The organism is Methanolobus sp. (assembly GCF_030682845.1).
In the GTDB taxonomy this organism is placed as follows: domain Archaea; phylum Halobacteriota; class Methanosarcinia; order Methanosarcinales; family Methanosarcinaceae; genus Methanolobus.
This window is the reverse complement of record NZ_JAUXNK010000045.1, coordinates 1-57,671: the sequence shown is the minus strand read 5'-3', so window position 1 is coordinate 57,671 and position 57,671 is coordinate 1. Positions and strand designations below refer to the sequence as shown.

Here is a 57,671-nt window from a genome sequence, read left to right as displayed (position 1 = left end):
ATGCAGAAATGGCCCTGAAGATAGGCGACAGGATAATGACAGCAAGCGCAGCAGCAGGCCCTGCCATAGAAGGACAGGGTATAGACTGCGGTATGCTTGCGGGGCCGGGAGCAATAAGCGACGTCAACGAGGAAAACGGTTACTGGAGACTCACGGTGCTTGACGCGGCCCTGAACCCGGTAAAAGGACCTCTTGTGGACCCTCTCACAGGGAATACCATCGAGAATTCGGAAGCTGTGCCAAAAGGCATCACAGGTACCGGGGTAATTTCCACTATTGCGCTTGCGCTCAAGGAAGGGCTTATCAGAAAACTTCCCAAGCTTCCCAATGGAAAGATAACGCTTAGCGACGGGATCTCCATCACGGACAGGGATGTGGAGGAAGTTGGAAAGGCGATAGGAGCCATAAGGGCAGCACATATGACACTCATGGTCGAAGCGGGCTTGAAATACGAGGACCTAATGTACTCTTACATGTCCGGCGCAACTGGCACCTATGTGGATGCGGAAAAAGCAAGGCATATAGGCTCAGTTCCGGGATTTTCCAAAAAAATAGTCCAGTTCGGGAATACTTCTATAGGACTTGCGCGGAAGATAGCTATCGACCGCTCTAAGCTCGATGAGGTCACAGAGGTCGCAAAAAGGATACAGGCCGACCATGTGATGATGGCTACCAGTGAGACATTCAAAGAGATATACATGTGTGAACTCTCCACATGGCAACAGGGAATGCCTGCCGAGATGTATGCCCAGATGCTGCAGATGTATGGTATTCCACCGTTCCCTGAGGACCGCAAGGTTGTAGAGATCGAGAAAAGGGTCAGAAAAGATATCGACGATGTGGGATACCTTGGCCTTGAAATTGTAAAGGACATCGGAATAATACTGGAAGCTCCAGTGGAAAAGTGCGTTCTCTGCCACCAGTGCGAAGAGGAGTGCCCTGAGGATGCTCTGGTCATTATCGAGAAGAAGGAAGGAAGGTTTCTAGACATCGACAGCCAGAACTGTCTTGGTACAAGCTGCAGGCGCTGCGTGACCATCTGCCCCGAGCAGGCCATCAACCATTCCCTGCTGAAGATAAAGGAAAAAGAGTAAAGTATCCGGTTTCCGGGCCAGGCTCACTCATCAAATCTCAGTATCGTCGTCTTGAAGGTGGAAAGGTCTACAACAGGGACCTGGGCCGGTGTGGGGACGACATTCATCCTTTTCTGGAACTCGGTCTGGGATTGCCAGGTACCTGAATTTATCAGCAGGACATTCTTGTACCACTCAACTCCTATGGTATGCACATGACCGCAGTGCAGGATATCAGGCACCTGGTTCAGGACAAAATGGTCCTGTTTTTCCGGTGCAATGGAAACGCGGCTTCCATAAATAGGAGATAGGTGCCTGAACTTCATCATCTCGACCATGCCTTTTGTGGGGGCATGGTAGGATACGCCCGGGACTGCGGCCACAAGGTCGTCAATGGAACGCCCATGGTAGAGAAGGACCCTGGCGCCATCCAGATCTACCATCGCAGGGTTGCCCACAAAGGTCACATTGTCCGGGAAATCCGCCCTGATACGTTCAGGCAGTTTTGGCTGAGGTTCCGCCTGGCGCACAGCATCATGGTTTCCAGGAGAAATAACGATTCTTATATGTTTTGGGATCTCTTCGCAGTATTCAGCAGCTCTTTTATACTGGTCATATATATCCTGAATGCTCAGTTCTTTTTCCTGTCCAGGATAAATGCCGATACCGTCAACAAGATCTCCCGCAATGAGAAGATACCGCACCTCCCTGGAGATGTCTGCAAGTGCTTCACTATCGGTATTCCCCTTCAGGAAATCAATGAAATGCTCCCAGGGTTCTTCGAGGAAAGTGGAACTGCCGATATGGACATCAGACGTCAGTACCGCCTTCCCGTAAGTGCCACCTTTTCTTGACATAGTGTTTGGCAGGTCCGGGAGAATTATCTTCTGAACTATCATCAATTTGCCGTCATTTGTGAGAGTACCTGTGAAGCCGGCGACCTCATCCAGGACAAGATGAGCAGCCTGCTCGAAGAGTTCCTTGTCAGCCGTGCGTACAAGCACCGAGAATGTGCCGGTGGGGTCCTCAATCTCAAGGATCTTATGACCATTGCTTGTGCTTTTGATTTCAGATACCATGCCGATTATCGATATTTCACTTTGCTCACCGGTACCGCGCCTGCTTACAGAACTACTTGCAGAGCGTTTCTTTTTCAGGCTCTCTATGGGTCTTGCATTCACACGGGAGCGGATGATATCACTTAACTTGCTGTAGCGGTTCCTGAAATACTGGACAAACTCCATATACTCACCCACACATGTGGAATTGTCCGAGATATCGGAAATGATAGTGATAGGGTTTTCACATAATGAATCCTGATCACTCACAACAAATGAGGATATGGGCATTGAGGACTGCAGGGTAACAACGTTAGAGCCATGCGAGTCACCAAATGATCCAAGATCGACATGTTCAACACCGATGACCAGTACCGATATGTCAATGGTCTTAAGCACGTGACTTATAAGCTCTTTAGGAGAACAATGAGAACATATCAGTTCCACTGCTTCAGGACTGATCTGATAGCCTTCTTCTATAAAGGCTGTAAGGACATCGACTTCATTCATGTCTGTCATGCGCATGGTTGAACGGGATTTTTGCTTATCTGCGTTAATGTAATTATGAATGCGGTCAGTAATACAATTATAGTTGGAAGTAATTATCCATACGTTAAGATTTTATTGGCTTCAGTATATTCTTATCGCTAAAATATCTTTTTGCGTGCTCGAACACAGGCAGGATATATAATGAACTTAAAAGGCGCTTATAAAGCTTTCAAAGAGAGTGATGATTTCTTTATTTCACTCGCCCGCGATCTTACATCGGTATTGTTAGCCGTTCTTGTATTTGCATCTTTCTCTTATCTCGTTTTCGGGATGTGGACACCTATGGTCGCCGTGGAATCAGGAAGTATGGAACCTCATATGAATGTCGGAGACATTGTTTTTATCCAGAGCATCGACAGGACCCAGGTCATAACATATGAGGAAGGCACGAACAGTTATACTTCCTTTAACAGCTATGGAAATGTCATCCTGTACAAACCCTATGGAAGAGACGGGGTCACCCCTATTATCCACAGAGCCATGTACCATGTGGAAGAGGGAGAGCCCATGTGGGAAGGCGGACCAGCGGCGCCTCATGCAGGTTACATTACCAAGGGAGACAACGAGGTAACGAACAGGTATTATGACCAGCAGGGACAGGTCAGCTATATGTTGCCTGTAAAGGAAGAATGGGTGATCGGGGTTGCAAAATACAGGATACCATACATAGGGTACCTCAGACTCATGCTGCCCAGCTTCTGATCCAAACTTCTGATTACAGATGCAGCTATTACAGATGCAACTGGGTCGTCATCACAGGCTTAAAACCATCAAGGGGTTTGAGCCTGTAATCCTCAAATAACACTTTTTTTGTGCTTGTTATGGGAACGCTCAGGACGATCTCCTTTGTCCTGCCGTACCTGCCTTTGCTTACGACGACCGCATTGACAATTCCAAGCATGTCAAGCTCGGACATAAGGTCAGTGACCCTGCGCTGAGTAAGGATATCCATATCCACGTGCATGCATAACTGACGGTACACATTGTAGACCTCGCCGGTGGTGACATTCCTGTAGCCGTTGTTCCTCAACAGCATGACACTGTAGAGGGACAACTTGGACTGGGTGGGAAGCGTGCGCACGACCTCAACAACACGGTCGATCTCGATCTTCTCCTGTGCAATCTTGACATGATGTTCATCAACACGAGATTGGTTCTCACGTTCAGCAATTTCACCTGCAACCCTGAGAAGGTCCAGAGCACGCCTCGCATCACCATGTTCCTGGGCTGCAAATGCAGCACACAGCGGGATGACCATTTCATCAAGGGCATGTTCCTTATAGGCTATCTGGGCTCTCTCACGGAGGATATCACTTATCTGTTCAGCATCGTATGGAGGGAATATGATCTCTTCCTCCCCAAGGGAGCTTTTTACTCTGGGATCCAGGAACTCTGTGAACTTCAGGTCGTTGGAAACTCCTATCATGCTAACTTTAGCCTGCTCCAGATCAGTGTTTATCCTGGAAAGATTGTAAAGAACATCATCGCCTTTTTTGATCAGTTTATCTATCTCATCAAGAATTATAATGATAACCTGTTTTTCAGAGTCAATTGCTTCCTTGAACTTTGCAAAGACCTGGTCGGTGGGCCAGCCAGTCATTGGCACATCCTCGCCAAACTGCCTTGACAGATTTGCAAGAAGCCGGTACTGGGTGTCTATTACCTCACAGTTCAGATAGACCACTTTACAGGAAATCCCCAGCGATTCACCTTTTCTTTCAAGCTCGATTCCCACATGACGTGTAACAGCTGTCTTTCCAGTGCCTGTTTTACCATATATCAGTATATTTGAGGGAGTATCCCCCCTTAAAGCTGAAACCAGGATAGAAGCAAGACCGTTTATCTGATCGTCCCTGTGAACAAGAGAATCCGGGGTGTAAGAATGCCTTAAAACTTCTTTGTTTTTAAAAATAGGTTCATTTTCCAATAACTCCTGAAATAAACCATCCAACGACTTATTTTGCATTTTTGCGTCACCCTAATAATATCAATAATAAACACAGTATTATTTTTCAGGAACAAAGCGCTATAATAATAGTTTCTTATCAGTTTCCTTTTTTGTTCCAAAGGATACATAGGAAGGGTAGGTTATTAATGGTTATGGTTAAGACCCCCCTGTTTCAACTGGAGCAATGGAAAGAATAAAAATGGACCGAAAAAAGCATGTTAAGAGACGCTAAATTTTTTCCGGGAACAATGATTGATCAGTGATTGATAAGCATCAGTGTTTCATATGGAGTTAAACCCCTTTGTTTCAACTGGAGCTTTTATAAAGGAGAGAGACCCCATGATTTCAAATGGAAACCTAAAAAAAGATGCAAACAACTTTTTTAACATTCTAAAAAAACCTGGCAGTGTAAGTATGAACTTGTTAGTATATATAATTTTCTTTTTGTTTAATACAAATTGTACGAAGGAAAAATCCTCAACTCAATTCCAGTAGAAACCATGGGGTAGCTCTCAGGGCTACAAACTGATCCCAATTTTTCCAAATCTCTCTTTCTCTCTCTTTAATATTTTCTGCAATACAATTCCTGCAATACAATTCTTGGAACACAATTCTTTTAAATATCCTCTAATATTCATCTTTCCAAATGAATGAAACCGGATTGAGTGAAGAAGAAATCCTCTCTCTTCTGAATGATGCAAAAACAAAGGACTTCAGCTATGATCGTGTCCTGAGTTCCATGTGTACTGCTCCTCACAGGATTGCTGTTAAAGCTCACATGCAATTCATTGAATCCAATATGGGAGATTTTGGTCTTTTTAGGGGCACTCATGAAATGGAAAAAGAAGTCATCAGGATGACAGGGAATATGCTTCATTGCCCCTTCACAGAAGGTTATCTTACAACAGGAGGAACCGAATCCAATATCCAGGCTGTCCGCTCCATGCGTAATTTGCATGAACGAAAACATTCCGGATCAAGACTCAATGTCGTTGTCCCAATATCAGCGCACTTCTCTTTTGACAAAGTATCTGATATTCTTGATATTGATGTAAGGAAGGCTCCTCTTGACAGTGATCTCAAAGTTTCGATTGAGGCAATGAGATCTCTTATAGATGAGAACACTGTGGGGCTTGTTGCGGTAGCCGGCTCCACGGAATTTGGCCAGGTCGATCCTATCAGGAAGATTTCCGAACTTGCACTTGAAAAGGTTCTCCCTTTGCATATAGATGCAGCATTTGGCGGTTTTGTTCTTCCCTTCCTTGAGCAGGAACATGTGTTTGACTTTTCCCTGCCTGGAGTGACCTCCATTGCAATAGACCCACATAAAATGGGTCTGAGTACTATTCCTTCAGGTATCCTGCTATTCAGGGAATTCAAGCATCTGAGATGCCTTAAAGCACATACTCCTTATCTTACTGTGGACAGCCAGTACACCATGACAGGAACACGCAGCGGAGCTGCTGTTGCAGCTACCTTTGCTGTCATGAAATTCCTTGGGAAGGAAGGCTATACTGAAACGGTCAGCAAATGTATGGAAATGACGCGGTATCTTTTAAGAAAAGCTGCAGAGATAGGTGTCGAACCTGTTATTGATCCGGTGATTAACGTTGTAGCTCTCAAAGTTCCTGAACCTGCTGTGATGAGGGCCACTCTTTCCAGGGAATATAACTGGCATGTTTCAATCACACAGGATCCAAAGGCTCTGCGCCTGGTCATAATGCCTCATATGAGCTGTGAAATGATCGACATGTTCATGGCCGATCTGACCAAAGTGCTGGGTCCTGTAAGTAGTTCAAAAAGTGAGCAAAAGTGGGAAAACGAGCAAAAGTGAGGGGTGAGGCTGATAGTACCTTGCCTTGAAGCGTGTAAGGCATCTGTACATCCAGCCTGCATTAGATATGAATATATATCGCAGATATATACACATGAGCCAAGCAAGGTGAAAGTGTTCTCCAAAGCATTTGACTTTCGATAAAACTAAATAAGAACGTAATCTAACATCACGTTATGAGGACCTCATTTAAGATCGGGACTATAATAGGGATACCGGTAAAACTGCACATTACATTTTTACTGATATTGCCTGTATTTGCTTTTGTTTTCGCGACCACGGAACCACCTCTGGGTTTTGCCGGGACGCCATCAGGGCTTATGGTCTACGCCCTGTCCCTCATAACAACTATCCTGCTCTTTGTCTGCGTGCTTCTGCATGAGGCCGGGCATTCATACATTGCCAAAGGTTATGGCGTTGAGATCAGGGACATAACCCTTCTGCTTTTTGGCGGCGTTTCTTCCATGGAGGAAATTCCCAGGGTTCCGTCCCAGGAACTGAAGATGGCCTTTGCCGGTCCCTTCGTCAGCTTTGTGATTGGTGTTACATTGCTGGCCCTCAACGTACTGGTTTCCTCCTCTGTGGCAGGTTATTCGGATACCTCAATATTCCTAATGCTCAATATCCTGGGTTCTATCAATATAGTACTTGCTCTCTTTAACCTCCTGCCTGCATTTCCCATGGACGGCGGCCGTCTTCTCAGGGCATGGTATGCAAAAAGAATGAGCTATGTCAAAGCTACTCACTATGCGGCTTCCTTTGGGAAACTGTTTGCTTTCCTTATGGGAATAATAGGCCTGTTCTTCAATCCCTGGCTTATCCTGATAGCTTTCTTTGTTTATATCGGGGCTTCAGAAGAGGACAGGTCTACCACTATCACAGTGCTGCTGGAAAGGTACAGCGTAAAGGATATTATGACAGCAGATGTTGTTTCTGTTTCTCCTGATATTAATGTGGAAGATCTCTCTAAACTCATGTTCGAGAAAAAGCACCTGGGTTATCCGGTGGTCAAGGGTAATTCTTTAAAAGGGATTGTGACATTTACGGATATACGCAATATCCTTCCGCATGAACGCTACGCAAAACTTGTGTCTGATATCATGATCAGCGACGTTATCTCGGTATCTCCCCAGGATCCCGCGTCTGAGGCTTTTAAGGTGATGACCCGGAATAACATCGGCCGTGTACTGGTAATGGACAAAGGAGAGCTTGTAGGTATACTTTCAAGGTCTGATCTCATGCGGGCCATGACGTTGCTAAACGAATGATCCAAAAAAGGATTCCAAGAGGATAAGAATTGAATCAATCCAGCAATTACGACGATTCCCAGGAGACGCCTTATGCCTATGCTTCTACCAGTGCAAGCGGTGGCCTTGATCCCGGCAGCATTGAGACAGGTCATACAGTCTCTTCTGACAGGGAAACGGGGATCGAGCTTGTCAAAGAGATAATTCCCCAGTCAACAACTGAAGCCGGGGCTCTCCCGCCCACAGAGATCATAATTGTGGGAACTGCCCATGTATCGGAGAAGAGTGTCCGGGAAGTAAATAATGCTATCAGCCGGGAAAAACCTGATATTGTGGCCGTGGAGCTATGTAGTCCCAGGTATGAAGCTATCAAGGGCAATGTGCAAAACACCCAGGTGCCTGTTAAAGAACTGCTGAAGGAAGGCAAGATCTATTTCTATATCGTGCACATGCTGCTTGCCCATATACAGAAGAAGTTCGCTGACCAGATGGGTATCCAGCCGGGTGCCGAGATGATCGGAGCCATCGAAGCGGCGGAAGCAAGCGGTGCGCAGGTCCTGCTGATAGACAGGAATGTCCAGGTCACTCTCCAGCGCTTCTGGAATGAAATGGGATTCATTGAAAAGATCAAGATGATGGGAGGCCTCCTGGCTGCAGTGCTTGGTATTGGCGGCACCAAGGATATAGATATGGATACCATCACCAACCAGGATATTGTTTCAGTCCTTGTGGAGGAATTCAGGGTAACTTCTCCCAATGCTGTCAAAGTCCTTATCGATGAAAGGGACGCCTACATGGCCAGAAACCTGTTAAGGGCTGCCGGTAGCGGAGGAAAAAAGATCGTTGCTGTGGTCGGGGCAGGTCACAGAGCCGGCATACAGCGCTATCTTGAGAATCCGGCCTCTCTCCCTAAGGTCGATTACTCCGTGGAAACCCCAAAAAAGCGCTTCAGCCTGGCCAAGCTGCTGGGTTTTGCAGTTGTAGGCATTGCCATTGCGACATTTGGTTTGCTTCTGTTATCAGGCGTTCCATTCGAGACGATGATGGTAGCCTTTGCCTGGTGGTTCATCATAAACGGTGTACTTAGTGGCGCAGGTGCCCTGCTTGCCAGGGGACATCCATACTCAGTGCTCACGGCCTTCTCTGTAGCCTGGCTGACATCCTTAAACCCCATGATGGCCGCTGGCTGGTTCGCAGGACTCACCGAGGCAAAGTACCGCAATCCCACAACAGATGATTTCAAGAAGCTTATAGATGCCGAAAATACCGGGGATATGATGAAGAACAATCTCTTCAGGGTAATATTGGTGGCAGCCCTGGCAAACCTCGGTAGCATGGCCGGCACATTCCTGGGAGTGTATGTGATGCTTGAGGTCACAGGAGTTAACCCCAAGGAGATGATCCAGGCAGGAATAAGTGCAGGGTTCCTCGCTCTGGGACTGGGATAAATCTGAACAAGAACAAATGAAAAAGACCAAAAGCTGGTCTTCATCTTCTATTTTTCTTTCCCGCTATCAACTGAATATCAGGCAAGTTATCATAGACTTCATCATATGTTCTGTATTCACTTAAAGATTCAGCAACAACCGGAAGTGGATCTGGCCAAATTTCCGGCAGGTCGGCCTCTCCGTCAATCTTTACCTCATAGGCCAGCTGTTCTTGAGGCGGGTTGAATGTGCATTCACTCCTTCCCTGTTCCCTCTGGCATCGATACGATACCATCCTATCTCTTCGAGATATACAGCATTGAGCCCGTGGAGGCAAAATGGAGCTCCATCATCATTCCTGCTCAGGCGCTGGTAGCAAAGACCCGCAGGTATGGAGTTTGCCCTGAGAAGGGCTGCCAGAAGGTGACTCTTGGCATAGCAATAACCTGTGCCGTACTTCAGGACTTCGGAGGCTTTCAGGGTGACCGGGTTCATCAGGTGGTCATGGCTGTGCAGTATCTCATCCCTGACAAACTCAAAGCAGATTCTTGTTATCTCAACAGAGTTTTTGCTATTTCCTGCAAGTTCCTTTGCCTTCTTCATGACGGCCGGGTAATCAAAATCAATAACGTATGTTGGCCTTAGATAATCTTGCATTTGTGTCATTTTCATCTAAACATAGAGAAAAGAGCTGGTAGATAATACTGATCGATATGAGCATGAAAACAGAAAAGAAAAAAGACCTCAGACGAGGTCTTTCAGGTGGAACTGGAATTTGCCGAGCTTGCCGCCGTAGTTTCCTGCAGTGATCTTCTTGACACCGGGGACTGTGGTGGCTGCTTTGATGCCTATCTGCATTGCCTTCTTTATTGAGGCTTCGTCAAGGCCGTTGATGACCAGCTCGAATACTGCTTTCACGTCAGCGGGGATCTCGGTTCCTTCGACCTTGTCCCTGATGGTGGGGCAGAACTTTTCGTTGGCTGTTGCCTTCATGAACTTGGCGTACTTGTGGGAACCTGCCTTGGAGCCGCTGGCTACTATGCCTCCGGGGAAGGGAGTGATGGTGCCTTCAAGTTCCTTGATGGTGTCCACGGCTAACTCTGCAGCTGTAAGCGCGGTCATCTGGCTGTCACCGAAGATGAAGAAGTTACCGCCTGCGATACCGGGTATTGCGCCGATGTTCTCCTCAACCAGGAAGTCTCCGCCCATGATGGGTATGCTGTGCATCTTGCGGCCTGCGATCTCTTTTACGGATTCCATGCCGTCACCGAAGAACTTCAGCTTGAAACCGACATTGAACTGCTTCTCAGCAGCAGGGAGGCCGTTAAAGACCGCTGTGGTCGGGGCTGTGAGCACACACTGCCCGAGGCGCTCAAGGAGCTGGTGTTCCAGTGCATCGTATCCGAAAGTGCATATCTGGATATAGTATCCCGGCCTGCCGTCGGGTGTCTCCTGCGGGCTTGCATATCTTTCGATGCCTGCCTCAGCCGGACACATGATAACAGATGTACCAAATCCTGTTGCTTCCAGCGCTGCAACCTCTGCCCAGCGCTTTGTTGCTGCAGTGATGAGCACTCTTGCGATCTTGATCGAAAACGCTTCAGCAAAAGTATCTTCTATTTCTACTCCGTTGATTTCCATAATGATCCCTTTTTAAAGCCTGATCCTCAGGTTTAATTATATAGTGTACGGAATTTGTCATATTGCTTTACGTGTGAACGTAAGCACTACAGCATATAAGAATACAATCGCAGTACATATATCCTTCGAAAAGCAGACCTAAAGAGGCTAAAAGCCGAACTATCGTCCACCTGAATTATTATAGGTCTTTTCAAAGAGTGCAAACATCTCCCTGTCAATTTCCTTATATTTGCCAATTTCAAAAACTGCATCATTGACAAAAACCATCAGCTCTTCCTTTTGTGACAAGCCTGCAAGGGTCTTTGAGGAGAGGGCAGTTGATTCCACCATCTGTTCCTTTATGGAAGCTTCACACACCTGTACGAGCGCATTTACTGAGAGTGAAGCCTCTTCATCTAGGTTCTTTTCTGCAGCAAGCACACAGAAATATTCAATATGGCCTATAACATCAACGACTTTCTCATCGGAATGTTTTCTTGCAGCAGTAACGCCTATATCTTTTAAGGAGCCTGTGATCTCAAGGTAGGACCGCTCACCGAATATGTCCCCTATATCCCTGAATGCCGCAACGACCTTACGGAGGGCATCATTCTTCTTCCTGTCAGGCGACTCCTGGACGGTCTTTATGCAGATATCCCGAAGAGCTATGATTATCTGCTTCTCAAAAGTTTCAAGCCTGTTCTCCCTGACCGTGACTGCAACATTCACCATGGCTTTGCGTACATGCTCAAGTGTATGGATATCTTTATTTGAGGCGGCATCCAGAGCGATGATCTTCAGAAGATAGACAGCTTTTTCAACAGGTTCTATCATTTTATGCGTAGCGGCTGTCTGGCCCACTTTGCCTGCAGATAGTGCAAACTCATACATTGGAGTGGAAATATAATTATTATTCAATGCATTGTAAAGGTCTTTTATTGTATTTGCTCTTCTGATCTGTGATACCCTGCCCCCGGGAAGAACATAGTTTCTTCCTTTGTGAAGAGTAAAGAGATTGTGCATGTGCTCTATTATCTGCAGTGTGGAACCACTCATATTCTTTTCAGCGCAATCACTGCCGATAGTGGCCATAGCTTTTGTGATCTCGTTAACGATATCTATTTTCTTTTCGCTCTCTGCAAGCACACCCAGCCTATAAAGATGTGAGCTCAAATGACTGACTATCAAAGAACTGTTCCCGCCTGCCATAAGGACTTGGGAACCGAATCTTCCAAGAGAATGTATTCCTTTTACTGCCGTGAGGTCGTCGTCATTCCTTAAAGCACCCCTGATTATATCGACAACAAACTGAAGAGGATCAAAGACCGATTTTCCGCTATCCATCTTTCTGTAATGCTCGCTCATTTCATAGGCATTCAGTTCCCTGGTAATGGCAAGGAACCTTTGGCTTATCCTTTCATTATTGAGATAATCGGCAAAGAGAAATCCAGAAACAGAAAGTACAAGGGACGCGGCAACTACCATTCCTATGCCGGTAATACCGGATGCTCCTAGGATATGCAGTATTGACAGTGAGAGTGCAAAAGTTCCCAGGGTGTAGGAGAACATGTTTCCAAGGACATCTTTCTTGTCCGGGAGCCAGAGGCACACTGCCCAGATAGAAGCAAAACAAACAGCAAGCACTATATTGCTGTAAAAGAACTCCATTTCCCGGTTTGTAAGCAGCGTGATCACGAATGCAAGCTGTATGGCAAGTGCACCGATGGCCAGGTCTGCACCTATATCCTTATGGCCTATCTTCAGATTGTTCTTTGCAATAATATCAATGAGCAGGAAGACGGCTATCACGCCTATTACCAGCGCAGTGTCAATGATATTTATGATCAGGATCTGCATAGGACTATATCTGTCATTTTTATTTATATATATATGCTGAAAAGATATCCATCAACTCCCTTTTTAGCAGGCTGTCTGCCTTCAAATATATCTGTGCTATTAGAAATGGCAAATCAAAGATAACATTTCTTTATATCACAGACAGATACAGAAACCTTTATCAATATTCACACAACAGTAAATTGAGAACATTATTCAAAAGCTCTTTTTTCTTAGATGATCTCTTTTTTGTAAGGTCATGGAGAGTTTCATGGATAGTAATTACAGGGAAGTCACAGATTCTGACTGGCGCAGGACAATCCTGTATATTGTATCATTTTCAGCTATAATCGTAGCAGCTTCTTTTGTTTTGTTACCGGAGAACTGGTATCTGTGGGTATTGATAATTGCCTTGGGCACATTCCAGCTGGTTTCCTGGCATGCAAAGAATTTTGCCTATCGCTGCCCTAACTGCGGTGAGGTATTCGAGATATCTCTTGCTGCTGATTTCTTAGGTCCCAATGGCGGTACAAAGAAGTATCTGAAATGCCCAAACTGCAGCAAGCGTTCCTGGGCCACGATACTGGCTAAAAGTAAATAAGGGCCTGGTAGACACTGTCCCACGATCAGGCTTTTTTCAGGGAGACCCAGAATATGCTGCCTCTGCCAAGAGGATTGTCATCAACACCTGCTTTTCCCTTGTGGAGATCTATTATCCTCTTTACAATGGCAAGCCCGAGGCCGCTCCCTTTTACACTGCCCTTATCCGCTCTTTTGAATCTATCAAATATCATGGGTTTGTCCTGGTTGCTTATACCAGAACCAAAATCAGTTACCTGTATCCTGTATTCATTTCCAAGGTCCCGGATGCTGACAATTATCTTCTCTTTTTCAGGGCTGTACTTGATAGCATTGGACAGAAGGTTGATGAATACCTCTTCCATTAGAGGACTGGCATGAACAACGCAACCGGGGACAGGATTGAAAACAAGCGTAAGACCCTTTTTATCGATATAGTCCCTTAAAGACCTTATAGCTCTCTCAATTATCGGGACGATGTCCTGCTCCTGGAACTTTACATCAGATACTGATTCCAGCTTGATGAATTTTGTAGCCGACTCAATCATATCTATCAGTTTTTCGTTGTTGCTGTGAACCTTATCAAGCAACCTTATCTTATCCTTGTCATCCTCAATTATGAGAAGTTCCTCTGTGAAACCGCGGATGATATTTGCAGGATTAAGAAGGTCGTGGGTGAGTATATCCGTGAACAGTACTTTCAGTTCAGTGCTTGACTCAAGCACCCTGGTGTATCTGTGCAGGTTCTCTTCATTTTCCCTGCGGTTGATGGATTCCGCAAGCACGTTGGCGACAGACTGCATGAAATGGATATCGTCCTCCGTGAACACTCTGCTCTGTGCGGTATGAACGCTCAGGGTCCCAAAAGGCCTGTCCTTACGTCCGATGAGCACGTCCATCCCGCTTACAAGTCCATGATCCCTGAGCAGAGAATAGCCGCTGAACCTGTCTTTTGTTTCTCTGTCCATGACAACTGCCGGTTCACCTGAGTAGAGGGTATAACAGAGTATGTTGCTGGAATCATCAATGTGGGCATCAATATCACTGTCTTTTGTCTCATCCTCCCATCCTACTCCTGCGATCATGACAGTGTTCCCAGCCTTCTCCTGTCTCATTATCCTGCAGTATTCCACATTAAGGGTCAGTGCGACAAGCCTGACCGCTTCTTTCATAAGGCTGTCCAGGTCACCATCTGAAAGTCCCTGCTGTCCAAGTCTTGCAACCGCAGCGTGCTGGCTTTCCCGCATCTTCAGGATTCTCTCAACGTTCTTCCGCTCGCTGACATCCTTGGTATGTCTTACCACCATGACAACATTATGTTCTTCATCAAGGATGGGGGATAACTCGACAGACTTTGTTTTTCCATCAAGGGGATCTTCGATCTCATACTTGCGACATCTTCCGGTCGTCAGCACTTCCAGCATGTAGCACGGTTCACAGGGAGTGGAACGTTTCATAAGGCAGCTATAGCAGTAAGGATGACCCTGCTTATCCCTGGCGGGAACAGAATCACAGTGCTTCCAGTTGCTCATGACGATCCTCATGCTCCTGTCGATCACAACGATGTGATCCTGGACCGACCCCAGCACTTTCCTGAGCAGGTCAAGCTGGAAATCTTTTTCCTCTTCGTTTTTTACTTCATAGCCTGGAATATCGATCCCTCTTTGGGTTGAACATGTCATACAGTCAATGTGGAAAATCTCTCCTGTTATTTTATTTATAAGTATCCATGCAACAAAAAGATGATAATTATCATCATTACCAGTTTTACCAGAAGAAACTCCAAGAAATGCTCAAAAATCAGTTCAAAGCTTTTTAAGCTCACCACCACAGAACTTACAGAATAGTGCCTCCTGATCGTGCCCATTATATCTGCATCTGCTGCACTCCTTTGTTGAACTGAGCTTTTTCCTTTTTTCCATAGAAGCGAAACTCATCTCTGCTGTCACAATCCCGGTAGGCACAGAATAGATACCGTGAAAAACGAGTTCAACCTGATCTGTACAGCAGTAAACTTAAAAAATATACCTACTCAGCACAAAAGTAAAGGTGTAATTAATAAAGTCATATCTTATGGGACTTTATAGTATCTATGACCAAAAAAATTGGAATTGTCGGACAGCCTGTGAAGTTGCAAGCATCCTTCCTCAATTTATCGTGAAGATTATCGTGAAGAACCACTCCAGCATGTGCAGCGATTCGCCATACTCGCTTCTGATAGGAGCAGAGCTATCCATTATGACAACAAGCACGCTGAAAAGGATACTCACGCTGAGAAGGACATCGAAGGCTTTTCCGGCAGGAGTGTCGGCCTCAAATATGATATCATATATCCGTGCTCTCCAGTTATCACCCGGTGGCCTGTTATCCGGAACCTTACTATATGGAAGAGGCATGACATCACTCCGCAAAATCGAACAGGCTCTTCTGTCCGGTCTTCTCACTAAGGTTACCGACCATCACTCCAATACGCCTGAAGTTCATTGTGGTCTCCCCGAGGAACTGGCCCATCATCTCCCTGGCAGTATCATGGAGCGCCTGCCTGTCGGATACCGGATGGCTCAGGGTCCTGCTCTTTGTGGATGTTTTGAAATTTGAAAAGATGACTGTGACTGTAACAGACCTGAAACCGACTTTTCGGGCCTGCGCCCTGTTCATCACATCGTCTGCAAGCTCGGTAAGAAGTGAAAAGACTATCTGCTCGTCGTGTGTGTCATGTTTAAGCGAGGCCATCCTACCAATCTGATCACTTGCAGACCTTTCCCTTACAGGCGTTTCATCGATCCCGGAAGCTGCATGCCTGAGCCATGTACCCTTGTTCTTCCCGAATACCCTGACAAGCTCCATTATGTCATGTTCCTCCAGGTCGGCGACTGTCATGATTCCCATTTGTGCAAGCTTGTCTTCTGTTACTTTGCCTATGCCCCACAATTTGCCCACAGGCATAGGTCGGAGAAAGTCCTGCACTTCCTCTGTCCTTACAATGGTAATGCCATCAGGTTTGCGGAAAGAGGATGCCATCTTGGCTATGAGCTTGTTGGGACCTATACCCACAGAACAGGTAAGCTTTTCCTGTGCCTTCACTTCTTCCTTGATGCGCATGCCTATCTCCCTGGCAATGTCAAAGTCAGAATTGCAGGAGCGGGTTATATCGAGGAAAGCCTCATCTATGCTGGTTCTCTCAAAAGCCTCCTCGCTGTCAGCATAGGAGTGCAGTATTGCCATTAAGTTCTTTGACACTTCTTCGTAGAATCCCTTGCGCACCGGGAGGAAAACCGCATCAGGTTTAAGGGACCTGGCCTGCCGGCAGGGCATGGCTGCACGTATGCCTGCTCTCCTGGCAGCATAATTACATGTGCTCACAGCCCCGCCTTCTTCGCCGCGGTTGGAGTACATGCACACCACCACCGCCTTATCCCTTATAGAAGGATCTTCCCGCTCTTCAATGGCTGCATAGAAGTAGTCCATATCCACATGGATTATCACACGTTGCATTGAACTTATTTGGGCGGGAGACTTTTTATGGTTAACTCTCACTTATTTTCAAGTCATTTGCAGCCATCTGCAATATTGTACTATGTTGACCCAGGTTGACTATCTTTTGACGTTAACTTAAGCTTATTCTGCAAGAGCTGTGCTCAGATACCTCTCACCTGTATCAGGCAGCACGACTACAATGAGTTTGCCTTTATTCTCCTGCCTCCTGGCTACCTCCAGGGCTGCGTGAAGTGCTGCACCGCATGATATTCCGCAAAGTATCCCCTCCATTTTCGCAAGCTTCCTGGCGGTTTCGAATGAATCCTCATTGCTGACCTGGATTATTTCATCAATGATATCCATATTAAGGACACTTGGCACAAAACCGGCTCCTATCCCCTGTATCTTATGGGGCCCTGGTTTTCCTCCGGAAAGCACCGGCGAATCTTTAGGTTCGACTGCAACTGCCTTGAAACCAGGCTTGCGGGATTTGATGACTTCCGATACTCCCGTGATAGTCCCGCCCGTACCGACACCCGCAACCAGGATATCCACAGCGCCGTCCGTGTCATTCCATATCTCCTCGGCGGTCGTGCGACGATGGATCTCAGGATTTGCAGGGTTCATGAACTGGTGAGGCACAAATGAGCCGGGTGTCTCCCTGGCCAGCTCCTCAGCTTTTTCGATGGCGCCTATCATTCCTTTAGGGCCTGGAGTAAGCACCATTTCGGCACCCAGCATTTTGAGTATTTTCCTTCTTTCCTCCGTCATTGTTTCAGGCATTGTGAGAATGAGGCGATATCCTCTGGATGCACACACAAAAGCCAGGCCAATGCCTGTATTGCCTGATGTGGGTTCTATGACGACAGTATCCTTGCTCAGAAGCCCTTGCTCTTCGGCCTTTTCTATCATACTCAGGGCAATACGGTCCTTAACAGAGCCAAGCGGATTAAAAGCCTCCACTTTTCCCACAACTGTTGCATAGCAGCCTTCAGTTATCCTGTTCAGGCGTACAAGTGGTGTGTTACCAACCGTTTTTGTAATATCACTATATATTTTCCCGATCTTACCATCCCCTGAAGTTAATCAATTCTTGTATCAGTGCTTCTCTTTAATGATGAGCCTTGGTTCCTCAATAATTACCTTCGTATCCGGAGGGACCGATCTGGTGATCCACGCGCTTCCACCGATCACTGAACGCGCACCAATCACAGTTTCTCCTCCCAATATGGTGGCATTGGAGTATATTATAACGTCATCTTCTATGGTCGGATGTCTCTTCTTTCCACGGATCAGCTCTCCGCTCTCATCTTTTGGGAAACTGAGCGAACCCAGGGTAACTCCCTGGTAGATGCGGACATTGTCTCCGATCTGGCAGGTCTCTCCAATGACCACTCCGGTGCCATGATCGATGAACAGCCCTCTGCCGATCTTTGCTCCCGGATGTATATCGATGCCTACTGCACTGTGAGCATATTCTGTCATTATGCGTGGAAGTATCGCTATTTTCTGCTTGTGCAGCTCATGGGCTACCCTGTAGACCGTCAGGGCAAAGATTCCGGGATAGCTGAAGATGATCTCGTCGTAGCTTTTGGCCGCAGGGTCCCCATCATAGGCTGCCACTACATCGGAAGCCAGAAGGGAGCGTATCATGGGTATCTTCTCCAGGAAGGCTATAGTTTCTGCCTGTCCCCGGTCTATGCATTCTGCGCAGTCCTCCTCGTAGCGGTTGCAATCATGAATGATGCTGTTGCTAATCTGCTCCGAGAGCTGCTCAAAGAGCTTTGTTATCTCACTTCCAAGGTGGTATCGCAGGTTATTCCTGTCCAGGGTCTGCTCCCCGAAATAACCCGGAAAGAGGATATCCTTGACCAGGCCTATTATTTCTATAAGTGCTTCCTTTGAAGGTATCACAGCCGCATCCACATGGTCAAAACAATTGCTGTCATAGCAACTGTCAACAACTGAATCAACTATACGCGGTATCTGGGAGCGGTACCTGTTATCAACCAGAGATTTCAGGATAGCGCATCTTCTCTGTTCTGTTTCTGATCCATTGACCATGTTCTTTCCTGCCATGATAAGTTACCTGTTAAAGAATATGTATCAGCATAGTATCTTATAATGTTAACGCTGTTAACATTCTTCAGACACTTAACCTATCTTTTCCTGCAATTATGACCCTCAATTCCCTTCAACCGCAAAAGTTCGATGTGATCCCACCGGCGAAGCATGCTTTTCAAAAACTGTATCCCTTCTACCCAGTCTTCACATACACATTATTGGTAATCGCATTTAAGAGCTTTGAGCAGAATCCTATGCTCCTGTATTTCACTTGATGCAGTAGAAACCGGCCTGCATATAGGAATACCAAAGCAGTTCCACGACCTTAAAACCTGACCCTCTCAGCAGTTCAAGATGCTCTCCCACGGTTATGGGAAAATATTCCACATCAAAACGGGCGAGGTTCTTTTCAACATCATCAGGGTCTCTTTCCAGAGCCAGCTGGAAGTTCCTCACATAATTTTTCCCGATGATGATGCCTCTATCAGTAAAAGGTCTGATGTTCTCGAAAGTGATATAAATCCCGTCATCCTTTAAAAGCCTGTAACAAACATCAATGGCCTCTGCCCTCTCTTCGCGGCTGAGGTAATGGTGGCACTGGATGGCAGTGATGATATCGGGTCTCTCCCCCGTTATCCCTGAGAACCCCTGAGTCGGGGAGGGCTCAAGAAACACTAGTTGTTCCCGGGAAAGGGAAGACAATTTTATTTTCGCCTGTTCCAGCATGTTCTCTGAAGGATCCATTAGCAGGAACCTGGTGTCAGGAAACTCTTCAGCGGCCTTATGAACCAGTGACCCTGTCCCGCAGCCGGTATCCAGCCATACATCTGGCTTGAAGGGCAGTGCCCTGACAAGATTGATGACCTCCCTGTGAAAAGCCTGATAGTAGGGAATGGTACTGACTACCCTTGCATCAAAATCCTCCGGCAGGTGAGACGTGGTGTCATTTTGTGGCTGTGCAGGTTGCATAACTGAGACTTGGAATGGGTGGATTTAAATCTTGTTCAGGTCAGTCCTGCAGAAATGTTTGTAAAAAGCACAGTAACAAAGTTAACTGTGAACTTTTGTGCTTCTATTTTAAACAAGTGTTCACTTCTGAACATACATAAAGCCTGCCTTCATGGCAATCTCAGCTCTTGTCAGTTCCTGTCCGAGGTAGGCTGCATGGTTAAGCGTACTTACCCATTCGTGCCTGATGATGGTCCGGTAGATGGAACGTGCATCCGGGCCTTCGATGATCCTCAGGAGTTCTTTGTCGTAGGAATAGTGTTTTGCAAGGATTGTCCTTTTTTCAGGCTGCGGTAGTATTACGAAATATCCGGCGCTGTCAAGCTCAAGCTTTCCCGGCTCTTCAGCCTTTATCAGAGGAACATCGGCAATATCTTCTTTAATCTTTTCGGTTTTGCATGTCTCATCTTCCACAGTTGCCACCCTATTGTAAATTCCCTTGCTCTTCGCCCGAGCAGGGCATCCACCAAGATAAACTGCTTTATCTTCTCAAATCCTGGCGGAAGGTCTTTCATTTTTCCCACTATCATTTCCCCCTAATCATATCCACTCTCCGGGGATGCCTCCTTAGGCAATCCTATCCGGATGCTCATTATCAACTTTGGCAGCCAAATGAGATAAGTTTTCTTATCTTGTTTTACCGATAACAGTTGAAATCAAAAAAGGGTTTTGTAGTAAGCCTGAAAAAGACAGGGGATTTAAAAAGTAAACTATATCTGAAATTATCCCTGAATGAGATAGTTAATTATCAGTCTGCCTGTTCTCTGTTTTTCATGCTCTATGGAATGACAAGCACCGGTCTTTTTGCATGCCTTACCACATTTTCTGCAACACTTCCGAGCAGGATATGACTGATCCCCGTTATTCCCAGTGTCCCCATCACTATGAGGTCTATATCGTTCTGCGCGGCAAAATCCACGATGCCGTCTGTAGGAGTTTTGCCGTCAATGATCACGGGGTCCACTACGACACCTTCTTTCCTGCCCATGTCCACCACATGTTCGGTAGCCTTCTTACCTATATCCCTTTGGTGACTTTCCATTGCCTTTGACCACATTTCGCCGCGCATAGCAAGAGCAATACCTGAGGGTGGAATAACATAAAGGGCACTGACTTTAGCACTGTTCGCTTTTGCAAGTTCGATACCCCATTCTACCGCATTCTTTACGTTCTCAGAGCCATCTGTAGCTACCACTATCTTTTTTATTTTTGTATTCATACATATACCCCAATAATAATTAGGGCGTAAGAAGCATATCTTTTTTTTGGTAAGTTTTTGACCTGAGATGTCAGGGTAATTGAAATGTGAAGAAAGCAATAGATTTCACGCCATGTTGCGAGGGTTGCAGGGAAAGACTTTAGTGTAAAATGCCCCCCTGATAAAGGAAGGGATTAAAATCCCTGTTTAAGACTGATAATTAATTATCTGTGTGGTAAACTGATGTTCTCAAAAACAAAATATACTTTGCTTGCACTGGCAGCAATCTTTTTTGGTATTGGTCCCGGGATGGGTTATTTAACTGAATACCTCTGGTTTGATATGATCGGATATCTGTCTGTCTTTTTAACCGTTCTGAGCTGGAAAGTATTGATATTTCTGGCAAGCTTCTTGCTGATATTCATATTCATTTATTTGAATATACGTCTGGCACGGACATACACAAAGAATGCCCTGGGTGAAAGCAAATATAAATATACTGATACTGATGGACTAATTATGCCAGCAGCGATCATACTATCGCTGATATTTGGCCTGTATCTGAGCAATCAATGGGAGACAATCCTCCTGTATTTGAACATGGCGCCAACAGGTATGGAAGACCCTATCTTTTTCAGAGATGTTTCATTTTATTTATTCCAGCTTCCTTTAATGGAACTGGTCAAAAACATATCACTTTCACTTACAACTTTAGCCCTGATACTTGCCGGGATCATCTATCTGGACAAGCTGGAGCACATACTGAGCCCGCAATACACTATAGATTCCTCTGAATATGTGACAAATAACAGTGACCTGGCAAATCTTATGGACAGGGTCCCTGCCAAGGTGCTCATGCACATTTCAGTGCTTCTGGGACTCATTTTTGCAATAATAGCTTTCAGTTTTTACCTGAGCAGATTTGAGATCTTATTCTCACAGCAGGGCATCGTAACGGGTGCAGGATATACAGATGTCCATGTAAGGTTACCTCTGCTCACCATAACGTCACTGGTTTGCGTTATAGCAGCAGCTGGAATTATAGTAAATACCAGATTGAGAAATATCAGGATCCCATTGCTGGGAATCAGTGCAGTTGTGATCATGATCCTTCTTACGTCCTTTGCCCCTGCGGCCTATCAGCAGATCAAGGTAGAGCCTACCGAACTCCAGCTTGAGGAGCCTTATCTCTTATACAATATCGAATATACCAGGGCAGGTTTCGGACTTTCGGATATCGATGTAAGACCTTTTGAATATAACCCCGAACTTACCCGCTCTGCGGTTGCAAATAATGAGGATATCATCTCGAATATCAGGATATGGGATGAGCGGGCTCTTCAGAATACATACAGGCAAACCCAGCAGATAAGGACATATTATGAGTTCAATGACGTGGATACGGACAGGTACTACGTTAATGGAGAATACAGGCAGTTCATGATATCTGTCAGGGAAATGGACATAACTCATCTTGATCCCTCGGCCAGGACATGGGTGAATGAACGGCTTGTCTATACTCATGGATTCGGGGCAGTAATGAACAGTGTCAGCGAAAAAACAGATGACGGAAGGCCCGCGCTTGTGCTTCGGGACATACCACCGCAGGGTGACTTTGATCTTGCAAATCCCAGGATCTACTACGGAGAACTGACAAGGGATTACAAGATCGTAAATAGCGGATTAGAAGAGCTCGACTATCCCAGTGCAGCAGGGAACGTATATGCCAGGTACGAGGGGGAAGGTGGCGTACAGCTGGATTCCATATTCAAGAGACTGGCATATGCGATACGTTTTGGAGATGTGAACTTCATACTGAGCCAGTATATGACCGAGGGAAGCCGTGTTATGTATGACCAGCAGATAAACCAGAGGGCTCACAAGATCGCTCCGTTCCTGGTTTATGAAAGTGACCCTTATCCAGTGATATATGATGGCAAGATATTCTGGATCATTGATGCTTATACTGTATCCGATAAATTCCCATATTCAGAGAAATACAGGGTTGGAGCCGGTGAACTCAACTATATCCGCAATTCGGTCAAGGTGATAATTGATGCCTATGACGGCACTGTGGATTATTATGTAATGGATGATGAGCCTTTGATTAATGCATATTCCAGGATATTCCCGGACCTTTTCAAAACGCATGAAGAAATGCCTGATGGTCTTAAACAGCACATAAGGTACCCGAAGGAATATTTCAGGGTCCAGATGGACATCTACCGGAACTATCATATGACAAATGTCGAGACCTTCTACAATAAAGAGGATGCATGGCAGATCCCAAAGGAATATTACCGTGGGAGCACAATACCTCTGGAGCCATATTACATCATGACCCGGCTTCCTGAAGGAGAAGGTGTTGAGTATATACTCATGCAGCCGTTCACGCCAAGGAACAGGCAGAATATGATCTCATGGATTGCTGCAAGATGTGACGGACCAAATTACGGGGAGCTGATACATTACGAACTCCCAAAGGACAGGATGATATACGGACCAAACCAGATAGAATCCAGAATAGACCAGGATCCGCATATATCGGAATTGTTCACACTCTGGGGACAGCAGGGATCCAGTGTGATCCGGGGGAATCTGCTTGTGGTTCCTCTTGACAACTCAATACTTTACGTTGAGCCGGTGTTCATAAGTGCAGATGAGGGTGAGATGCCTGAACTGAGAAGAGTGATAGTATCTTCCGGAGAAACTGTCTATATGGGCATTGACCTGGTCACATCCCTGCAGGTGCTGCTCCGGGGTGAAGCTGTCGATTACGACGGAGAACCCGTATATGTGTCAGAGGATGCAAGAGAACTGGCAGAAAGGGCGCTTGAGCATTATAACAATGCGCAGGGGCATTTAAGGAATGGTGACTGGGCGGGATACGGACAGGAAATGGAACAGGTGTACACTCTGCTTGAACAGATATCGCAGAGTGTGGCAGAGAGCTGATAAGGGTTTTGTTCCATGTCAGAGATCCCACCATGCAGTTGGAGGCATTTGCAGGTCTGCATCCAATAGAATGGTTTCACCGATATGAGGGGCAATGATGTTCACTTCCCTTTCATTTGCCTCCTTTAGTGCCCTTTCTATTGGCTCATTCCAGGCATGATTGGCCAGTGTAAATGCTCCCCAATGCATCAGCATCATTGTCTTACCATTCACATCCAGATTAGCCTGGACAGCCTGTTCGGGTACCATATGGATATCCGGCCATTTACGGTCATACTGGGCGCCTTCGATCAGGGCGATATCAAAAGGTTCGTATTTGTCTCCGATCTCCTTGAAATGAGGACCATATCCTCCATCTCCACTTATGTATATCCGGGTCCTGTTTCCCAGGATGACCCATCCTCCCCAGAGCGTGGTGTCGATATTGAGTGGATTTCTTCCTGAGCCGTGTCTGGATGGTGTCAAAGCAACGGTCAGACCCTCATACTCCGTTTCTTCCCACCAGTTGAGTTCGGTGATCTTTTCTTCCGGAATACCCCATCGGATCAGATGAGCACTGCACCCAAGAGGGACAAAGAAATGCGATACTTTACTGTTCAGCTTTACAGCGGATCGGTAATCCAGGTGATCATAATGGTCATGTGTAATGAAAACTGCATCGATTGGCGGCATATCATCAATGAGATGCAGCATGATATCTTCGCTGTATTCATATCTGTTTATTCCCACAAGTGAGACAGGTGAGGCAACAGGACTCAGCATAGGATCTATCAATAATTTCTTATTATCTACGCTAAGCAGAAAAGCAGAGTGTCCGAACCAGGTCAGGCTATCATTCCCGCTTTCTATTAACTTCCAGTCAATGGCAGAAACAGGGATCGGGCCAGCAGGATTGCGGTTTTTGACATCTGAAGCGGAAACCTCATTCATTGCTGAATTATTTGAGCGATTTACGAATACTCTTGTTGGGATGTCATTAACAAAATTGCCGTCAACATAATTATTTAATTCCTGATATGTTTCTTTTTGTTCTGTCGTCGGAATCCCGCCGAAAGCCGGGTGTATGTTCATGAATAGGATAATACCAACACCCGATAAAAGCAAAAAGCAGAATATATATGCCGCAGATTTTTTAATCTTGTTCATTCCCCACCTCTATAAACCCATTTATCTCTGATCTTTTTCATTATTATTCCTGCTTACATAAAAAGCACTAACATATTTCAAATAATAAATTTGGTTCAATATCCCGAGATCTACAATGATCGATTATGAGCGCACAGTTTTCGAGTGAGGTTTCACAGTCTTTCAATATTCGGACACCGGAAAATCAGTTTCTACACAATGGCAGCTATGATGTAAATAGCAAATGCAAAAAATTATATTTTATTAAATAAATACTAATTTAAGGCATTTCTAATCTGTTATCGGAAAGGCGATATCATGTCAAAATACGCAATAATCTTTGCAGCAGTCTTTGTCGGGGCCGTGTATCTGCTTACACAAGAACCGCTCGCTGCCCTGGGAGCCACAATTGCATTATCCATCGGGGTCCTGTTCTATTACAAGAACCTCAACGACAGCTGGAAAGGCACCATCACAGAACTGAAAGAGGAAAAATATCTGCAGAAGGAATATGATTCCAACAACAATGCCACAACTTACGAAGCATACAAGACCTATGCATACATCAGGCAGGACAACGGCAAGGTCAAAAAAATGGAACTCGGCCCGGAATGGAAAGTAGGCGACATTATCGAGAAAAGAAAAGGGGAATACAATTTCAGGAAACTGAACTGAATTACTCTTTCAGTATCCACGCATATCTTTTTTTCCTGAAGCACATCCGTGCTTCTCCTATTCCCGTCCCTAGGCATATCAGACAGAATCCGGGTAAAACAAAGATTATTACGGAAAGTCTGTAAATAATCATTTAATAACCAAAGAGTGACTAAATCTATTAAAGAATCAGCAGGAACATGAAATATGTTATACAGGACAATGCCAAAGAACGGAGAAAGGTTATCAGTACTGGGTTTTGGCGCCATGCGTCTGCCGATGAACAAGGACGGGACCATCGATGAGGAAAAGGCCATGGCACAGGTGCGTTATGCAATAGACCATGGTGTGAACTATATTGACACTGCGTGGCCATATCACATGGGGGAAAGTGAGCCCTTCCTTTCACGTGCACTTGCGGATGGTTACAGGGAAAAAGTGAGAATTGCAACAAAACTGCCCCAGTGGATGGTTCGCAAGCATGAGGACATGGACAGCTTCCTTAATGGCCAGCTTGAAAAACTGAATACCGATCATATAGATTATTATCTTATCCACAGCCTGGTGGGCAGCAGCTGGAAAACTATCCGGGATCTGGGTGTTACCGAATTCCTTGACCGGGCCAAAGCCGACGGACGCATCATCGATGCAGGTTTTTCCTACCATGGCGCTGCTGAGGATTTCAAGGAGGTTGTGGACGGCTACGATTGGGATTGCTGCCAGATACAATATAATTTCCTGGACGAGAACATCCAGGCAGGTCGTGAAGGGCTTGAGTATGCAGCATTCCGTGGACTTGGTGTCATCATAATGGAGCCTCTGCGCGGCGGCAGTCTGGCGGGAGATGTACCGTCTGCAGTGGAAGAGATATGGGGCGAGGCGGATATCAGGCGCAGTCCTGCGGAATGGGCGCTGCTCTGGGTATGGGATCATCCGGAGGTCACGGTCGTGCTTTCAGGTATGAATGAGCAGTCACAGGTAGAGGAGAACCTGAAGGTTGCTGATATGGCTTATCCGAACACTCTTACCGGGAAAGAGCTTGAGCTCATAAAGAGGGTGGCTAAAAAATACAAAGAGCTCATGCAGATCGATTGCACAGGATGCGGATATTGTATGCCGTGCCCTGAGGGAGTGGATATCCCCGGCTGCTTTGAAACTTATAACAAACTCTACATGTTCGGTGGTGAGGACAGGCTGAAAATGATGTATGTAGCCAAGCTTGGCGGCATCTTCAGAGGCAGTGATACTAATTTTGCCTCACAGTGCGTGCAATGCGGAGAATGCCTGGAAGTCTGCCCGCAACATCTGGATATACCCGCTCTGCTTGGGAAGGTCGCGGAGGAGTTCGAAGGGCCGGGACTGGGAGAGAGGATGGAACTTGCAAGGCAGCTGTTCATGAAAGAATAAAGGACGGATTTTATGAGCTATACCATCGAAGAAAAGCTCCCGTCAATTGAAGAGTACATCCACCTGCGGCAATCGGTAGGCTGGCCCTGCCCCGGCAACAAGTCAATAGAGAACAGTCTCAGTAATTCCACATATTGCGTTTGCGCTGTTGAGAATGGCAGGGTCACAGGCATGTCCCGTCTGGTAGGGGACCACAGTTTTATCTATTTCGTTGCTGATGTCATCGTATTGCCTGAGTACCAGGACCAGGGCATCGGCACCGCTTTGATGGAGCGGATAATGTCCTATCTAGAGGAGAATGTGCAGGATTATTCGTACATAACCCTGATGTCAGCCAAAGGGAAAGAGGCCTTTTACGAGAAGTTCGGTTTTTTCAAAAGGCCTACGGGGGAGTATGGTTACGGGATGATGTTGGAATTGTGAGATAGTTGTATAGAACTCAACTATCTCATTATCCGTCATGTTGTCTTTAAGTCCCCGTTCTCTTTCTTCAGGTAAGCAAGAGCTTCCTGTGTGCTATCAAAGATAAGGACCTCTTTATTCTTTATCATATGCCTGAACTCCTTGTCAATATCCAGCTTGCTCATGACCTTGGGTTGTACCGATGTGATGTAGACCTTCTGTTTCATCTTCCTGCTGGAGTGGATGAAACTTCTCAGCCGCTCAAGACCTGTGGTATCTATGAACGGGACATAACGCATGCGCAGGATAATGTGGGGCTTACTGATGCTGATGTGTTCGTTGATCTTGTTCTCGAACACGTTCATGGCACCGAAGAAGAAGGGGCCATTAATTGTATAGACCGAGACGTTCTTCTCAAGATACGGATCTGCAAAGATGGTTGCATTGATCCCTTTTGTCCTGTCGTAGTTCTCCATGCTGTGGATGTCGATGATATTCGTCATCCTGATGAAGAGCAGGATTATTGACAGGAACATACCCATCTGCACGGCAAATACCAGGTCTGTGAACACAGTGAGCAGGAAGGTGGCAAGCAGTACGGCCGTGTCCATCTTACTGATATTCATAATGGTCCTGAACTCGGTCAGGTTGATCATCCTGACAGATACCAGTATCAACACACCTGCAAGGTACGCCTTTGGTATGAAAGCAGCTATCGGTCCGAGGAAAAGCAACACTGCCAGCAGGATCAATGCGTGTATGATACCTGACATCTGGGTCTTTGCACCTTCCCTTATATTGACAGCACTCCTTGCAATGGCGGCCGTACAAGGGATACCTGAGAAAAAGGGCAGTATTATGTTCGCGATTCCCTGTCCCAGTAGTTCCCTGTTGCTATCGTGTTTGGTGTTAGTCATGCCGTCACAGACTACTGCGCAAAGAAGAGCTTCGATGGCACCAAGCAGCGCAATAGTGAGAGCTGCGGGCAGTACGGCCATGACCAGGTCAACATTCAGAGCTATCATATTTATGCTGGGAAGCTCTGTGGGTATCGTTCCGACAAGGGGTACTTCCAGCTTAAGGTTGTATGTCAGCAACACTGCCAGGAACAGAGCTATTATTGAAGCAGGCAGACTGCTTAAATATCGCATCTTTGCCAGGAGTCCTGGCAGGCGCATCAGTAGCAGGATAGTTCCGATGCATATCAGCACTGCTGTTATGTCTATTATATCGAGCCTGGTGTATATCTCATAGGCAGTTTCCCAGACACGTTCTCTTGCCGGAATGACCATGCCAAGAGCGTTGGGTATCTGCCCTATGAGTATTATAGCACCGATACCGCTGGTGAATCCCGAAATAACAGGCAGTGGTATGTACTTGACGACCTTCCCAAGCCTGAGAAGCCCGAAGAGTATCTGGAAAATGCCTGCCAGGAAACCTGCAAGCAGCAGCCCTTCAAGTCCGAAGCTGTGCACTGTTGAAAGGATGATAACTGTCATGGCACCGGTAGGCCCGGTGATGGAGTATCTCGAACCGCCCACAGAAGAAGCCAGTATTCCCGCTATCACGGCCGTGTATAGTCCGAGAACAGGTTCGACACCTGAAGCCATAGCAAAGGCAATGGCAAGAGGAAGCGCTACGATGGCGGTAATAAAACCGGCCTTGAGATCGCTGGAGAACGACTCTTTGAAATATCGGGTAATTGTTTTTGTTGTTTGCATTATATCAAGCCAGCTGACCAAAGTCAAAATTCGACTGATAAAGCGCATTAGAGCCAAGACCCTGTATATATACTTTGTTACATATGAAAATTTATGAGAAACTGCCGTGTCATTACTGGATGGCTGAGCTAGGTCAAAAAGCTTTGAACGTACATTTAAACTCTGCTCGATGGACACAGCCTGTTGACCACACATACCTCGCACTTTGGCTTGCGCGCCACACAAACATTGCGCCCGTGCAGTATCAATGTCATGGAGAGTGCCTCCAGTTCTTCTCTTTTTGCGATGGCCATCAGGTCCTTCTCGATTATCTCCGGGTCCTCATTCCGGGTGAAGCCCAGGCGGCGGGACAGGCGCTTCACATGGGTGTCCACTGCAATTCCCTCTATTTTGCCAAAGGCCCTTGAGAGCACTATATTGGCTGTTTTGCGGCCCACCCCGGGTAGTTTCAGCAGGCCTTCCATAGTATCTGGCACCTGACCGTTGAATTCCGAAAGCATCAGCTGTGCGCTGGCAATGATGTGCTTTGCTTTCTGATGGTAGAAACCAGTTGAGTAGATCTCCTTTCCGAACTCCCGGACGTCTGCTGCGGCATAATCTTCTACGGTGTGGTAATTCCTGAAAAGGGATTGCGTGACAACATTCACCTGGCGGTCTGTACACTGGGCCGAGAGGATGGTGGCTACAAGCAATTCCAGCGGATTGCTGAAATGCAGGGCAGGGGCAGCACCGGGGTATTCCTTTTTCAGTATCTCGAAGATAAGCTCGAAATTTTTAGTATTGTCAGGCACAGTCGCCGGGAGCTCAGAGGTCATGCATCCATATATGAAATAATAGTTCTTATGAGTTTTTCAGAACCCGTTTGCTTCCACTCGAAAATAAAATAATAATGCCTCTATATATTCACTCTTATTTACGAACGAGAAGGCCGGACAGCCTGCAGTGATGCATGTAAAAGCAACATAGATCCAGACAGTATGTAAAGAAGTAGTACAGGTATAAAAAAGTGTGGTTGAAGAGTGGCCTTTTAGAGGCTGAACTCTTCAATGTTCTTGTCAGCAATAGCCTGGATCTTCGCGATCTCGTCAGCACCGCCTTCCATGGTGAAGAGATGCTTGAAACGGCGCTGCATCTTAAGGTATTCTTCAACAGGCCTCTTATTGTTGCCTATCTTGCGGACCTTTGTAACCTTGCCGTCCTCGACTTCATACAGTGGCCAGAGCCCTGTCTGAACAGCCATCCTGGCAACCTCGACTGTCTTGGAAGTGTCGTATCCCCAGCCTGTAGTGCATGGTGCATGGCAGTGTATGTATGTCGGGCCTTCTATCTCGATGGCTTTCTTGACCTTGGCGATCATATCCTTGGGGTATGCAAGGGACGTTGTAGCAACATAAGGTGAGCCGTGTGCGACTATGATCGCAGGCATGTTCTTCTTTGGCCTGGGGTTCCCGAAAGATACCTTTCCGGCAGGGCTGGTGGTGGTGGAAGCGTTATAAGGCGTTCCTCCACTCCTCTGCACACCGGTGTTCATGTAGGCCTCGTTGTCAATACACACGTAAGTGATGTTATGTCCCCGCTCAAAGGCACCGGACAGTGCCTGAAGCCCGATGTCCATGGTGGCACCGTCGCCTCCCATTGCAATTACCTTTGTACCCTGTTTACCAAGAGCTTTAAGTCCGGCCTCTATGCCTGAGGCAACAGCACTTGCGTTCTCGAAAAGTGAGTGTATCCAGGGTACATCCCATGAAGTCTCAGGGTAGGGTGTGGTCATGACCTCAAGACATCCGGTGGGGGTCACTACAATGCAGTCCTCTCCGGCAGCCATGAGGGTGAACTTTGCAGCCATTGCATCACAGCAGCCTGCACATCCCCTGTGTCCCGGGGCTAAAAGTGATTTCATATCAGTTCCTCCTTCAGGTCAGTGAACTGGCTCTCTTTCTTGATACCAGATATGATTACTTCCTCTGCTTCGGCGATTATCCTTTCGATAGTGCTCATGGGTATGTCGCGTCCTCCCTGGCCTATCATGTATCCTATGACAGGTACAGTGATATCTGTGTTATAGAGGATCGATTTTGTCTCAATGAACAGCGCTCCAGCGTTCATACCCAGAGATATGTTCTTATCAAGCACAACAACGACCTTAGCATCCCTGATGACCTTCATGATAGCTTCTGCAGGGAAAGGCCTGAACGCCCTGACCTTGAGCAGTCCTACCTTCACGTTCTTCTCCCTGAGACGGTCGATGACATCCTTGATGGTCCCGATGATGGAACCCATTGCCATTATGATGATATCTGCGTCCTCGGTATGGTATTCATCGATAAGTCCGCCGAAGTACCTTCCATACATATCGTAGAACTCGTCAGCAACGGACTCTATCTTCTTAAGTGCCTTCTGCATAGCACACTCCTGCTGGTACCTGAACTCCGTATAGAAGTGAGGGTCTGCGAATGCGCCAAATGTCAGCGGGTTCTTCGGGTCAAGTGTACGTTCCGGTTTGAAAGGGGGCAGGAACTCATCGGTGATATCCTGTTCAAGCAGTATCAGCGGCTCGTAAACATGTGACAGGATGAAACCGTCCATACAGGTCATTGAAGGCATCATTATATCCCTGTCTTCGGATATCTTGAAAGCCTGTGCGGTCATATCTGAAACTTCCTGAATGTTTTCGGCGTAGAGCTGGATCCATCCGGTATCTCTCTGGGATATCGAGTCCTGCTGGTCGTTCCAGATGTTGATCGGAGCACTGACGGCCCTGTTGGTCACTGTCATGACGATTGGAAGTCTCATGCCGGCCACGTTGAACAGGACCTCATGCATGAGTTCAAGTCCCTGAGACGTTGTGGCTGAGTAGGATCTTGCTCCGACTGCTGAGGAGCCCACTAGTGCTGAAAGTGCTGAGAATTCAGACTCGACGTTGATATACTCGCAGTTTGGTATCTCTCCGTCTGCCATGAACTTGGAAAGATCTTCCACGATGTGTGTCTGCGGGGTGATAGGGTATGCGGAGATCACATTTGGCCTGCAGGTCTTGACTGCATGTGCAACAGCATAGGAACCTTCCACAACGACCATGTTTTTCTTATTCATCTTCATTTCATGAGCCATTATTTTTCCTCCAGGACCATTGTGATAGCGCTCTTGGGGCATTCGTTGGCACATATGCCACATCCCTTGCAGTAATCATAATCGAACTCGAAGTAGCCGTCCTCTTTTGGCAGCACTGAGCTGTCAGGGCATAGCAATTCGCATAACTTACATTTAATGCATTTGTCGTAATCGTAGACAGGCTTGAAGGTCCTCCAGCCGCCGGTCTTGTTGACCCTGCTGGTACCTGCCTCGCAAACGGCTCCGGGTACTATCTTCACTTCTGTCCCTCCATCATCTCATATGCTTTCATAATTGCCTGTGCGTTCCTATCTCCGACTTTGCCCGGGAATCTTTCCCTGACAGCTTCCATAATGGACTCCGGTCTTATCTCGCCGGTGGCACCGGCAAAAGCTCCAAGCAGCACTGTGTTGACGATTGGCATTCCAATGATATCGAGTGCTATCTTTGTAGCATTCACTGTCATTATCTTTGCCTTTGTATCAAGCTTGAATTTTTCCGGATCAAAGTCACTGTTAATGATGAGGACCCCATCATCCTTCAGGCCACTGGCCACGTCGACAGATTCCAGTAATGTCGGGTCCTGCACGATCACATAGTCAGGCTCGTAGATCTGGCTTCTAAGTCTTATTGGAGTATCGTTGATCCTGGTGAAAGCCTGGACAGGTGCTCCTCTTCTTTCCACTCCGAAAGCTGGGAAAGCCTGGCTGAACTTGCCGTCCGCAAAAGCAGCAACAGCCAGAAGTTCAGCAGCAGTGACCGAACCCTGACCTCCCCGGCCGTGTATTCTTATTTCTTTCATTGTAGAATTCTCCATCTTGGTATGATGACAAATAAGTGATATGGCAAGGCAATTTTTTGGACAGGTTGCTCTCTTCAAGCTCCCGCACAATCACAGGTTTTAGGCAATGTGGCTTACCGTACACTTTTTTTCGCCATCTGCCGCCAAATGCCATGTTTAATTGTGTAGAATCGATTAATGACTATTTAGTCTTTCGGTAATTTACAGCGTGAATTTAATTAAAATTATTTTTATTTAAAACTAGTTAAAATACTAAACTGGCTTTTCATGGGCAACACCACACATTTGTCTCACACTATCTATAATTTCATCAATGTCCTTTGCATCTGCAATCCTGTTCCTGATGTTCTTACCTCCGCGGATTCCCTTCGTGAACCATTGGGCATGAGACCTCAGATTGACCGTATCTGTCAGATCATATTTTTCAAGCAGCCCCAGGTATTCCTCAAGGTCCGCAGTCCTCTGGCGACACTCATTATAGTCCAGTATTTCCCCTGTCTTCAGGTAGTGAGAGATCCTCCTGAAGAGGAAAGGATTCCCCATTGCCGCCCTTCCTATCATGATCCCGTCACAGCCGGTATATTCCAGAGTATCCTTTGCCGATATCTCGTCAATGATATCACCATTGGCGATGACGGGTATGGTTACTTCACACTTGATCCTCTTAGCATATTCATGGCTGGCCTTTCCTGCATAGTGCTGCTGTTGGGTTCTGCCATGGACAGTTATTGCACATGCTCCTGCTTTTTCGATAAGGCCTGCTATCTGTACCGTTCTCTCTATATCTTTCAGCACGCGTATCTTTGCTGTCACGGGCGTGGAGACTGTTTCGCAGAGTTCCTTCACGATACTGTAGATAAGGTCAGGTGACCGTAACAGGGCTGAACCGGACCCGTCTTTTACGAGCAGATGGGCAGGGCAGCCGAAGTTGACATCTATTATGTCGGGCTGATATGTTTCCTCTATCTTCAGGGCTGCCTTGGATATGATGTCAGGAGAATTGCCAAATATCTGTATCCCGAAAGGCTTTTCGTTCTTACAGCTTAAGCCCCGGCTGAAGGCTTTTGAGCTATCATGGATAACAGCATCAGAGCTTATCATTTCTGAATAGGCCATGGATGCGCCGTAGTTCCTGCACATCAGGCGAAAAGGGATGTTTGTAACATTTGCCATGGGGGCAAGGAAGACATTTCCGGGAAAGTGCACTTTTTCTATCTTCATGCGGTCCTGTTTTGTCCTTTAATTTTTTTATAGTAATCTCACTTGTAAGGTATCCCGGCAAGATGACAGAGTACCTGTGAATGTTGTATCGATGGGGATACTAATATATAAGTAGAATGTATGGGAAAAGACCTATACAACAGGATATCGGAAAATTCTTTTGCAGATTACTATCCATAAATTATGACAGGTTACTAAATGACGAAGATCTTAGCTTTTGTAGGTATGCCGGCTTCAGGAAAGTCAGAGGCATCTTCTGTATTGCGCAATAAAGGTATCACCGTGATAAACATGGGCGATGTCATCCGGGAGGAAGTAGTGCGCAGGGGCCTTGAACCCACGGATGTGAACACAGGAGGTATTGGCACCGAGATGCGTGAAAAGGAAGGCCGTGCAGTGGTAGCCAGACGCTGTGTCCCGAAGATCAGGGCTACAGGTGAGGACCTCATTGCTATAGACGGTGTAAGGAGTGTTCCTGAGGTCGAATGCTTCAAAGAGGCCTTCGGAAATGATTTCACACTGGTTTCCATTGATTCCGACCTTGATACGCGCTTCATGCGGGTGAAAGCACGTGGCAGGAGCGACGATATGAAGGATATCAGTGCCCTGAAAGTGAGAGACGAGCGCGAACTTGGCTGGGGTATGGGAGAAGCTATGAAAATAGCTGATGTGGTGATCACCAATAATGATACCTTGGAAGAGTTCAGGGAAAAGATCACAGCACTGGTGGGACAGGCGCAATGATAAAAACCACAGCTGCAGCAAAGGTCAATCCAACCGAAGACCGGGAAGTGGTGTATGAAGCTATAAAGAAGATGTTCCCGGAAAATGAGCCTGTGTATGAGGAACTGTCCGAGCACAGCGGCACTTTCTCACTGGAAGGCGATATTCATTCTCTTGTGAATATCCACTACCAGATAAGACAGGAACAGATCATCGATACGGCACGCACCCAGTTGTCCAAGAGCGTGTCAAGAGATGGGAAATCGACCTTTTTTATCCTCAGCAAGCAGGTGGCTACTGTAGGGCGCCTGAATTTTCCTGCACAGAAGGAACCACTGGGTTCAATAGAAATAAGCATCGAGGCCGACTCCCCTGAAGAGCTTGTGAGGTTCTTTGACTGGCTGACGCCTCCCACGGAGAATGGCATACCCGATTTTGAGTTAGATATAACAAGTGTTTGAGGCATACTGATCATGAGGATAAGGAACCTGAGCTTCTCCACCCGTTCGGTTGTGGGTCCGTCCTTTGAATGGGTAGCTGAGCTTGAGGATATGGGTTACTCCGGCTGGGAGATGGTCCAGGAAGGCTCCCAATGCCTGACTCCCGAGAATCTCGGACACGTCCGGGATATTCTGGAAACCACAGGTCTGAGGCTGAGTATCCACCTGCCTTTTTCCGATATGAACCTTGCAACTCTCAATCCCGGCATCTTGGCTGAGATCATGCGCCAGATGCAAGGTCACCTGGAACTTGCCTCCGGGATTGCCGGGATTGCCGTACTGCACCCCGGCTACCTTTCCCCATACGGTGCAAGGCTGCCTGAGAGATGCTGGCAGACAAGCATATCCTCCATGCAGGCCCTGTGCGATTTTGCAGCGGATCTGGATATCATGATTGCCATTGAGAATATGCCTAACATTCCCAAAATATTTGGCAAATATCCAGACGAGATGGTGGATATGATCGACCGGGTGGACAGGAAGAATGCAGGTATGACACTTGACCTTGGACATGCCAATACCATGGGTCTGGTAGACGGGTTCCTTGAGAAGTGCCTGGACAGGGTTGTTCACATGCATATCCATGACAACCACGGCGGTCATGACGAGCACCTTCCTCTGGGACAGGGCAGTATCGACTGGAAAAAAGTCATGGGAAAACTTTCCGACTATAAGGGCCTGATGGTCACTGAGATGAGCAGCGTCGAGGAAGGCGCACAGTGCATAGAATATCTCAGTAACATCAGATCATAGAAAATAAGATCTACCTGTTAGTTTATTTGTTCTCTTCTTCCAGCCTGCCGTGCCTTCTGTCTATCTCATCCATCATATCCAGCATCTTGCGGACGGCTGTCCTTATGGCATCTGCCTGAGACACGAATTTCTTATCATTGCCGACATGACGGTTGAGGTCGTCAAGGAGTTCCTGAGGAATATCAAGACTTACTTTTGGCATGTTCTCACCTTTTTCAAGAAAATGAACTACATTGAACTGATTGGATTTAATGCTTAGCAACCACGTTAAGAAATGATAGTAAGGATATCACTGAAGAAGAAAACAAGAAACAAAAATCTGGTATTATATATTATAATTTTAATGCGAGCCGGAAGGGAGTTGAACCCTTGGCCTACGGATTAAGAGTCCGTCGCTCTGCCTGGCTAAGCTACCGGCCCGCGTTGAATAACTAACTGAGCGAGACTTCCATACGTACTTTCCTCATATATACGTTTCGGTAAAGATGAATGAGGCATTAATTTCAAACATGCCTCACCACACACCTTGACAGTCCGATGATCTCTACCATATCGCTGTTATCGGGGCTCTGCACTATCATTTGGCCCTTCTTGAGGTAGGGGATGCGCTTCTCGAACTCCTTTTTGACTTTCATTGTACCGATGGCTGCGTCATTGCTGAGATTAAGGATGATGCGCGTGTTAATTTGCTTGAAGACTGTATCATCAATGTCCTGCGGGTCCTGGGTAATAAGGAAGAGTCCTAAGCCTTCCTTTCTACCCTGGCGGGCAGCATCGGCAAACTTGGAGATGAGTTTCCTTGAATGCTCACCGGATGCGCCGGCAAGGTAGCGGTGAGCTTCGTCAAGGCCCAGGATTATGGGCGTTTCCTTGACCGCAGCATCTCCGGATGTGCTCAGTTTGTTATCCACTATCGTGCTCATCAGGGTGAGGGTTATCAGGTCGCGTATGCGGGAGCTCGTGATGTATTCTGTTGGGAAGACGCTTACCTGGCCGGGCTTGAATATCTGGCCCAGTATCTCGCTGATGGGTCTTGCCGGCTGGTCGAACACCCTTGCAAGGGTGCGGTTCTTCACCCTGCGGACAATGCCGTCAAAGGAGGATTCGTGTATCTTACCGCTTTCCACGTAATGATCCCTGGTACTGTCGTCCCCGATAAAGTCTGTGAAGCCGTTGTAAGTATGCTGACCGTTCTTCTTGAAGTAATCATCCAGCAGCAGGTCAACACCAACGTACTGGAGCTCGGTCATGCCCACCGGTGCGATGAGCCATGAATTGTAGCGCACCATCTCAAAAGGTATGGTGAACTCTACCTGCTCCGCTCTCGACCTGCCTTTATAGGCCTCTCCATCCACCTTTGCCACGAAGGTCCGCGTGTTTTTGCAGGCTCCGAAATTAACTTTCTCTGCCCTGAAATTGAAATTATCATCTGTGGCCAGCTCGGGATTGTCCTCGAACATCTGAGAATATTCATCCTGAGGGTCCATGATTACAAGACAGGGATTCTTCCTTTCCTCCGAGCCCCGCAGTTTGTACCTGTTGTCATCGTTCATGAACTGGCGCAGGATGTTTTTGGTAAGGAAGGTCTTTCCGGTACCGGTACTGCCGCAGACCAGCATGTGCCTGAATATCAGGGGGTCGCCCATGGAATAATCGTTCCTGAGATAATAAGGGACAGTTGGCGGTACTGCATGGGTCTTGACAAGCTCCCCTCCCACGCTCAGGTGTCCAAGGAATATGCCTTCTCCGGGAATGTTAAGCCCGGTCTGTATCCTGGCCTTCTCGGTAACGGGCATTATGGGTGTGTTAGGACGTGGTATTCTGTCTCCCATCCTTCTTGCAAGGAAACTTCCATTCTTTGTTTTCTGCTCGTAGAGTATGCATATAGGATCAAGGCAGGCCAGGAATTTGTAGTCGACCTCGTCCGTATCGTTGAACTGAAGCATTCTCCGTGAGTGGATCTCAGTGGCATCATCCACTGAATATTCCTGGACGTATTGCAGTTTCCATATCCTGGCAAAAAGGTCCTCGTCTCCGTAAGGTACTATGACATAGGTCCCAAGGCGCACGTTCCTGCGGCAGGAAGTTGTGATATACCCTGTTATCCTTGCTCCGGTGTCTGTTATTTCCAGGGGCTCAAAACCGGTTGTGATAATCCCAAGGGCGCTTTCCGATCCATTGCCTGATGCACTTTCTGTGACACTGTCACAGGGCTCATAATCCTCAAAAGAGTGCTGTTTATTCTCGACGGGAAGATCTTTTTCCCTGGGATTGTTTTCATTGGTCCTTATAACCACTTTTGTTGTTCCCGTGCCGCTGCTGACCCTGGAAACAAAAGAAAGTATATCCTCATCTCTCATCCGTTTCGCCCCATCTTGTATCGTTATAGGTTGTATCTATCCTTGAATTCCTGAACCTGTCAATTATCAGGCGTTTCTCAGATATCTGTATCTTTGCCAGGGAATCAGCCTTTGCCAGGGTCCTTGGTATGCCGTTCAGTGCTATGTCATAGAGTACTTTTCTTGTGATAAGGTTCCTCATTTCCTCGTCCTTCACAAGGCCGTAGGGAGACTCTATCTTGAATATCGTGTTCATGGAAGGCACCAGCACCATAAAGAAAGCAAGTGCATAGTCCTCTGCAGGGAACTTGTGGTTAAGCTTATCCCTGACAAGAGGGGATGTGGCATTCAGCATTTTCTCGTAGAACTGATTTGGCTGCATGAACCAGTTACTATACATGATATATTTTCTTGAATCAGAGCCCTTCATGCCTGCCCTCTCCGGAGAAAGCGCATTCTTGAAGAATTGCGCATCCAGCAGCCATGGCAGATCAAGTTCCTTTTCCTGTTTTTTCAGGGCCTGCATCACCTGCATGTCCTCGGGGTTCTTGACAAAGCCCACCAAGGGCCTGCGCTTCTCCATGTGATGGTCCATGATATCAATGTAGTTCTGCATGATCTTCGTGCAGTGGGGATCGGTGCGTACCTGGATATCTTCCGATGGCACAACCATCCAGTACATCAGTCTCTTGGGATATATGGGGCCGTCCATGATGAAGAAACTGCCATCCTCCATCCGCTCACGCATCCATAATATATGCTCGGATTCGCAGAGATACAGCGCGATATCATGCAGCATATCGTTGACCTTCTTGTTCAGTGTGCCCGGCTGGATGCGTATTATCTTCTTGCGCCCCGCCCCGGAATCGAAATATTCCCATTCCGGGATAGTGCTGATCGCGACCTTCTGGCTGGCAGTGTATGTAGCTGCCACTATGGTGCGCATATTATGTGTATCCAGGTTGGTAGGTGTCGATGTCATGGCGCAGTGACAAAAATCGACGTACAGTCCGTTATCGAATGTCTTTGCGGTCGTACTTCCACTGTCACAGGCATAACAGATATTAAAGGGGTCTTTGGAGCCTGTCATCCTCTCGATGCTTGCTCTGCCCCTTTTCACTTTTCCGATAGCCTTAAGGATGATCTTGCCATCGTACCTTAATTCCTTAAGCAGGCCCAGGATATCGGATACAGAATCATTGTCATCACTCTCAGGATCCTCCTTTTTAAGACAGGAGTCTATACGTGACACAAGATCATGCATCTCTTTTATATGAACCGGCTCAAGGGTCATGGAATAGGATAGTTTCCGCGTAGTATAATATCATTGTGGCCCGGCAGGTGGATATTACTTCCAGGGCCCATTTAGGTGAAATTGTAAACTTAATTTAATATTTTCTATCGCTCAAGGATTTTCATTTAGTCTCATCGAGTGCTTTTCTTGAATGAAGAATCAAGTTAACTTTCCTGCTGATAAAGTCCATTTTTTAAAAACCCTTATATAGGAACCTTGATAACATATATCACTTATAAACACGGCTTCTATGTGTCATTCTACAGAAGCCTCATAGATAAAAGAGGTTGTAGTTATGCAGAATTATCAGATATTCCTTTTATTGATGGTGATTTACCTTCTTGGTTTGATATCCATCGGATTGTACTTCTCAAAAAAACAAAAGTCTGTGACTGATTTCTGGCTTGCAGGGCGCAGGATAGGCTCAATAGCTATCGGTTTCTCAGCGGCATCCTCGTGGATGACAGCAGGTGGGATACTAGCTGTCATTGGCCTTTACATGGTACTGGGCATGGGCTCCATCTGGAGTTTTGTGGCCCCTAACATCCTGGCACTACTGCTGATCGCCCTTCTTGTGGGTAAGATAAAGCACCTTCCTGCCATCACACAGCCGGAACTCCTTGAGCAGAGATATAGCGGCGCCCTGCGTGGTCCTGTAGCTATCATTATTGCAATTGTGATGATCCTCTTCGCTGTTGCAGATATCAGAGGTCTCTCGCTGGTTCTGGAAATATTCTTTGGTATGCCACCCATCTATGCTGCAGCTATAGTCGCTGTCGCCATTTCTCTGTACGTGACCCTGGGAGGCTTTTCAGCTGTGGTCTGGACAGATATGGTCCAATTCGTTCTGCTATCCACTTTTGCGCTCTTAATGGCTTTCATAGTTGTGAATGCAGCTACTGCCGGTACTGCTGAGATTCCGGCGATCAGTACAACTGAGCTCTTCGGAACGGTTTCCTCTGACTGGTGGAATCCATTTATCATCGGTATACCTGCTGTTATGATCTTTATCTTTGCCATCATTCCGGGATGGGTAACAGAACAGGACCCATGGCAGAGAATATGGGCTTCCAGGGATGAAAAAGCAGCACGTAACGGTATGATCATGGGTTCGTTCCTGATATTCCTGGTATTCGGTGTGGCATGTACGATAATAGCTGTCGGACTTAGCTATCTTTATCCTGAGATCCCGGCTTCGTTTGCAGAGATAGGCATGGGTGCCATGGCACAAGCTGAGCCCGCACTGTTGTTCTTTATAGTTGAGAACCTGTCTCCCCTTGCACTTGGCCTGGCAGGTGTCGGTCTTGCTGCAGCGGCAATGTCTTCCGCAGATACCTTTGCAACATCCGGCGGTTCATGCCTTTCCCGTGACATCTACCAGCGGTTCATAAAGCAGGATGCAACAATGAAAGAGATGATGGCTGTCAACAGGGTCAGTGTACTGATAATTGTGCTTGCGGCAACATTCTTCTCATTCTACATCAAGGGCATCATAGAAGCCATCCACATTGCGACCTTCATTGCCAGTGCTTCCTACTTCTTCCCGCTCATGGGTGGCCTGTACTGGAAGCGTGCAACAAAGGAAGGTGCTATGGCAGGACTTATAGTAGGAGCAGTCGCACAGATATCCTTTACTATAATCGACTACACAAGCACTCCTTTGCAGTCCTTGCCAGCCCTTGTACCGGCCCTCGCACCCATCAGCCCGCTGCTCTCAAACCACGGTGTCATTCTTGGTATGCTTCTCAGCGGTGTGGCATTTGTGAGTGTTTCACTTGCCACCAAGCCTTCCAGCCTTGTGAACCTGGCTCCTTTCTTCGCTGACGAGGCAGAGAAACTTATCAAGGAAGAGATCACTGTCCAGGACTCCGACGTCCAGTACAAAAAGCTTCTTGGCAGCCTTGAGAAGGAGATCACCGGTGACCGTGCCAGCCTCAAGCTCAACCTCGAGGCATCTGCAACCGTCAACTGGGAAAGGTTCGTGAACGAGCTCAAATCCGTGCACCCTTCCTGGGTCACACCCACAGGTGTCAATGCTGTATACTGGCTGACAAAAGGCGATATGCTTGCATGTGTCTCCCTTAGCCGCGGGCACACGGAAAAAGAGATATGGTTCTCTTCAGAGCCAAGGACAAAAGATGTGGAAAATGCCTCAAAGGAATTGTTCACAGCTTTCAAGCAGGTTGCAGAGGCTCTTGACAATATCGGTATCATGCTGACACTGCCAAAGCCTCAGGAAGCCTGAATTAAGCACAGGAATGAGTTTTGCTGCTTTGGAGGGCAGTCCTCCAAAGCTCCTATCTGTTTTTGTTCTGCCAGTTTTAATTTGCCGGATGTGTATCAACTATTATGTTTCAAAGATCTCCTCTGCTATCAAAAAATAAAGAGGGAATAAGACGGGAGCGAGATTCAAAATAATCCCTGAACTTCCGGATACCGGACTCATCATCAGTCAAAACTTATAAGTGAAATACAGGACAATCAACCTGTCATGACAGGGATACTTTTTGACGACATTGGCAGTTTTCCCCTGCCTCAGGGCATATCCAGGGAATGGATAAAGGAGAGTTTCTCCATGGGAAAGAATAATGAGGAATTGTTTGCGGTCATCAGTGATGCCTTCAGGCAGAAAGTGGAAGCAGGTGTGGATGTGCCCACCTATCCCCAGTATCAGGATATGAACGAGCAGTTCCTTTCTGTCATAAGGAATCCGGAGAAGTCAGAAGAGCCTTTCAAAGTAAAGAAGTTTGCTGCCCGCATAATGGAGCTTGAGGCCATTGAGGCAGTCGCCAAAGAGTACAGGGAGGAGCACGGCAAAAAGCCGGATGTGCGTGTCTGTGTCACGGGTCCTCTGGAACTCTATCTCAAGGAATTCGGCGGCACCGAGTATACGGATATACTTGATCTGTTAGCAGAGAGCGTGGACCGCTTTGTCAGTAATTCCATCTCCAATGCCCGCAACTTCAACATCAGGACAGTCTCTATCGATGAGCCCAGCATAGGCATCAACCCGCAGGTTATGTTCGATAACAATGAACTTATAAAGGCAATGGATATCGCCTGCAGGTCCGCGAAGAAGGGAGGTTGTGATGTGGAAGTACATCTGCATTCGCCCCTGCACTACACCCTGGCATGCCAATCTGATAACATCGGGGTCGTAGGTGTGGAATCTGCGGCCACCCCCTCATATCTTGAGCTGATAGACCGCAAGGAGCTTGAGGACAGTGACACATTCCTGCGCGTGGGCATCGCCCGCACTGATGTTTTCAACCTTGTTGCCACCCTCAATGAAAAATATGACACCAATGTCTGGAAGGACCAGGCTCATATGACGGATATCGTGACACAGATGGAAACTCCTGCATTAATCACAAAGAGACTGGAGAAGGCGTATTCCATGTTCGGTGAATGCATCAGGTACGCAGGCCCGGACTGTGGTCTTGGTTCATGGCCAGGCCAAGGGATAGCTGCACAATTGCTGAAAAATGTGGCAACATCGATGGCCGGTTTTAACAAAGGGCTGTAAGTCCTGGCTAACAGGTTAGTTCATAGTCAATCCTGCCATTGTTCTAAACCGGAAGGTTTTCGATGATCGTGTCAAGTTCCTGCATTACTATGTCCACGATACCTGATGTCAGATGAGCCTCGATGTATGCAGCAGCCAGCAGTGTCATAACAATAAATGCAGAAATCTTCCACATGTATCGGGAAGTGAGATACAGTTTGGCAGTTGCAAGGACCTCGGATACATCTTTCTTTAAACTTTCAGGACTGTCCCCGAGAAATAATCCTTTGCCTGTAACTTCAAGGGACTGGATCCTGGCAAATCTGTAACCAAGTGCTGCAGCCAGCAATAATGCAGGTATCTCAATAATTCCGTGAGGCACAATAGATATGAAGAAATAGGTGAGATTGTAGGCTATCCCGATAGCCATTCCTTTTATCCCGAGCATTTCATAGCCCGTCAGAGACCCGTTGAAAAGGAAGAAGGCCAGCAGTATCCCCATGAGAAGACCGTTCACTGTCATTATCATGAAGGGTATCGTGTATGGGAGCATATAGGCGAACATCCGGTAGTCTTCCCGGGTATATCCGCAGTATTTCCAGATACCTTCTTTTGCAGGGTCACTTATTTCGGGGTAAGGGAAATCATCATCCAGATGATGTGCAAGTTTCTGAAGTACCCTGTTGGCAGGCATCAGCATCCTTTCAAAAGCAATTGAAAAAGAAGCGTATATGCGGTTATTCGGCCTGAGCCGGATATCTGACATCAGCAGGAGATGGATAAACAGGAACAGACCCGTGCCCACGGATGCGCTCAGGGCAGCTATGGAATTGAATATAAATATGGCCCACATCGGACTGATATATTGGGCGGTTACAACAACCTTGGCTGTTGCGGCAGTGGCCGTAGAAATTATGGCCTGGTTCACCGGGGCAGGCTCTGCTATGATAAACATGAAGGTGTAAAGGAACATGCTGCAGACGAATGCTGTCACTACTGACAAGGAGAAGGTCTTTACCGACCACAGGAGGTCTTTATACCTTATGGAGAAAGAATGGCTGGCGGTGTCTGGCATGGTTGGGTGATGTATGTGATTATTTAGCAGAGTGTTTAGTGGCATATTTATTTAATGTTGTTTTTATAATATCCAATCGATGCATTAAAATATATTGCAGTTTTATAATACTCATAAAAGTATATTATCCTACTTATATACAGAGGTAGTATCTATGAGAATACCTACAGGAATAGAAGGATTTGATGATCTGGTACAGGGCGGTTTCTTGTCCGAAAGGGTCTATGTACTGAGCGGTCCGCCAGGCAGCGGGAAAACCACCTTTGGCGTACAGTTCCTTGCACATGGCGCTTCCAAGGGTGAGGTTGGGTTATACGCGACACTGCTTGAATGCCCGCAGAACATCATCAATGACATGTCCAATTATACGATAAACATTGCTCCTCTTATCAAAATGCAGAAACTTCTCTTTGCAGATCTGGGTCCGAGGATGGAGTACGGGTATATGGATGAGATGAACGAGTTTGTGACAACGGACTATAACGTAGGCAGGGCATCCATTGAGAGTGAGGCGCCGTCTCCTTCCATGGTCTTTAAGGAAATAGCTGCATACGTTTCAGAATATGACGTCAAGCGCCTTGTCATAGATTCAGTATCGGCCATAAGGTTCACTACAAACGATTTCTCCCTTCAGGAAAAGGAGATGAGCAGGTTCATACGCAACCTCAAGAAGCTTGGCTGTACTACCGTACTGTTGTCTGAGATGACAGACCCGACTGCGTATTCCACAGAGCAGTTTGCAGCACATGGTGTCATTTTCATGCACAATTTCCTGTATGACAAGACAATGACACGTGCCATCCAGGTAATCAAAATGCGTGGCACAAGGCATGATTGCAACATGCGCTCTGTCAGTTTTACGGAAAAAGGCCTGAAGATCGAAGGTTATCTGGAATGATGGTTGTCCTATGGTCGCACTATTCAAAAAGGAAAAGGAGAGTAAGGTAATATCCGAGGCCGACAGGGCTCATCTTGCTGAGGTTTCCCGGAAACTTGGATTTGAAGTTGGTTATCACAGGCACTCGGAGATAGGCTGGGTCCAGGAGCAGCTCTCCAGGCTTTACGGATTTGCCGATGAATATGATCTCCGGGATTTTGCACGTGAGAACTATCTGCGTGGAAAAGAAGAAGGATCAAAGGCAAAAGAAAGAGACACAAAATCCGGATTAAGGGGCTCCGGTTCAGACAGCACAACCGAAGATACATCCGTGGTCTTCTCGACGGAGCGCCCATCTACAACTGCACCTGCATCCTTCTCACGCAGTGACTCTGGCTACAAGGTTCAGAGAGCTACTATAGAGGCGTCCCCTGCTGCCATACAACAGCCCACTATGGTGGACCTGCCTGAAAACGTGAAGCTCACAAAAGCGGTTGAAATGCCTTCCGTGCTGGAAGGCTCCAAACACCTTCTGCCCAAAAAGTAGTTCACTGGCTATATCCGAAGGCAACGAATCTCTGCTTGCCATCGAGGTTTGCCAGGACGAACCTGTCATTTTTGCTATAGGCTATTTCCTTTGTCCCTGCCAGTTCCAACAGGTACTTTTTCCCGGGCTTTGCTTTTTCCACACTTTGCCCTTCCTGTTTTATGCTCTTAACTTTTAGCGGTGCCGATTGCAGACCAACGTAGACGTGAAGCATGTCTCCTACTGCGAAATCCTTTGCCAGTTGAGACAGGGTGCATTCAATATTGAGGTCCTCTGAGACATTTTCCTGAGCGGACAGAACAAATCCTCTGTCTATATCCTTTGACTGTACATTCTTGAGCGCAAGGCCGACCCTTGCACCAGCCGGAGCTGTTTTAACGTCCACATCATGCATCTGGATGGAGCGGATCTCCAGGTCCTTTTTGGCCGGATAGGCCACCATCTTATCCTTGGCATGTATGGTTCCCTGTGACACGACTCCCAGTACCACACATCCGATTCCGGTTACGTTGAAGGACTGGTCGATGACAACCCGTGCAGGAAGGCTGTCCAGGCTCCTTTGCTCGGCGCCCACCATGTCTCCCATGGAGAAGATGAGTTCCTTGAGCTCTTCCATGCCCTCAAAGCTAGTTGTGGAAATGGTATGGTACTGCCAGTTCTCAAGCGCTGTTCCTTTTGTAATCTTTTTGAGTTTCTCTTTCATTTCCTCAAGAGCCAGCGGATATGAGAGGTCTGCTTTGGTCTGGACAACGATACCATGCTTATACCCTAAAAGGTCAAGGGAAATGATACATTCGGCCGCAAGAGGGTCGAGCCCCTGTGGAGGTATGCACAGTATGGCTATGTCTGAAAGGTTAAGTGCTGTCAGGAGGGATTTCACAGATGCCGGATACCCGGTAGCATCAATGGTCGTGAGCACCCGGTCATTCTTGGCATAGTCGTACATCGTGATGTCAGTAACACTGCCCTTTTTGCCCAGTTTCCCGGCAAGAGTGGTCTTCCCGCTCTTTTCACTTCCAATGATGGCAATTTTAGTCATGTGAGTATCCTCCAGTATGGTCTTACGAATAAATGTTTATGCATATATTTCTTTTTCACGACCAGAGCTGGCCTTCGATTATACCGAGGGTCTTGTCTGTTGTGCTCTTGTTCATCTTCCTGATCTTGACAACATATTCATCCCCGATGAGCTCTGGTGAGCCGAAGATGATATCAAGACCAAGCCTTTCAAGATACATCCTGAATTTGTCGATAGTGCTCACTTCTCTCACCCTTATCTGTACATCCTCCCATAGGCGTTCGCCTTCCTGCACATGCATAATCGATTCTCTCATGGGCATGAGTATGCTTTTACCGAGCATGAGGCATCTTTTCTCAAGATCTTCCTCGCTCTCGTTCCATTCCACTGATTGGAAACCTTCTCTCACAACTCTTGCAAAGAGGTAATCCTTACCCGATTCGTTATAGAACCTGAACCCGTGGCGCAGATCCGCACAATTAGTTTCGGAGGTTGTGTATTTCAATGGTTGCAATACCATTGCAGGATCTTTGATTATTACGCCTTCACGTTCCTTTTTACCCAGTTCCAGAATTATATCCCGTATCCCTTCAGCAGCTTCAGATACTTCGAACTCGCCAAGAAGTTCGACCTGGGTCAAACCATAATCAGCAGCAAGCTCCCGTCTCTCATGAACAGGCAGGGGAATCCCCTCTTTGGACCGGATGTCAAAAGCAAAGAACTCGAGCGAATCAACTTCATAAATATGCTTTGGCACATAGGGGTTATCAGGTCCCACCATCTCACCGTAGATCACGTATTCAGGATGATCCTTAAAAAGATCATGTTCAAGCAGGTGGTTGGCACGCTCGCTGGAGTATGGGCAGACGTGGCCGCTGCGAGTAAAAGCAATCAGTTCCCCTTTATGTTCGATGACACGGACATTGTAGCCATTCATCTTCTCTTCAACAGCAACAGCATCGATATCCGCAAAATGACTCTTGATGGCAGGAGCAAGCATAATGGCCCTTTTTATCTTCGGGAACCCCTGTACGAACTCAAAGGCATCTCCTTTTTTGACCAGTACACTGCCCTCATCGATTTTCCCCACATTGCTGCTGAATCGGAAGAAATCCTCATATTCTCCCCAGTCCTGCAGTAACACCTTCTTTTCGAGAAGTTCTGAAAATCTGGATGGCGACAGGCCCAAAAGCTCTGCCGCCTCTTTTATATCCATTTCAGTCCCATTATCCATATCTTTCTGTTAAGGCACTGCTTACTGCGCAAGCCCATTGACGATATTTCTCCTTGTAACAAGCCCTACCATCTGTTCTTCAAGGTTTACGACCGGCACACCGCCTATATTCTCATCAAGCATGAGTTTTGCGACGTCCTTTACGGGTGTATTGGTATAGACGGTCTTGACACCCATTTTCATTATATCCTCGACAATGAGGTTCTTGATACGTGCATCCTGCTTATTGCCATCGACAATGTCACGGAACGAACGCATTGCTTTGGCAATGTCCTTCTCTGTGACTATCCCTACCAGCTTGTCGTCATCTATCACAGGCACCCTTCCGATATTATTGTCCAGCATGAGGCGTCTTACATGGCTCACACGGTCAGCGGGGTGTGCGACAATAGGGTTCTTTTGCATCACTTCAGCCACATATCCCTTCAGGTCGTTGTTCCTGAGAAGTTCTGTCGGAGTCACCCAGCCAAGGACCTTTTCGTTCTCAACTACGATCATCACCCCGCCGTTGCGGGCCATGAGGGTGACGGCATCTGTTACCTTGGTATCCGGGAGCACTTTTACGTAATTGTCAGAGACAGCTGTTGCAACATGCAGGGCAGATGCCGGCATACTTCCCTTCTTGCGGGTCCCGAGCTCTTTTGTAAGGTTTCTCATGGTGAGCACGCCCATGATCTTGTGATCATGCGTGACAAGGAGGCGCCTTGTTCCCTTCTTTTCCATGATGTCAAGTGCATGAGAGATGGTAGCTGACTTATCTATATTTACAGGTTCTGTCATGATGTCCTTTACTTCCATAATTTTTCCCTCTATGTATTAAATTCTGTATGATCTAACATTTTTAGCTTGTACGCTTCTGTTCCGGCGTTTATTGAGCGGCCCGGAGTATATCTTTCCTGCCTATCATGCTCACGATCTCATCCTTATTAACAACAGGAAGGCTGATAACATGCTCATCCAGCATGACCTTTGCAGCATCGACCAACAGGTCGTCGACAGCTACGCCGGATGGCAGGTCCATCATAATGTCTTCGGCCACGAGCGGGACGTCTTTGATGTACCTGTATGTCTTCTGGCCGGCGGGAGTAGATCTGCGTGCCATCTTTATGCTCTTTGACTGCATATTACCCTCATTATCCACCATGATGTTCAGTGCCACGTTGCTTGTGGTGATTATCCCGACGGCCTCGTTGGAATCATCGGTGACTATCACCCTGTTGACCTCGTATTTTTCCATCTCCTGGACAACATGGTTTATCGTGTGGTGCCTGTGCACAAAGATAATGTCATCTCCCATTACGTCCGATACCCGCATTTTAATATCCGGTTGTTGGGATACATATTTCATGATGTCTGTTCCCGTGACTATTCCAACTATATTATCCTTCACAACAACAAGTGAGTTGATACCATTCTCCAGCATCAGGTTGCTTGCCTGGGAAATCGAGGCATCCGGATAGATCGATATAGGGGCATCATTCATCACCATGTTGACCGGGATTTTGTCTATCGGTCTTCTGCGCCACATCGGTTCTGCCTGTGCAAGCTTTCTGCTCAGGTCGGTCTTTGTGACTATACCGACCATCTTCCCGTCCTTGGCCACCACAAGGGTGCTTATCTTATGTTTCAGCATTAGGTTCCTTGCATGTGCCACGTTCTCTTCCGGTGCTATTGTGAATACCGGTGAACTCATAATGTCTCTAACATTCATGGTGTTCCTCCATCTAAATGTTTTGAATATCCTCGTTCTTTCTAATATCGTGCGCAGAAAACACCGACATTGATTTTGAAGGTGCTTCCCATATCATTCTGTTCATGCACTGGCAGGCAGAACCATTCTCATAGTCCCGTTAAGGGCTATGACAGATCCTTTCCGGACAGCCTGTTACTGGGAGATTGTTTTTCATTTACAACAGTACTACCTCCACTATTCTCACTAAGCATGATCATCGGGAATAAGATAGCCACAGCAGGTTGAGATTCAGTACATCAGTAGTTGCCGGCATGCTTCTCGTCTTTTTAGTATATGGTTAATTCTTTGGAGTTTCTTTTCCATTGTTTAAACCACACATATCAGGCATTTTGCTATCCTCTGTGATTCCAAAAGGCCAATTCCTTAAACAGACTAGAGGAAATTAATAAGATGTCATATGTATAATATTGCACTGTTCTGTCAACGGCAATCCAGACATCAGATAGTTCCTGTGGTCCCGGAGCAACGGTCTTTTGCTAAAGAGCTCTTTTAGTGTGCATATGAATAATAATGCCTGTCTAAGCATGTGCTTTTTGTAAGCACGAATAATGCTTTTCCTGTAAGGTCCGCAAAGCTACTTTCCACTGCTTTAAAAATCGATACATACCTTTTTCCATCATATATCGGGACAGACATTCATTTCACCAGCTTTCGTGTGTACTTATTTTCTGACCAGCATAAAACTAGTCATAGTAACCTTCTTCCTCACTGCAGTCCTCACACAGGTTGAGCCCGTTGACCTCTCTCAGGTTGTCAGCCGTGGCACCGCAACGCTGGCAGATGCCACGCTCCACATCGGTCTCCCTCAGGAAGTCTCCTTCACGGTGCAATTCTATCAGGTTCTGGAGGATGGTGTTCAGTCCCGGGGAGATTGCCATGATATCCCTGTATGTGATCATTCCCAGTATTATGTTACCATCCATCACTGCAAGCCTGCGTATATCCGACTTGACCATAAGCTCAGCTGCTTCGATCATTCCTGTAGAGGGTTTGATGGATATTATCGGGGAGGACATAATGCTCCTGGCATTCATCTCTCCGGGAAGCCTGTTCTTTGCAACAGTCTTGGAAACAACATCCTTCTCGGTGATTATGCCGACGATGTCACCATCATCCACCACAATAACACTGTCTGCATTGCGGTCAGTCATCTCCCGGGCAACTTCAAGTACGGTAGTGTCAGCATCCATGACAAAGATATCCCTTGTCATCAATTCTTTGACAGACATCTCGTTCTGTATCTCTTTTATCGAAACGTCGGTTTCCAAATCCCTTTGTGCGTTCAAGACCCTTACCTTCCTTTAAAGCCAGGAGTTAAGAATTGGTCACTAATAGTCCACAGTTAAAATGTCGAGTTAATTGTATTTATAGGTGTTCATGCATTTCTTTCCATGGTAAAAGGGCTCAGATGGGATGAACAAAATGTTCCACCTGGTAGAAAATCAGGACACGGAAGGTGAAGGACAACACCCAGATAAATAAAACCCGGTAAATATCCTGCAATCAGGTAAGAGTATGGAACACCGTAGTCCTGGTGAGTGTTCCATACGATAACCGCTGATCTCTTACTCAAAGGACAATTATCCTTGTCCTGTTTCCTGCGCTGAGCTCTATCTCATCATTGAACCCTGATTTTGAGAAGGCATCGATTATCTCTATTTCGGTGTCAATATCAACATCCTCTATAAGGCCGGCATGTTCACCCCAGAGCGCTATCCTTATCCTGCCTGTGTCATCGGAAACATAGATATTTGAGACGCTGTTCTCTGTACCGTCATCGCGTGTGAAGTCCCGGCGGTCCCCTATCCCCGAGACAGATCCTTTGATAGAGTATGATTCCCCTGGTATTATATCGGATATGGGTGTGAAATTCTCTGAATAGTCGACTGGCTTGTCTGTTTTCTTCAGAATGGTGCGGTTGCCTACCTGCACTTCGACCTGCTGGCTGAAGTTATTCTCCCGGGCGTAAGCGTTGATTATCTCAATGGAGTCATTGATATTTAATTCGGGCAGCAGGTCTGTTTTCTCATCCCACAGGGTGACCCTGATCTTTCCGGTGTTGTCTCCCACAGTTATATTCGAAACCCTGCCTGTTGAGCCATCCTTGCGGTTAAAGGTCTTTATATCGGCTATGTCCAGCACCCTGGCTTTGAGGTTAATGTCACCCATGCCGTTCTTTATATCTGCGACCTTTGTGGTGGCAACAGAGGCCTCGATCTTTTCGTCTGTCTCGCACAGCACACCGTTGTTACCTATATTCACTTCAACACCGGAATATCCTTCTTTCACATAACCGCTTATCTGGAATGTCTGCCCGATAGTGATATCTCCTGTCTTCACAAGATCTGCCTTATCGTCCCACAGTGTCAGGCGTATGGAACCCGTTTCGTCAGCAACGAGAAGATTTGCAACTCTTCCGATGGTGCCGTCATTGCGGTTGAACTCCTTGGCCGGGAACACAGACATGACCTTGGCAATGAGCCTGACATTACCTGTGCCGGGGGCGATATCTGCAACCTTTTGTATCTCATTCCCGGCACCTTCTCCATGTGTGTCACCGGCCCCAAGGTCATGTGCCACAAGCATTGCTGCCGTTCTTGTGTCACAAAGTCCGCCCATCTGGTTCACTTTTTCCCCGACCCTTTCCAGGAAGTCCTCCTGGGTGATTGTCCCGCTAAGCTTTTGCTTTTTGTATATCTCTATAATTTCATCCATGTTATATACCTGAAAGACTTACATACATAATACATCTTAAATCATTTGTTCCTCAGTGAAGATAACTGCCGGTTCAAGCGAACTGTGAATACAGGCCATTTTAACAACTTATATTAATTATAAGATATATCTGACAGATATCATGATCCGTAAATGTATACAGCATGGGTACTTCAGGGGCGATGTATGCCCGGAATGCGGCGAAGAAGGACGTTATGTGCTGGATGATGACCGGGAAGAGAGGCTTGGAAGATTCATTTCCGGTGCATTGAGGCACTTCCCGGAGGATGTTGGCCTGGAAATGGACCAGCAGGGCTGGGTTGATATGGATGTGCTCTGTGAAATTATGATGAAGCGCTACAAATGGGGCACCATGGAGCGCCTTGTGTCTCTGGTAGAGTCCGACGTGAAAGGCCGCTATGAGATAGACGGATCTTTTATCAGGGCTCGTTACGGCCATTCAGTAGAGATCGATCTTATATCCGATTATCCTGAGAATGAACTCCCTTACCTCTACTATGGTGTAAGCCAGGAAGAAGCGGACATGCTTCTTGAGAACGGGATCACTCCTGTCAGGCAGTGCTATGTGCACCTGAGCACCTCACTGGAAAAAGCAATGCAGGCCGCTTCTATCCACACTGACAACCCTGTGATATTTGAAATCGATGCCGCATCGGCGCAGGACGACGGGATTGATATTGTGGTTGTTAATGGGGATATTGTGCTTGCAAAGAGCATTCCCTCAGAGTACATAAGCATCGCTGACACACAGGAATGATCATTGCACGTAAACCTCGACAACCCCATTCCCTCTTTTTATGCCGAACCTGACATCAAGGAATTGTTCAGTGACCCATATATTGGTCGTTGTGTGATCTGACAGGGCAACGGTTGTGAAAGAGCCGCTGCCTGCAAGTCCCATGTAAGGTATCAGCTGGTCGGCAAGATGCTGGTCGACAGCTGCCGCCGACTCCAGGTATGTTATCATTTCCTCTGCAGCCCTGGCTCCCACCTCCTCTGCAGGCAAGCCTTTTTTTCCAATGGAGACTGCACCCTTAAAACCTGACCACAGGCTTATCCCGCTTCCAGTGGAAGCATATTGCGAGACCTCTGTAAGGATATCACATTCATATCCCTTCTCGTCCAGGATCTCCTTTGCAGATGCGGCCTGTCTCTGTGCCACATGTTCGGGCAGCCCGGAGCTATGGGATATGCCTGAAACATCTCCATCCTCTCTGAGAAAATCATATCCCTGAAGCTTTGATGGCTTGATTTCCAGCTCGATTAGTCCCCCACCTCTGGGGTAGTAGCCTCTGCTAATGGTTTTCAGATGTGAGCTGTAGCCCATTCTCGCCAGGGCTTTGAATGTCACATTCTCAAGATAGTCTATGGTAGGGGACCAGGTGACATCAGTCCCTCCTTTGAGCATGAGCCTGACGCCACTGCTTGCATAAGCGGCAGCAGGCATGATACTCTGGATAAGTAATGGGATGCTCCCTGCGGTACCAATGTCTATTTCGGCACTTAACCCCTTTATTTCCAGTGGAAAGAACCGGATCTCAGTTGAGCCCGGAAAAAGCCCTTCCACCTTTGCATCACATAAGAGAGCGGCTGCTTTTATTGATGTGAGATGCTGCATCTTCAGCCCGGGCTGGGGTCTAGCTTTGCGGATATCTGTAACGGTTACTTCCTCTCCTATTACTGCTGAGAGGGATACCGCAGTCCGCAGTATCTGTCCCCCTCCCTCTCCATATGAGCCGTCGATGACTATCATTTCCGGACCTTTGACATTTTCCGGAGTGCACCTTTTGCCGCATAGGTGAGCGGATCCACAAGTGTTCCAAGTGGTGGTGTATAGCAGGTTTCCATGTTAAGGATCTCGTCCACTGTAGTTCTTTTGCTGATAGCAAGGGAAAGCCCGTCAATCCTCTCTTTGACACCCTTGCCGCCGATAGCCTGTGCTCCGACGAGGATCCTGTTCCTGAAAAGAAGCTTTATGTACAGCTGGGCTGAACCCGGGTAGTAGCCTGCACGGGTGGTGCCTGTGGCAAGACCGCTTACTACGTCTATTCCATTAAGACGGGCTATCCGGGTGGTAATACCTACTGTCCCTACTTCCAGTTCGCCGATGAGAGCCACCCAGGGGCTGATAACCGGACCGAAGCTGCTCTGTTCATCTATCAGGTTATCCCGTATCACTCCTGCCATTCTTCTTGCTGTGCTTGCAAGCTGGCTTAACATAGGTCTGCCTGTTATGAGATCCTGAAGTTGTGCGCACTCTCCCCCGCAGTAGACATCGGGGTCAAAAGTACCGTTAGTCAGCTTTACCTGCAGATCGTCGTTGACAATGATCCCTCCCGTGGGGCCTATCATTATCCCGGCATCAGCAGCAATCTGTGTTTCTGGCTTTACCCCTGCAGATATTATGACCACGTCAGCCGGGAATTCCTTTTCTCCAATGGTCACGGACCTGACGCTGCCTTCCCCATTGAGAGCCTGCGGGGTGTAGTCGGTAAGTATTTGCACTCCCATGGATTCAAGATGCTCCCGGACTATATCTGCCATATCAGGGTCGATATTATGTGAGAGCAGGGAACTGCTCCGGTTGATAAGAAGTGTATTCAATCTCCTTTTAGAACATGCCACAGCAAGTTCAGCTCCGATTGCCCCTCCTCCGATTATCGCCACACTGGATACATCCTGAAGGGCCTTTTCAAGCCTTATGGCGTCCTCAAGGGTGCGTACGGTAAAAACATTCTTCAGTAAAGCTCCTGATTCGAGTTTCTCCGGGATTGACGGAGTGCTACCGGTGGCTATCACAAGCCTGTCAAAGCGGTATTCTTTTCCTTCAGCAAGGACCGTACGGGCCGCTATGTCAATAGACTTGACCACAGTGCCTGTGCGCAGGTCTATTCCTGCTTCTTCGAAGAATTCTTTCTTCCTGAGGAGAAGGGAATTGAAATCATTGATCTCCTTTGCTATTACAAACGGTATGCCACACTGGCTGTAGGATGCATGGGAATCCGAGGAGAATACAAGGATCTCGTGGTCACTATGGCGTTTTACACTTGTTGCCACAGCCAGTCCCACTGCCCCTCCACCTATAATGATAATTTTCTTTCTGTCAGCCGGATCTCTGTCATTCATAATATTACAAATGCAGTTAATTTATATCATAGTTCCTTGCGCGAAGATCTTCCTGTCAGATATTTCCCCGCACATAACTCCGGAAGGATGAAGGCCTTATAAAGGGAAAGCTAAATCAAGTTCACTTGCTTTACTAGTTTCAGAGCCTTCCCTGCCCGTGTTACCCATAAGTTTATAAGACTTTGAATTCTATTAGTTTATGTAACCATCCTGTTATGGTTACGATCCATACTTGAAATTCGATCAAGATCACAGAAATGTCCTTACGCAAGGGCATTTCCACTAATGCAAATATAGTTTAATCATAATCCTTATTCATTACATGTAAAAACCTATCTCACAGATAAAGGAGTAGCGAAAAATAAAGGTACACGGCATAGTAAAGATTGATTGGGAATCAGATGAGGGATTTGGAAACTGCTAATCATGTCTGCCAGAAGATGTTTGAGTGGTCATAGCAACGGGCTGGTGCCCGCGGGAAATTGCTTGCTGCACATTGGTACGCCTGTTAGTGAATGTAGTTTTACGATCATACATAACGCTGCATTTTATAAGCCCTGATTTATAATTTAAATGAGAAAAATCTTCTCTGATGTCATTACTGCCTGTCCTGTATACATGTAGTGTAGCGGGTAGTATACTATTTTTGCATTGGGCTGAAGGCTTGAGAGGCTTTCGACTATACGCATATCATCATAAACTCTAGGAGAATCCAAATGCAAAATGCAGACACTACAAAATATATCATTCATTCAAAGATCAGCGCTGAAGGAATAATCGAACGTCCCGACATAGTAGGCGCTATATTCGGCCAGACGGAGGGGCTCCTTGGCTCCGACCTTGACCTGCGTGACCTCCAGAAGACAGGCAGGATAGGAAGGATCGAGGTTGTTGTAAGTGCCAAGGCCGGGAAGACCAAAGGCACTATCCTTATCCCTTCAAGCCTCGACAAGGTCGAAACATCCATTCTGGCAGCATCTCTTGAAACCATTGACAGGGTAGGTCCCTGCAGTGCAAAGATAGAGATAACCCAGATGGAGGATGTCAGGGCCACAAAGAGGCACCAGATCATCGAGAGAGCAAAGTTCATCCTTACAGGCATGTTTGACGAGAACCTGCCGGAGTCCCAGGAAATTGCAGACCAGGTGCGCCAGTCTGTAAGGGTCGAAGAAATGGAATACTTCGGAAAGAACAAGATACCTTGCGGTCCTGCAGTGTTTGATTCTGACGCGATCATAGTTGTAGAGGGACGTGCAGATGTTCTTAACCTCCTTCGTTACGGCATCAAGAACACAATTTGTGTGGGAGGCACCAATGTCCCTCCTGAGGTTGCGGAGCTTACCAAGAAGAAAGAGACAGTCACAGTGTTCACTGATGGTGACCGCGGCGGAGAGCTCATTGTCAAGGAATTGGTCCAGGTGGCCAATGTAGATTATATTGCACGTGCTCCTGATGGAAAGAGTGTTGAAGACCTTGTGCAAAAAGAGGTTATAAGAGCCCTCAGGCAGAAAGTCCCCGTTGAACAGGTGCTCGATAAGTACAGTATAAAGGATTCTGAATCAGATAACGCATCCCCCATTGGGCGCCTGCCAAAACGCAAGGAAAGGCGTACTTCTGATGTAAAAAGAATAGCTCCGCCTGAAGTTTCAAGGTCAGGTCCTGCTGAAGTAAAAAGAATAAGCCCTGTAAAGGTGCAAAAAGCAGATGAGAAAGAACCTCAGCCAGCTACAGAAGAAGAGCAGGTGCCACAGTCCCGTGAGAGGATACCTGTAGAGAGGCCGCAAACCCGCGAAAGACCGCAGTCCCGTGAAAGGCCCTCTGGTGAAAGACCGCAGTCCCGTGAAAGGCCCTCTGGTGAAAGACCGCAGTCCCGTG

General features: G+C 46.9%; 53 protein-coding genes and 1 tRNA gene (1 of these 54 running past the window's edge). 19 read left to right on the top strand and 35 right to left on the bottom strand.

Annotated features, from left to right (window positions below):
- Positions 1 to 1,094: the 3' portion of a methylamine methyltransferase corrinoid protein reductive activase gene (locus Q8J68_RS04720; RefSeq protein ID WP_305310387.1), read on the top strand. 535 nt of this gene lie to the left of the window's left edge; the window shows 1,094 of its 1,629 coding nt (coding positions 536–1,629); its start codon lies off the left edge, out of view; it ends in the stop codon at positions 1,092 to 1,094.
- Positions 1,095 to 1,117: 23 nt separating this feature from the next.
- On the opposite strand, the gene Q8J68_RS04715 is transcribed toward Q8J68_RS04720, so the two are convergent.
- Positions 1,118 to 2,641, bottom strand: coding sequence for a DNA-directed DNA polymerase II small subunit (locus Q8J68_RS04715; RefSeq protein WP_305310401.1), 1,524 nt, complete (start codon positions 2,639 to 2,641; stop codon positions 1,118 to 1,120).
- 180 nt (positions 2,642 to 2,821) lie between these two features.
- On the opposite strand from Q8J68_RS04715, the gene Q8J68_RS04710 reads away from it, so the two are divergent.
- Positions 2,822 to 3,382 carry a signal peptidase I gene (locus tag Q8J68_RS04710; protein WP_305310386.1) on the top strand — a complete coding sequence of 187 codons (561 nt, stop codon included), beginning with the start codon at positions 2,822 to 2,824 and terminating at the stop codon, positions 3,380 to 3,382.
- Between the two features lie 28 nt (positions 3,383 to 3,410).
- On the opposite strand, the gene Q8J68_RS04705 is transcribed toward Q8J68_RS04710, so the two are convergent.
- On the bottom strand, positions 3,411 to 4,646 hold the full coding sequence (locus tag Q8J68_RS04705) for an ORC1-type DNA replication protein (protein WP_305310385.1): 1,236 nt from the start codon (positions 4,644 to 4,646) through the stop codon (positions 3,411 to 3,413).
- 628 nt (positions 4,647 to 5,274) lie between these two features.
- On the opposite strand from Q8J68_RS04705, the gene mfnA reads away from it, so the two are divergent.
- The 3 genes from mfnA (at position 5,275) to Q8J68_RS04690 (ending at position 9,157) form a co-directional block, all read left to right on the top strand.
- Positions 5,275 to 6,462, top strand: a complete 1,188-nt coding sequence (gene mfnA, locus Q8J68_RS04700) for a tyrosine decarboxylase MfnA (RefSeq protein WP_305310384.1) — start codon at positions 5,275 to 5,277, stop codon at positions 6,460 to 6,462.
- A gap of 176 nt (positions 6,463 to 6,638) precedes the next feature.
- Positions 6,639 to 7,730 (top strand): CBS domain-containing protein, encoded by a 1,092-nt coding sequence (locus tag Q8J68_RS04695; protein WP_305310383.1) that lies wholly within the window; start codon positions 6,639 to 6,641, stop codon positions 7,728 to 7,730.
- Between the two features lie 29 nt (positions 7,731 to 7,759).
- On the top strand, positions 7,760 to 9,157 hold the full coding sequence (locus Q8J68_RS04690) for a TraB/GumN family protein (protein ID WP_305310382.1): 1,398 nt from the start codon (positions 7,760 to 7,762) through the stop codon (positions 9,155 to 9,157).
- Between the two features lie 189 nt (positions 9,158 to 9,346).
- On the opposite strand, the gene Q8J68_RS04685 is transcribed toward Q8J68_RS04690, so the two are convergent.
- From Q8J68_RS04685 to Q8J68_RS04675, 3 genes are all read right to left on the bottom strand, one after another.
- Positions 9,347 to 9,808: a transglutaminase family protein gene (locus Q8J68_RS04685; RefSeq protein WP_305310381.1), complete on the bottom strand. Its 462-nt coding sequence runs from the start codon at positions 9,806 to 9,808 to the stop codon at positions 9,347 to 9,349.
- A 72-nt stretch (positions 9,809 to 9,880) separates the two neighbouring features.
- Positions 9,881 to 10,777, bottom strand: a complete 897-nt coding sequence (gene fhcD, locus Q8J68_RS04680; RefSeq protein WP_292465738.1) for a formylmethanofuran--tetrahydromethanopterin N-formyltransferase — start codon at positions 10,775 to 10,777, stop codon at positions 9,881 to 9,883.
- A gap of 159 nt (positions 10,778 to 10,936) precedes the next feature.
- On the bottom strand, positions 10,937 to 12,613 hold the full coding sequence (locus tag Q8J68_RS04675) for a hypothetical protein (protein ID WP_305310380.1): 1,677 nt from the start codon (positions 12,611 to 12,613) through the stop codon (positions 10,937 to 10,939).
- Between the two features lie 250 nt (positions 12,614 to 12,863).
- On the opposite strand from Q8J68_RS04675, the gene Q8J68_RS04670 reads away from it, so the two are divergent.
- Complete coding sequence (locus tag Q8J68_RS04670) at positions 12,864 to 13,193, top strand: hypothetical protein (protein ID WP_305310379.1); 330 nt, start codon at positions 12,864 to 12,866, stop codon at positions 13,191 to 13,193.
- A 25-nt stretch (positions 13,194 to 13,218) separates the two neighbouring features.
- Here the strand turns inward: Q8J68_RS04670 and Q8J68_RS04665 are convergent, their stop codons facing one another.
- The 9 genes from Q8J68_RS04665 to Q8J68_RS04625 form a co-directional block, all read right to left on the bottom strand.
- Complete coding sequence (locus tag Q8J68_RS04665) at positions 13,219 to 14,853, bottom strand: GAF domain-containing sensor histidine kinase (RefSeq protein WP_305310378.1); 1,635 nt, start codon at positions 14,851 to 14,853, stop codon at positions 13,219 to 13,221.
- A 465-nt stretch (positions 14,854 to 15,318) separates the two neighbouring features.
- Positions 15,319 to 15,567 carry a hypothetical protein gene (locus Q8J68_RS04660; RefSeq protein ID WP_305310377.1) on the bottom strand — a complete coding sequence of 83 codons (249 nt, stop codon included), beginning with the start codon at positions 15,565 to 15,567 and terminating at the stop codon, positions 15,319 to 15,321.
- Between the two features lie 4 nt (positions 15,568 to 15,571).
- Positions 15,572 to 16,666 carry a DNA polymerase IV gene (dinB, locus tag Q8J68_RS04655; RefSeq protein ID WP_305310376.1) on the bottom strand — a complete coding sequence of 365 codons (1,095 nt, stop codon included), beginning with the start codon at positions 16,664 to 16,666 and terminating at the stop codon, positions 15,572 to 15,574.
- A gap of 123 nt (positions 16,667 to 16,789) precedes the next feature.
- Positions 16,790 to 17,713, bottom strand: coding sequence for a cysteine synthase A (cysK, locus tag Q8J68_RS04650; protein WP_305310400.1), 924 nt, complete (start codon positions 17,711 to 17,713; stop codon positions 16,790 to 16,792).
- A gap of 33 nt (positions 17,714 to 17,746) precedes the next feature.
- The gene (epsC, locus tag Q8J68_RS04645) at positions 17,747 to 18,727 is read right to left on the bottom strand and encodes a serine O-acetyltransferase EpsC (protein WP_305310375.1); all 981 of its coding nucleotides are present in this window, start codon (positions 18,725 to 18,727) and stop codon (positions 17,747 to 17,749) included.
- Between the two features lie 252 nt (positions 18,728 to 18,979).
- Entirely contained in the window at positions 18,980 to 19,681 is a 702-nt protein-coding gene (locus Q8J68_RS04640; RefSeq protein WP_305310374.1) for a class I SAM-dependent methyltransferase, read from the bottom strand.
- A gap of 120 nt (positions 19,682 to 19,801) precedes the next feature.
- Positions 19,802 to 20,134 (bottom strand): DUF4346 domain-containing protein, encoded by a 333-nt coding sequence (locus Q8J68_RS04635; protein ID WP_305310373.1) that lies wholly within the window; start codon positions 20,132 to 20,134, stop codon positions 19,802 to 19,804.
- Entirely contained in the window at positions 20,074 to 20,244 is a 171-nt protein-coding gene (locus Q8J68_RS04630; protein WP_305310372.1) for a hypothetical protein, read from the bottom strand. Before Q8J68_RS04630 ends, Q8J68_RS04635 begins: the two co-directional genes overlap by 61 nt.
- 254 nt (positions 20,245 to 20,498) lie before the next feature.
- The gene (locus Q8J68_RS04625; RefSeq protein ID WP_305310371.1) at positions 20,499 to 20,939 is read right to left on the bottom strand and encodes a universal stress protein; all 441 of its coding nucleotides are present in this window, start codon (positions 20,937 to 20,939) and stop codon (positions 20,499 to 20,501) included.
- A 222-nt stretch (positions 20,940 to 21,161) separates the two neighbouring features.
- Between Q8J68_RS04625 and Q8J68_RS04620 the strand changes: the two genes are divergently transcribed.
- The gene (locus tag Q8J68_RS04620) at positions 21,162 to 23,873 is read left to right on the top strand and encodes a UPF0182 family protein (RefSeq protein ID WP_305310370.1); all 2,712 of its coding nucleotides are present in this window, start codon (positions 21,162 to 21,164) and stop codon (positions 23,871 to 23,873) included.
- A gap of 18 nt (positions 23,874 to 23,891) precedes the next feature.
- Here the strand turns inward: Q8J68_RS04620 and Q8J68_RS04615 are convergent, their stop codons facing one another.
- Positions 23,892 to 25,019: an MBL fold metallo-hydrolase gene (locus Q8J68_RS04615; protein ID WP_305310369.1), complete on the bottom strand. Its 1,128-nt coding sequence runs from the start codon at positions 25,017 to 25,019 to the stop codon at positions 23,892 to 23,894.
- Between the two features lie 297 nt (positions 25,020 to 25,316).
- Here Q8J68_RS04615 and Q8J68_RS04610 point away from each other — a divergent pair, with 297 nt between their 5' ends.
- From Q8J68_RS04610 to Q8J68_RS04600, 3 genes are all read left to right on the top strand, one after another.
- On the top strand, positions 25,317 to 25,673 hold the full coding sequence (locus Q8J68_RS04610; protein WP_305310368.1) for a hypothetical protein: 357 nt from the start codon (positions 25,317 to 25,319) through the stop codon (positions 25,671 to 25,673).
- Positions 25,674 to 25,859: 186 nt separating this feature from the next.
- Positions 25,860 to 27,059 (top strand): aldo/keto reductase, encoded by a 1,200-nt coding sequence (locus Q8J68_RS04605; protein ID WP_305310367.1) that lies wholly within the window; start codon positions 25,860 to 25,862, stop codon positions 27,057 to 27,059.
- A gap of 12 nt (positions 27,060 to 27,071) precedes the next feature.
- The gene (locus Q8J68_RS04600; RefSeq protein WP_305310366.1) at positions 27,072 to 27,482 is read left to right on the top strand and encodes a GNAT family N-acetyltransferase; all 411 of its coding nucleotides are present in this window, start codon (positions 27,072 to 27,074) and stop codon (positions 27,480 to 27,482) included.
- A 35-nt stretch (positions 27,483 to 27,517) separates the two neighbouring features.
- Here Q8J68_RS04600 and Q8J68_RS04595 read toward each other — a convergent pair whose 3' ends face one another.
- From Q8J68_RS04595 to dusB, 7 genes are all read right to left on the bottom strand, one after another.
- Positions 27,518 to 29,182 carry a SulP family inorganic anion transporter gene (locus tag Q8J68_RS04595; RefSeq protein ID WP_305310365.1) on the bottom strand — a complete coding sequence of 555 codons (1,665 nt, stop codon included), beginning with the start codon at positions 29,180 to 29,182 and terminating at the stop codon, positions 27,518 to 27,520.
- A 155-nt stretch (positions 29,183 to 29,337) separates the two neighbouring features.
- Positions 29,338 to 29,997: an endonuclease III gene (gene nth / locus Q8J68_RS04590; protein WP_305310364.1), complete on the bottom strand. Its 660-nt coding sequence runs from the start codon at positions 29,995 to 29,997 to the stop codon at positions 29,338 to 29,340.
- Positions 29,998 to 30,209: 212 nt separating this feature from the next.
- Positions 30,210 to 31,082, bottom strand: coding sequence for a pyruvate synthase subunit PorB (gene porB, locus Q8J68_RS04585; RefSeq protein WP_305310363.1), 873 nt, complete (start codon positions 31,080 to 31,082; stop codon positions 30,210 to 30,212).
- The gene (gene porA / locus Q8J68_RS04580; protein WP_305310362.1) at positions 31,079 to 32,293 is read right to left on the bottom strand and encodes a pyruvate synthase subunit PorA; all 1,215 of its coding nucleotides are present in this window, start codon (positions 32,291 to 32,293) and stop codon (positions 31,079 to 31,081) included. Before porA ends, porB begins: the two co-directional genes overlap by 4 nt.
- Complete coding sequence (gene porD / locus Q8J68_RS04575) at positions 32,293 to 32,553, bottom strand: pyruvate synthase subunit PorD (RefSeq protein ID WP_305310361.1); 261 nt, start codon at positions 32,551 to 32,553, stop codon at positions 32,293 to 32,295. The genes porA and porD overlap by 1 nt, the downstream gene beginning before the upstream one ends.
- Positions 32,550 to 33,095 (bottom strand): pyruvate ferredoxin oxidoreductase subunit gamma, encoded by a 546-nt coding sequence (locus Q8J68_RS04570; protein WP_305310360.1) that lies wholly within the window; start codon positions 33,093 to 33,095, stop codon positions 32,550 to 32,552. Before Q8J68_RS04570 ends, porD begins: the two co-directional genes overlap by 4 nt.
- A gap of 252 nt (positions 33,096 to 33,347) precedes the next feature.
- Complete coding sequence (dusB, locus tag Q8J68_RS04565; RefSeq protein ID WP_305310359.1) at positions 33,348 to 34,316, bottom strand: tRNA dihydrouridine synthase DusB; 969 nt, start codon at positions 34,314 to 34,316, stop codon at positions 33,348 to 33,350.
- A gap of 198 nt (positions 34,317 to 34,514) precedes the next feature.
- Here dusB and Q8J68_RS04560 point away from each other — a divergent pair, with 198 nt between their 5' ends.
- Genes Q8J68_RS04560 through Q8J68_RS04550 form a run of 3 tightly spaced genes read left to right on the top strand, consistent with a single transcriptional unit; the run spans position 34,515 to position 36,292 of the window.
- Complete coding sequence (locus tag Q8J68_RS04560; protein WP_305310358.1) at positions 34,515 to 35,060, top strand: AAA family ATPase; 546 nt, start codon at positions 34,515 to 34,517, stop codon at positions 35,058 to 35,060.
- Positions 35,057 to 35,500 (top strand): RNA-binding domain-containing protein, encoded by a 444-nt coding sequence (locus Q8J68_RS04555; protein ID WP_305310357.1) that lies wholly within the window; start codon positions 35,057 to 35,059, stop codon positions 35,498 to 35,500. The genes Q8J68_RS04560 and Q8J68_RS04555 overlap by 4 nt, the downstream gene beginning before the upstream one ends.
- A 12-nt stretch (positions 35,501 to 35,512) precedes the next feature.
- Positions 35,513 to 36,292 carry a sugar phosphate isomerase/epimerase gene (locus tag Q8J68_RS04550; protein WP_305310356.1) on the top strand — a complete coding sequence of 260 codons (780 nt, stop codon included), beginning with the start codon at positions 35,513 to 35,515 and terminating at the stop codon, positions 36,290 to 36,292.
- Positions 36,293 to 36,314: 22 nt separating this feature from the next.
- On the opposite strand, the gene Q8J68_RS04545 is transcribed toward Q8J68_RS04550, so the two are convergent.
- The 4 genes from Q8J68_RS04545 to Q8J68_RS04530 all read right to left on the bottom strand — a co-directional run bounded on the left by Q8J68_RS04545 (position 36,315) and on the right by Q8J68_RS04530 (position 39,925).
- Positions 36,315 to 36,494 (bottom strand): CopG family transcriptional regulator, encoded by a 180-nt coding sequence (locus Q8J68_RS04545; RefSeq protein WP_292464882.1) that lies wholly within the window; start codon positions 36,492 to 36,494, stop codon positions 36,315 to 36,317.
- Positions 36,495 to 36,638: 144 nt separating this feature from the next.
- Positions 36,639 to 36,712: transfer RNA gene (locus Q8J68_RS04540), tRNA-Lys, on the bottom strand.
- An 83-nt stretch (positions 36,713 to 36,795) separates the two neighbouring features.
- Entirely contained in the window at positions 36,796 to 38,652 is a 1,857-nt protein-coding gene (locus tag Q8J68_RS04535) for an ATP-binding protein (RefSeq protein WP_305310355.1), read from the bottom strand.
- On the bottom strand, positions 38,642 to 39,925 hold the full coding sequence (locus Q8J68_RS04530) for a DNA double-strand break repair nuclease NurA (protein WP_305310354.1): 1,284 nt from the start codon (positions 39,923 to 39,925) through the stop codon (positions 38,642 to 38,644). The genes Q8J68_RS04535 and Q8J68_RS04530 overlap by 11 nt, the downstream gene beginning before the upstream one ends.
- Positions 39,926 to 40,220: 295 nt before the next feature.
- On the opposite strand from Q8J68_RS04530, the gene Q8J68_RS04525 reads away from it, so the two are divergent.
- Both Q8J68_RS04525 and Q8J68_RS04520 read left to right on the top strand, forming a co-directional pair.
- The gene (locus Q8J68_RS04525; RefSeq protein WP_305310353.1) at positions 40,221 to 42,170 is read left to right on the top strand and encodes a sodium:solute symporter; all 1,950 of its coding nucleotides are present in this window, start codon (positions 40,221 to 40,223) and stop codon (positions 42,168 to 42,170) included.
- Between the two features lie 246 nt (positions 42,171 to 42,416).
- Positions 42,417 to 43,451: a methionine synthase gene (locus tag Q8J68_RS04520; RefSeq protein ID WP_305310352.1), complete on the top strand. Its 1,035-nt coding sequence runs from the start codon at positions 42,417 to 42,419 to the stop codon at positions 43,449 to 43,451.
- Between the two features lie 43 nt (positions 43,452 to 43,494).
- Here Q8J68_RS04520 and Q8J68_RS04515 read toward each other — a convergent pair whose 3' ends face one another.
- Complete coding sequence (locus Q8J68_RS04515; protein WP_305310351.1) at positions 43,495 to 44,505, bottom strand: stage II sporulation protein M; 1,011 nt, start codon at positions 44,503 to 44,505, stop codon at positions 43,495 to 43,497.
- Between the two features lie 154 nt (positions 44,506 to 44,659).
- Between Q8J68_RS04515 and Q8J68_RS04510 the strand changes: the two genes are divergently transcribed.
- Together Q8J68_RS04510 and Q8J68_RS04505 are read left to right on the top strand one after the other, a co-directional pair.
- Entirely contained in the window at positions 44,660 to 45,403 is a 744-nt protein-coding gene (locus tag Q8J68_RS04510) for an ATPase domain-containing protein (RefSeq protein WP_305310350.1), read from the top strand.
- A gap of 10 nt (positions 45,404 to 45,413) precedes the next feature.
- Positions 45,414 to 45,929 carry a hypothetical protein gene (locus Q8J68_RS04505; protein WP_305310349.1) on the top strand — a complete coding sequence of 172 codons (516 nt, stop codon included), beginning with the start codon at positions 45,414 to 45,416 and terminating at the stop codon, positions 45,927 to 45,929.
- Between the two features lies 1 nt (position 45,930).
- On the opposite strand, the gene Q8J68_RS04500 is transcribed toward Q8J68_RS04505, so the two are convergent.
- The 6 genes from Q8J68_RS04500 to Q8J68_RS04475 form a co-directional block, all read right to left on the bottom strand.
- On the bottom strand, positions 45,931 to 46,968 hold the full coding sequence (locus Q8J68_RS04500; RefSeq protein WP_305310348.1) for an EF-Tu/IF-2/RF-3 family GTPase: 1,038 nt from the start codon (positions 46,966 to 46,968) through the stop codon (positions 45,931 to 45,933).
- Positions 46,969 to 47,023: 55 nt separating this feature from the next.
- Positions 47,024 to 48,163, bottom strand: coding sequence for an RNA ligase (locus Q8J68_RS04495; protein ID WP_305310347.1), 1,140 nt, complete (start codon positions 48,161 to 48,163; stop codon positions 47,024 to 47,026).
- Between the two features lie 39 nt (positions 48,164 to 48,202).
- On the bottom strand, positions 48,203 to 48,979 hold the full coding sequence (locus Q8J68_RS04490) for a CBS domain-containing protein (protein WP_015053704.1): 777 nt from the start codon (positions 48,977 to 48,979) through the stop codon (positions 48,203 to 48,205).
- 70 nt (positions 48,980 to 49,049) lie between these two features.
- On the bottom strand, positions 49,050 to 49,892 hold the full coding sequence (locus tag Q8J68_RS04485; RefSeq protein WP_305310346.1) for a CBS domain-containing protein: 843 nt from the start codon (positions 49,890 to 49,892) through the stop codon (positions 49,050 to 49,052).
- 725 nt (positions 49,893 to 50,617) lie between these two features.
- Positions 50,618 to 51,220 carry a cyclic nucleotide-binding/CBS domain-containing protein gene (locus Q8J68_RS04480; protein WP_305310345.1) on the bottom strand — a complete coding sequence of 201 codons (603 nt, stop codon included), beginning with the start codon at positions 51,218 to 51,220 and terminating at the stop codon, positions 50,618 to 50,620.
- A gap of 283 nt (positions 51,221 to 51,503) precedes the next feature.
- On the bottom strand, positions 51,504 to 52,649 hold the full coding sequence (locus Q8J68_RS04475; RefSeq protein WP_305310344.1) for an OB-fold nucleic acid binding domain-containing protein: 1,146 nt from the start codon (positions 52,647 to 52,649) through the stop codon (positions 51,504 to 51,506).
- Positions 52,650 to 52,791: 142 nt separating this feature from the next.
- Between Q8J68_RS04475 and Q8J68_RS04470 the strand changes: the two genes are divergently transcribed.
- On the top strand, positions 52,792 to 53,427 hold the full coding sequence (locus Q8J68_RS04470; protein ID WP_305310343.1) for an RNA 2'-phosphotransferase: 636 nt from the start codon (positions 52,792 to 52,794) through the stop codon (positions 53,425 to 53,427).
- Here Q8J68_RS04470 and rtcA read toward each other — a convergent pair whose 3' ends face one another.
- The gene (gene rtcA / locus Q8J68_RS04465) at positions 53,428 to 54,423 is read right to left on the bottom strand and encodes an RNA 3'-terminal phosphate cyclase (RefSeq protein WP_305310342.1); all 996 of its coding nucleotides are present in this window, start codon (positions 54,421 to 54,423) and stop codon (positions 53,428 to 53,430) included.
- Positions 54,420 to 55,796, bottom strand: a complete 1,377-nt coding sequence (locus tag Q8J68_RS04460; RefSeq protein WP_305310341.1) for an FAD-dependent oxidoreductase — start codon at positions 55,794 to 55,796, stop codon at positions 54,420 to 54,422. Before Q8J68_RS04460 ends, rtcA begins: the two co-directional genes overlap by 4 nt.
- A 716-nt stretch (positions 55,797 to 56,512) precedes the next feature.
- Between Q8J68_RS04460 and dnaG the strand changes: the two genes are divergently transcribed.
- A partial coding sequence (dnaG, locus tag Q8J68_RS04455) for a DNA primase DnaG (protein WP_305310340.1) occupies positions 56,513 to 57,671 on the top strand: 1,159 nt, incomplete at its 3' end.

Coding starts and splice junctions, on each gene's coding strand:
- Q8J68_RS04715 (WP_305310401.1), bottom strand. CDS start 2,641: ATGAATGAAGTCGATGTCCTTACAGCCTTTATAGAAGAAGGCTATCAG.
- Q8J68_RS04710 (WP_305310386.1), top strand. CDS start 2,822: ATGAACTTAAAAGGCGCTTATAAAGCTTTCAAAGAGAGTGATGATTTC.
- Q8J68_RS04705 (WP_305310385.1), bottom strand. CDS start 4,646: ATGCAAAATAAGTCGTTGGATGGTTTATTTCAGGAGTTATTGGAAAAT.
- mfnA (WP_305310384.1), top strand. CDS start 5,275: ATGAATGAAACCGGATTGAGTGAAGAAGAAATCCTCTCTCTTCTGAAT.
- Q8J68_RS04695 (WP_305310383.1), top strand. CDS start 6,639: ATGAGGACCTCATTTAAGATCGGGACTATAATAGGGATACCGGTAAAA.
- Q8J68_RS04685 (WP_305310381.1), bottom strand. CDS start 9,808: ATGAAAATGACACAAATGCAAGATTATCTAAGGCCAACATACGTTATT.
- fhcD (WP_292465738.1), bottom strand. CDS start 10,777: ATGGAAATCAACGGAGTAGAAATAGAAGATACTTTTGCTGAAGCGTTT.
- Q8J68_RS04675 (WP_305310380.1), bottom strand. CDS start 12,613: ATGCAGATCCTGATCATAAATATCATTGACACTGCGCTGGTAATAGGC.
- Q8J68_RS04670 (WP_305310379.1), top strand. CDS start 12,864: ATGGATAGTAATTACAGGGAAGTCACAGATTCTGACTGGCGCAGGACA.
- Q8J68_RS04665 (WP_305310378.1), bottom strand. CDS start 14,853: ATGACATGTTCAACCCAAAGAGGGATCGATATTCCAGGCTATGAAGTA.
- Q8J68_RS04660 (WP_305310377.1), bottom strand. CDS start 15,567: ATGCCTCTTCCATATAGTAAGGTTCCGGATAACAGGCCACCGGGTGAT.
- dinB (WP_305310376.1), bottom strand. CDS start 16,666: ATGCAACGTGTGATAATCCATGTGGATATGGACTACTTCTATGCAGCC.
- epsC (WP_305310375.1), bottom strand. CDS start 18,727: ATGGCAGGAAAGAACATGGTCAATGGATCAGAAACAGAACAGAGAAGA.
- Q8J68_RS04640 (WP_305310374.1), bottom strand. CDS start 19,681: ATGCAACCTGCACAGCCACAAAATGACACCACGTCTCACCTGCCGGAG.
- Q8J68_RS04625 (WP_305310371.1), bottom strand. CDS start 20,939: ATGAATACAAAAATAAAAAAGATAGTGGTAGCTACAGATGGCTCTGAG.
- Q8J68_RS04620 (WP_305310370.1), top strand. CDS start 21,162: ATGTTCTCAAAAACAAAATATACTTTGCTTGCACTGGCAGCAATCTTT.
- Q8J68_RS04615 (WP_305310369.1), bottom strand. CDS start 25,019: ATGAACAAGATTAAAAAATCTGCGGCATATATATTCTGCTTTTTGCTT.
- Q8J68_RS04610 (WP_305310368.1), top strand. CDS start 25,317: ATGTCAAAATACGCAATAATCTTTGCAGCAGTCTTTGTCGGGGCCGTG.
- Q8J68_RS04605 (WP_305310367.1), top strand. CDS start 25,860: ATGTTATACAGGACAATGCCAAAGAACGGAGAAAGGTTATCAGTACTG.
- Q8J68_RS04600 (WP_305310366.1), top strand. CDS start 27,072: ATGAGCTATACCATCGAAGAAAAGCTCCCGTCAATTGAAGAGTACATC.
- Q8J68_RS04595 (WP_305310365.1), bottom strand. CDS start 29,182: ATGCAAACAACAAAAACAATTACCCGATATTTCAAAGAGTCGTTCTCC.
- nth (WP_305310364.1), bottom strand. CDS start 29,997: ATGACCTCTGAGCTCCCGGCGACTGTGCCTGACAATACTAAAAATTTC.
- porB (WP_305310363.1), bottom strand. CDS start 31,082: ATGAAATCACTTTTAGCCCCGGGACACAGGGGATGTGCAGGCTGCTGT.
- porA (WP_305310362.1), bottom strand. CDS start 32,293: ATGGCTCATGAAATGAAGATGAATAAGAAAAACATGGTCGTTGTGGAA.
- Q8J68_RS04570 (WP_305310360.1), bottom strand. CDS start 33,095: ATGAAAGAAATAAGAATACACGGCCGGGGAGGTCAGGGTTCGGTCACT.
- dusB (WP_305310359.1), bottom strand. CDS start 34,316: ATGAAGATAGAAAAAGTGCACTTTCCCGGAAATGTCTTCCTTGCCCCC.
- Q8J68_RS04560 (WP_305310358.1), top strand. CDS start 34,515: ATGACGAAGATCTTAGCTTTTGTAGGTATGCCGGCTTCAGGAAAGTCA.
- Q8J68_RS04555 (WP_305310357.1), top strand. CDS start 35,057: ATGATAAAAACCACAGCTGCAGCAAAGGTCAATCCAACCGAAGACCGG.
- Q8J68_RS04550 (WP_305310356.1), top strand. CDS start 35,513: ATGAGGATAAGGAACCTGAGCTTCTCCACCCGTTCGGTTGTGGGTCCG.
- Q8J68_RS04545 (WP_292464882.1), bottom strand. CDS start 36,494: ATGCCAAAAGTAAGTCTTGATATTCCTCAGGAACTCCTTGACGACCTC.
- Q8J68_RS04535 (WP_305310355.1), bottom strand. CDS start 38,652: ATGAGAGATGAGGATATACTTTCTTTTGTTTCCAGGGTCAGCAGCGGC.
- Q8J68_RS04530 (WP_305310354.1), bottom strand. CDS start 39,925: ATGACCCTTGAGCCGGTTCATATAAAAGAGATGCATGATCTTGTGTCA.
- Q8J68_RS04525 (WP_305310353.1), top strand. CDS start 40,221: ATGCAGAATTATCAGATATTCCTTTTATTGATGGTGATTTACCTTCTT.
- Q8J68_RS04520 (WP_305310352.1), top strand. CDS start 42,417: ATGACAGGGATACTTTTTGACGACATTGGCAGTTTTCCCCTGCCTCAG.
- Q8J68_RS04515 (WP_305310351.1), bottom strand. CDS start 44,505: ATGCCAGACACCGCCAGCCATTCTTTCTCCATAAGGTATAAAGACCTC.
- Q8J68_RS04510 (WP_305310350.1), top strand. CDS start 44,660: ATGAGAATACCTACAGGAATAGAAGGATTTGATGATCTGGTACAGGGC.
- Q8J68_RS04505 (WP_305310349.1), top strand. CDS start 45,414: ATGGTCGCACTATTCAAAAAGGAAAAGGAGAGTAAGGTAATATCCGAG.
- Q8J68_RS04500 (WP_305310348.1), bottom strand. CDS start 46,968: ATGACTAAAATTGCCATCATTGGAAGTGAAAAGAGCGGGAAGACCACT.
- Q8J68_RS04495 (WP_305310347.1), bottom strand. CDS start 48,163: ATGGATATAAAAGAGGCGGCAGAGCTTTTGGGCCTGTCGCCATCCAGA.
- Q8J68_RS04490 (WP_015053704.1), bottom strand. CDS start 48,979: ATGGAAGTAAAGGACATCATGACAGAACCTGTAAATATAGATAAGTCA.
- Q8J68_RS04485 (WP_305310346.1), bottom strand. CDS start 49,892: ATGAATGTTAGAGACATTATGAGTTCACCGGTATTCACAATAGCACCG.
- Q8J68_RS04475 (WP_305310344.1), bottom strand. CDS start 52,649: ATGGATGAAATTATAGAGATATACAAAAAGCAAAAGCTTAGCGGGACA.
- Q8J68_RS04470 (WP_305310343.1), top strand. CDS start 52,792: ATGATCCGTAAATGTATACAGCATGGGTACTTCAGGGGCGATGTATGC.
- rtcA (WP_305310342.1), bottom strand. CDS start 54,423: ATGATAGTCATCGACGGCTCATATGGAGAGGGAGGGGGACAGATACTG.
- Q8J68_RS04460 (WP_305310341.1), bottom strand. CDS start 55,796: ATGAATGACAGAGATCCGGCTGACAGAAAGAAAATTATCATTATAGGT.